The sequence below is a fragment of the Pseudonocardia oceanicola genome, assembly GCF_047200735.1.
Lineage (GTDB): Bacteria > Actinomycetota > Actinomycetes > Mycobacteriales > Pseudonocardiaceae > Pseudonocardia.
This window is the reverse complement of record NZ_JBJZON010000001.1, coordinates 1-57,421: the sequence shown is the minus strand read 5'-3', so window position 1 is coordinate 57,421 and position 57,421 is coordinate 1. Positions and strand designations below refer to the sequence as shown.

53 protein-coding genes, 1 tRNA gene and 1 pseudogene (1 of these 55 cut by a window edge) are annotated in these 57,421 nt (G+C 73.5%); 18 read left to right on the top strand and 37 right to left on the bottom strand.

Annotated features, from left to right (window positions below; all coding sequences use genetic code 11):
- From ACL02T_RS00275 to glyA, 17 genes are all read right to left on the bottom strand, one after another.
- A protein-coding gene (locus ACL02T_RS00275) for an ethylmalonyl-CoA mutase (RefSeq protein ID WP_412828561.1) crosses the window boundary here: on the bottom strand, positions 1-530 show its 5' portion. The gene continues 1,495 nt to the left of window position 1, outside the view; the window shows 530 of its 2,025 coding nt (coding positions 1-530); the start codon lies at positions 528-530; its stop codon lies beyond the left edge, outside the window.
- Between the two features lie 181 nt (positions 531-711).
- On the bottom strand, positions 712-1,665 hold the full coding sequence (locus ACL02T_RS00270; protein ID WP_412828560.1) for a DUF1206 domain-containing protein: 954 nt from the start codon (positions 1,663-1,665) through the stop codon (positions 712-714).
- A 113-nt stretch (positions 1,666-1,778) separates the two neighbouring features.
- On the bottom strand, positions 1,779-3,047 hold the full coding sequence (murA, locus tag ACL02T_RS00265; protein WP_412828559.1) for a UDP-N-acetylglucosamine 1-carboxyvinyltransferase: 1,269 nt from the start codon (positions 3,045-3,047) through the stop codon (positions 1,779-1,781).
- A 26-nt stretch (positions 3,048-3,073) separates the two neighbouring features.
- Positions 3,074-3,655, bottom strand: a complete 582-nt coding sequence (locus ACL02T_RS00260; RefSeq protein WP_412828558.1) for a cob(I)yrinic acid a,c-diamide adenosyltransferase — start codon at positions 3,653-3,655, stop codon at positions 3,074-3,076.
- A 129-nt stretch (positions 3,656-3,784) separates the two neighbouring features.
- The gene (locus ACL02T_RS00255) at positions 3,785-4,219 is read right to left on the bottom strand and encodes a DUF2550 domain-containing protein (RefSeq protein WP_412828557.1); all 435 of its coding nucleotides are present in this window, start codon (positions 4,217-4,219) and stop codon (positions 3,785-3,787) included.
- A gap of 33 nt (positions 4,220-4,252) precedes the next feature.
- Positions 4,253-4,636, bottom strand: coding sequence for a F0F1 ATP synthase subunit epsilon (locus ACL02T_RS00250; protein WP_412829301.1), 384 nt, complete (start codon positions 4,634-4,636; stop codon positions 4,253-4,255).
- Positions 4,637-4,682: 46 nt separating this feature from the next.
- A complete protein-coding gene (gene atpD / locus ACL02T_RS00245; protein WP_412828556.1) occupies positions 4,683-6,119 on the bottom strand; it encodes a F0F1 ATP synthase subunit beta in 1,437 nt (478 codons plus the stop codon).
- Positions 6,119-7,132: a F0F1 ATP synthase subunit gamma gene (locus ACL02T_RS00240; protein ID WP_412828555.1), complete on the bottom strand. Its 1,014-nt coding sequence runs from the start codon at positions 7,130-7,132 to the stop codon at positions 6,119-6,121. The genes atpD and ACL02T_RS00240 overlap by 1 nt, the downstream gene beginning before the upstream one ends.
- A gap of 14 nt (positions 7,133-7,146) precedes the next feature.
- Positions 7,147-8,793: a F0F1 ATP synthase subunit alpha gene (atpA, locus tag ACL02T_RS00235; RefSeq protein WP_412828554.1), complete on the bottom strand. Its 1,647-nt coding sequence runs from the start codon at positions 8,791-8,793 to the stop codon at positions 7,147-7,149.
- Positions 8,794-8,831: 38 nt separating this feature from the next.
- The gene (locus ACL02T_RS00230) at positions 8,832-9,662 is read right to left on the bottom strand and encodes a F0F1 ATP synthase subunit delta (RefSeq protein WP_412828553.1); all 831 of its coding nucleotides are present in this window, start codon (positions 9,660-9,662) and stop codon (positions 8,832-8,834) included.
- Positions 9,662-10,207, bottom strand: coding sequence for a F0F1 ATP synthase subunit B (locus ACL02T_RS00225; RefSeq protein WP_412828552.1), 546 nt, complete (start codon positions 10,205-10,207; stop codon positions 9,662-9,664). The genes ACL02T_RS00230 and ACL02T_RS00225 overlap by 1 nt, the downstream gene beginning before the upstream one ends.
- A gap of 41 nt (positions 10,208-10,248) precedes the next feature.
- Positions 10,249-10,461: an ATP synthase F0 subunit C gene (gene atpE, locus ACL02T_RS00220; protein ID WP_232870488.1), complete on the bottom strand. Its 213-nt coding sequence runs from the start codon at positions 10,459-10,461 to the stop codon at positions 10,249-10,251.
- Positions 10,462-10,537: 76 nt separating this feature from the next.
- Positions 10,538-11,320: a F0F1 ATP synthase subunit A gene (gene atpB, locus ACL02T_RS00215; RefSeq protein WP_412828551.1), complete on the bottom strand. Its 783-nt coding sequence runs from the start codon at positions 11,318-11,320 to the stop codon at positions 10,538-10,540.
- Between the two features lie 57 nt (positions 11,321-11,377).
- The gene (locus ACL02T_RS00210; RefSeq protein WP_412828550.1) at positions 11,378-11,617 is read right to left on the bottom strand and encodes an AtpZ/AtpI family protein; all 240 of its coding nucleotides are present in this window, start codon (positions 11,615-11,617) and stop codon (positions 11,378-11,380) included.
- A 306-nt stretch (positions 11,618-11,923) separates the two neighbouring features.
- Positions 11,924-12,373, bottom strand: a complete 450-nt coding sequence (locus ACL02T_RS00205) for a Cg1360 family ATP-synthase-associated protein (protein WP_412828549.1) — start codon at positions 12,371-12,373, stop codon at positions 11,924-11,926.
- A gap of 36 nt (positions 12,374-12,409) precedes the next feature.
- Positions 12,410-13,648: a glycosyltransferase family 4 protein gene (locus ACL02T_RS00200; RefSeq protein ID WP_412828548.1), complete on the bottom strand. Its 1,239-nt coding sequence runs from the start codon at positions 13,646-13,648 to the stop codon at positions 12,410-12,412.
- A gap of 22 nt (positions 13,649-13,670) precedes the next feature.
- Entirely contained in the window at positions 13,671-14,981 is a 1,311-nt protein-coding gene (gene glyA, locus ACL02T_RS00195; protein ID WP_503129078.1) for a serine hydroxymethyltransferase, read from the bottom strand.
- 158 nt (positions 14,982-15,139) lie between these two features.
- Between glyA and ACL02T_RS00190 the strand changes: the two genes are divergently transcribed.
- Positions 15,140-15,838, top strand: coding sequence for a TetR/AcrR family transcriptional regulator (locus tag ACL02T_RS00190; protein ID WP_412828547.1), 699 nt, complete (start codon positions 15,140-15,142; stop codon positions 15,836-15,838).
- A gap of 22 nt (positions 15,839-15,860) precedes the next feature.
- On the opposite strand, the gene ACL02T_RS00185 is transcribed toward ACL02T_RS00190, so the two are convergent.
- From ACL02T_RS00185 to argS, 11 genes are all read right to left on the bottom strand, one after another.
- Positions 15,861-16,622: an endonuclease domain-containing protein gene (locus ACL02T_RS00185; RefSeq protein WP_412828546.1), complete on the bottom strand. Its 762-nt coding sequence runs from the start codon at positions 16,620-16,622 to the stop codon at positions 15,861-15,863.
- Between the two features lie 113 nt (positions 16,623-16,735).
- A complete protein-coding gene (locus ACL02T_RS00180) occupies positions 16,736-17,395 on the bottom strand; it encodes an L-threonylcarbamoyladenylate synthase (protein WP_412828545.1) in 660 nt (219 codons plus the stop codon).
- A 277-nt stretch (positions 17,396-17,672) separates the two neighbouring features.
- On the bottom strand, positions 17,673-18,533 hold the full coding sequence (prmC, locus tag ACL02T_RS00175) for a peptide chain release factor N(5)-glutamine methyltransferase (RefSeq protein WP_412828544.1): 861 nt from the start codon (positions 18,531-18,533) through the stop codon (positions 17,673-17,675).
- A gap of 250 nt (positions 18,534-18,783) precedes the next feature.
- Positions 18,784-19,869, bottom strand: coding sequence for a peptide chain release factor 1 (gene prfA / locus ACL02T_RS00170; RefSeq protein WP_412828543.1), 1,086 nt, complete (start codon positions 19,867-19,869; stop codon positions 18,784-18,786).
- 93 nt (positions 19,870-19,962) lie between these two features.
- Positions 19,963-20,181 (bottom strand): 50S ribosomal protein L31, encoded by a 219-nt coding sequence (gene rpmE, locus ACL02T_RS00165; RefSeq protein ID WP_412828542.1) that lies wholly within the window; start codon positions 20,179-20,181, stop codon positions 19,963-19,965.
- Positions 20,182-20,357: 176 nt separating this feature from the next.
- Complete coding sequence (gene rho / locus ACL02T_RS00160; protein ID WP_503129077.1) at positions 20,358-22,577, bottom strand: transcription termination factor Rho; 2,220 nt, start codon at positions 22,575-22,577, stop codon at positions 20,358-20,360.
- Positions 22,578-22,903: 326 nt separating this feature from the next.
- The gene (thrB, locus tag ACL02T_RS00155) at positions 22,904-23,809 is read right to left on the bottom strand and encodes a homoserine kinase (RefSeq protein WP_412828541.1); all 906 of its coding nucleotides are present in this window, start codon (positions 23,807-23,809) and stop codon (positions 22,904-22,906) included.
- On the bottom strand, positions 23,809-24,888 hold the full coding sequence (thrC, locus tag ACL02T_RS00150) for a threonine synthase (protein WP_503129076.1): 1,080 nt from the start codon (positions 24,886-24,888) through the stop codon (positions 23,809-23,811). Before thrC ends, thrB begins: the two co-directional genes overlap by 1 nt.
- A gap of 37 nt (positions 24,889-24,925) precedes the next feature.
- Positions 24,926-26,290 (bottom strand): homoserine dehydrogenase, encoded by a 1,365-nt coding sequence (locus ACL02T_RS00145; protein ID WP_412828540.1) that lies wholly within the window; start codon positions 26,288-26,290, stop codon positions 24,926-24,928.
- Positions 26,291-26,402: 112 nt separating this feature from the next.
- Positions 26,403-27,851, bottom strand: a complete 1,449-nt coding sequence (gene lysA / locus ACL02T_RS00140) for a diaminopimelate decarboxylase (protein WP_412828539.1) — start codon at positions 27,849-27,851, stop codon at positions 26,403-26,405.
- Positions 27,852-27,861: 10 nt separating this feature from the next.
- Entirely contained in the window at positions 27,862-29,505 is a 1,644-nt protein-coding gene (gene argS / locus ACL02T_RS00135; protein ID WP_412828538.1) for an arginine--tRNA ligase, read from the bottom strand.
- 178 nt (positions 29,506-29,683) lie between these two features.
- Here argS and ACL02T_RS00130 point away from each other — a divergent pair, with 178 nt between their 5' ends.
- From ACL02T_RS00130 to ACL02T_RS00065, 14 genes and pseudogenes are all read left to right on the top strand, one after another.
- Positions 29,684-30,496 carry a thioredoxin-like domain-containing protein gene (locus ACL02T_RS00130; protein WP_412828537.1) on the top strand — a complete coding sequence of 271 codons (813 nt, stop codon included), beginning with the start codon at positions 29,684-29,686 and terminating at the stop codon, positions 30,494-30,496.
- Between the two features lie 5 nt (positions 30,497-30,501).
- A complete protein-coding gene (locus tag ACL02T_RS00125) occupies positions 30,502-31,248 on the top strand; it encodes a DUF305 domain-containing protein (RefSeq protein WP_412828536.1) in 747 nt (248 codons plus the stop codon).
- Between the two features lie 56 nt (positions 31,249-31,304).
- A tRNA-Arg gene (locus ACL02T_RS00120) sits at positions 31,305-31,379 on the top strand.
- 332 nt (positions 31,380-31,711) lie between these two features.
- On the top strand, positions 31,712-33,115 hold the full coding sequence (locus ACL02T_RS00115; protein WP_412828535.1) for a TrkH family potassium uptake protein: 1,404 nt from the start codon (positions 31,712-31,714) through the stop codon (positions 33,113-33,115).
- Positions 33,108-33,767 (top strand): potassium channel family protein, encoded by a 660-nt coding sequence (locus ACL02T_RS00110; RefSeq protein ID WP_412828534.1) that lies wholly within the window; start codon positions 33,108-33,110, stop codon positions 33,765-33,767. Before ACL02T_RS00115 ends, ACL02T_RS00110 begins: the two co-directional genes overlap by 8 nt.
- Positions 33,764-34,336, top strand: a pseudogene (locus ACL02T_RS00105) (GAF domain-containing protein); the annotation flags it as partial. The gene ACL02T_RS00110 and the pseudogene ACL02T_RS00105, both read left to right, overlap by 4 nt.
- Positions 34,337-34,667: 331 nt before the next feature.
- Positions 34,668-34,997 carry a hypothetical protein gene (locus tag ACL02T_RS00100; RefSeq protein WP_412829334.1) on the top strand — a complete coding sequence of 110 codons (330 nt, stop codon included), beginning with the start codon at positions 34,668-34,670 and terminating at the stop codon, positions 34,995-34,997.
- Between the two features lie 331 nt (positions 34,998-35,328).
- Positions 35,329-39,435, top strand: a complete 4,107-nt coding sequence (locus ACL02T_RS00095) for a bifunctional nitrate reductase/sulfite reductase flavoprotein subunit alpha (protein ID WP_412828533.1) — start codon at positions 35,329-35,331, stop codon at positions 39,433-39,435.
- A 126-nt stretch (positions 39,436-39,561) separates the two neighbouring features.
- Complete coding sequence (locus tag ACL02T_RS00090) at positions 39,562-40,800, top strand: hypothetical protein (protein ID WP_412828532.1); 1,239 nt, start codon at positions 39,562-39,564, stop codon at positions 40,798-40,800.
- Positions 40,797-42,338 (top strand): lipopolysaccharide biosynthesis protein, encoded by a 1,542-nt coding sequence (locus ACL02T_RS00085; protein ID WP_412828531.1) that lies wholly within the window; start codon positions 40,797-40,799, stop codon positions 42,336-42,338. Before ACL02T_RS00090 ends, ACL02T_RS00085 begins: the two co-directional genes overlap by 4 nt.
- Positions 42,339-42,765: 427 nt before the next feature.
- Positions 42,766-42,963, top strand: a complete 198-nt coding sequence (locus ACL02T_RS00080; protein WP_412828530.1) for a hypothetical protein — start codon at positions 42,766-42,768, stop codon at positions 42,961-42,963.
- A 612-nt stretch (positions 42,964-43,575) separates the two neighbouring features.
- A complete protein-coding gene (locus ACL02T_RS00075; protein ID WP_412828529.1) occupies positions 43,576-44,373 on the top strand; it encodes a VldE C-terminal domain-containing protein in 798 nt (265 codons plus the stop codon).
- 32 nt (positions 44,374-44,405) lie between these two features.
- Entirely contained in the window at positions 44,406-45,485 is a 1,080-nt protein-coding gene (locus tag ACL02T_RS00070) for a DUF3616 domain-containing protein (protein WP_412828528.1), read from the top strand.
- Between the two features lie 138 nt (positions 45,486-45,623).
- Positions 45,624-46,505, top strand: coding sequence for a VldE C-terminal domain-containing protein (locus ACL02T_RS00065; protein WP_412828527.1), 882 nt, complete (start codon positions 45,624-45,626; stop codon positions 46,503-46,505).
- A gap of 116 nt (positions 46,506-46,621) precedes the next feature.
- Here the strand turns inward: ACL02T_RS00065 and ACL02T_RS00060 are convergent, their stop codons facing one another.
- Positions 46,622-47,095 carry a hypothetical protein gene (locus ACL02T_RS00060; protein ID WP_412828526.1) on the bottom strand — a complete coding sequence of 158 codons (474 nt, stop codon included), beginning with the start codon at positions 47,093-47,095 and terminating at the stop codon, positions 46,622-46,624.
- 132 nt (positions 47,096-47,227) lie between these two features.
- Here ACL02T_RS00060 and ACL02T_RS00055 point away from each other — a divergent pair, with 132 nt between their 5' ends.
- Together ACL02T_RS00055 and ACL02T_RS00050 are read left to right on the top strand one after the other, a co-directional pair.
- A complete protein-coding gene (locus tag ACL02T_RS00055; RefSeq protein ID WP_412828525.1) occupies positions 47,228-48,262 on the top strand; it encodes a 6-phosphofructokinase in 1,035 nt (344 codons plus the stop codon).
- Between the two features lie 174 nt (positions 48,263-48,436).
- A complete protein-coding gene (locus tag ACL02T_RS00050) occupies positions 48,437-48,904 on the top strand; it encodes a hypothetical protein (protein WP_412828524.1) in 468 nt (155 codons plus the stop codon).
- A 242-nt stretch (positions 48,905-49,146) separates the two neighbouring features.
- Here ACL02T_RS00050 and ACL02T_RS00045 read toward each other — a convergent pair whose 3' ends face one another.
- From ACL02T_RS00045 to ACL02T_RS00010, 8 genes are all read right to left on the bottom strand, one after another.
- The gene (locus ACL02T_RS00045; protein WP_412828523.1) at positions 49,147-50,109 is read right to left on the bottom strand and encodes an AIR synthase related protein; all 963 of its coding nucleotides are present in this window, start codon (positions 50,107-50,109) and stop codon (positions 49,147-49,149) included.
- Positions 50,106-50,699 (bottom strand): helix-turn-helix domain-containing protein, encoded by a 594-nt coding sequence (locus ACL02T_RS00040; protein WP_412828522.1) that lies wholly within the window; start codon positions 50,697-50,699, stop codon positions 50,106-50,108. The genes ACL02T_RS00045 and ACL02T_RS00040 overlap by 4 nt, the downstream gene beginning before the upstream one ends.
- A 206-nt stretch (positions 50,700-50,905) precedes the next feature.
- On the bottom strand, positions 50,906-51,241 hold the full coding sequence (locus ACL02T_RS00035; RefSeq protein ID WP_412828521.1) for a glycerol dehydratase reactivase beta/small subunit family protein: 336 nt from the start codon (positions 51,239-51,241) through the stop codon (positions 50,906-50,908).
- On the bottom strand, positions 51,238-53,088 hold the full coding sequence (locus ACL02T_RS00030; RefSeq protein WP_412828520.1) for a diol dehydratase reactivase subunit alpha: 1,851 nt from the start codon (positions 53,086-53,088) through the stop codon (positions 51,238-51,240). The genes ACL02T_RS00035 and ACL02T_RS00030 overlap by 4 nt, the downstream gene beginning before the upstream one ends.
- A complete protein-coding gene (locus tag ACL02T_RS00025; protein ID WP_412828519.1) occupies positions 53,085-53,672 on the bottom strand; it encodes a propanediol/glycerol family dehydratase medium subunit in 588 nt (195 codons plus the stop codon). The genes ACL02T_RS00030 and ACL02T_RS00025 overlap by 4 nt, the downstream gene beginning before the upstream one ends.
- Positions 53,672-55,363: a propanediol/glycerol family dehydratase large subunit gene (locus tag ACL02T_RS00020; RefSeq protein WP_412828518.1), complete on the bottom strand. Its 1,692-nt coding sequence runs from the start codon at positions 55,361-55,363 to the stop codon at positions 53,672-53,674. Before ACL02T_RS00020 ends, ACL02T_RS00025 begins: the two co-directional genes overlap by 1 nt.
- Entirely contained in the window at positions 55,363-55,812 is a 450-nt protein-coding gene (locus ACL02T_RS00015) for a diol dehydratase small subunit (protein ID WP_412828517.1), read from the bottom strand. The genes ACL02T_RS00020 and ACL02T_RS00015 overlap by 1 nt, the downstream gene beginning before the upstream one ends.
- Before the next feature lie 157 nt (positions 55,813-55,969).
- On the bottom strand, positions 55,970-56,725 hold the full coding sequence (locus tag ACL02T_RS00010) for an MIP/aquaporin family protein (protein WP_412828516.1): 756 nt from the start codon (positions 56,723-56,725) through the stop codon (positions 55,970-55,972).
- Positions 56,726-56,971: 246 nt separating this feature from the next.
- On the opposite strand from ACL02T_RS00010, the gene ACL02T_RS00005 reads away from it, so the two are divergent.
- The gene (locus ACL02T_RS00005; protein ID WP_412828515.1) at positions 56,972-57,376 is read left to right on the top strand and encodes a GlcG/HbpS family heme-binding protein; all 405 of its coding nucleotides are present in this window, start codon (positions 56,972-56,974) and stop codon (positions 57,374-57,376) included.
- The last annotated feature ends 45 nt before the right edge of the window (positions 57,377-57,421 follow it).

Genomic DNA, 57,421 nt, shown 5'->3' with positions numbered 1-57,421 from the left:
ATGTTGATCGGGTTCCACTTCGGGATCTCGGTGACCGACCACGCCACCATGTCCGTGATCAACCGCAGGCTCGGCGCCGGCGGGAACACGTAGGTCCCACGGGACAGGTACTCCTTGACGATGTCGTTCTGCGTGGTGCCCGCGAGCTTGGCGCGCACCTGGGCGTGGTCCAGCCCGGACGCCTCCGCCTGCTCCTCCGCCACGGCGACGTACAGCGCCAGCAGCCACATCGCCGGTGCGTTGATCGTCATCGAGGTGTTGGCCTCGGCGACCGGGATGCCGTCGAAGAGCGTCCGCATGTCGCCGATGTGGCTGACCGGCACCCCGACCTTGCCCACCTCTCCCTTGGCGAGCTCGTCGTCCGGGTCGTACCCGGTCTGGGTCGGCAGGTCGAACGCGACGGACAGACCCGTCTGGCCCTTGGCGAGATTGCGCCGATAGAGCGCGTTGGACTTCTCCGCCGACGAGTGACCGGCGTAGGTCCGGATCACCCAGGGGCGGTCGCGCTCTCGGTCGGTCGGGTACGGCACCGGACACCTCCACGTCGAAGACGCCCCGGATCGTACTGGCCGGTAGCCTCCGCCACCCCAGTCGAACGGGCCTCGTCACATCGGTCTGGGTGGAAAACTACGCGATCCGCGCGAGAAAGTACGCACCCCGGTGACGAGCCCTCCGAACGGAGGGGTTCTCCGGACCCGGTGGTACTTCGCCTCAGACCCGGTGGTACTTCGCGTCGAAGAAGCAGAAGAGGCCGTAGGCCGCGATCCCCACCGCGACCAGTCCCAGCAGCACGACGCCGAAGGGCTGGCCGGCGAGCGTCTTGAGCGCGCTGTCGAGGCCGTTGGCCTTGGCCGGGTCGAAGGTGACGGCCGCGGACACGATCAGGCCGCCCAGCACGCCGATCGCGATCCCCTTGGCGATGTAGCCGACCTGGCCGGTCCGCTCGTCGACCGTGCGCGCGTGCGGGTCGACCCCGGCGAGGTCCTGGTCCTCGGTGAACTTCTTCTTCGCGCCGTGCCAGATCATCACGCCGCCGCCGATCACCACGCCGACGCCGACGATCGCGACGATGACCTGCCCGCCCGGCAGACCGAGCACGCCCGCGGTGGCCTTGCTGCCGCCGCCGCCCTGCGCGCTCCCCTGCACCGCGGCCCGCGCGGTGAGGACGGCCAGCGCCGCGTACACGACGGCCTGCCCGGCGCTGACCAGCCGCTTGACCAGCTTCTTCTTGCCCTCCTCGACGTAGCCGAAGCCGAACAGCGCGTTCGACGACCGCCACAGCACGACCGCCACGAAGCCGACGAACAGCACCCACAGCAGCACCCGGCCGAGAGGCTGCTGCGCGAGCGTGCTGACCGCCCCGCTCTGGTCGGCCTCGCCGCCGTCGCCCAGCGCGACCTGCAGGGCGAGCCAGGCGATGAGCAGGTGCAGGACGCCGTTGGCGGCGATCCCCACGCGCGCACCCTTGCGCACCGGCTCGCTGCGAGCGGCCTTCGCGGCCTGCCGGTGGGCGCCGCGGGCCGCCGTGCCGACGGAGCCGGCGACCTCGCCCAGCCCGTCGACGACCCCGCCGCCCGACGTGCCGTCCGACGCCCGGTCCGGGCTCCACCCCTCGCCGTGCCGGCGCGAGGTGCGGGGCGAACGCTCAGGGCTGGCGTCGGTCATCGATACCTCCGGAGGGTCACGCGTCCGGGTGAGAAGCCACCCGGAGTGACGCGGACTGTCGCACGTCGGGACGTACTCGGCATCCCGGACTGCTCCGACCGGTGGGCGACGGCCTAGCGCTCGGGGTCCGCCGACACCCGCCGGATGCCCGCCCCCAGGGAGGTCAGGTTCTCGACGAACCGGGGGTAGCCGCGGTCGATGTGGTCGACGTCCCAGACCTCGGTCACGCCGTCCGCGCACAGCCCCGCGAGTACGAGGCCCGCACCGGCCCGGATGTCGCTGGCCCACACCGGGGCGCTGGAGAGCCGCTCCACCCCCCGCACGACGGCGTGGTGGCCGTCGGTGCGGGCGTCGGCGCCCAGCCGGACCATCTCGTCGACGAACCGGAAGCGCGCCTCGAACACGTTCTCGGTGATCATCGAGGTGCCGTCGGCGACCGCGGAGAGGGCGATCGCCATGGGCTGCAGGTCGGTGGCGAATCCCGGGTACGGCAGCGTCACGAAGTCGACGGCCCGGGGCCGGCCGGACACCGACACCGAGAACTCGTCGACGCCGGTGCGGGTCTCGGCCCCGGCGCTGCGCAGTTTGTCCAGCACGAGGTCGAGGTGGTGCGGGTCGACCCCGCGGACCGTGACCTCGCCGCGCGTCATCACCGCGGCGAAGGCCCAGGTCGCACCGACGATCCGGTCGCCGATCACGCGGTGGGTGGTCGGCTGCAGGCGCGGGACGCCGTGCACGGTCAGCGTCGAGGAGCCGACGCCCTCGAGCGTCGCGCCCATCTGCTGCAGCATCACGCACAGGTCCACGATCTCGGGTTCCCGTGCGGCGTTGTCGATGACGGTGGTTCCCTCGGCCAGGACCGCCGCCATGAGGATGTTCTCGGTGGCGCCGACGCTCGGGAAGTCCAGCCAGATCTGTGCGCCGTGCAGGTCGTCGGCCTGGGCGACGACGCGGCCGTGCTCGATCTCGGTGGTCGCGCCCAGCTTGCGCAGCCCGTTGGCGTGCATGTCCAGCGGCCGCGAGCCGATGGCGTCGCCGCCGGGCAACGGGACCACGGCCTTGCGGCAGCGCGCCACCAGCGGCCCCAGGACGCAGACCGACGCCCGCAGGCGCGACACCGAGCGGTAGTCCGCCTGGGCGCCGGGCTCGGCCGGGACGTCGATGGTGACCCGGTCCCCCTCGACCTGCACCGTGCAGCCGAGGCTGCGCAACACGTCCGCCATCAGCGGGACGTCGAGGATCTCGGGGCAGTTCGTGATGGTGGTCGTGCCCTCCGCCAACAGCGCCGCCGCCATCAGCTTCAGCACGCTGTTCTTCGCCCCGACGACGTCGACCGTCCCGGACAGCCGGGCCCCGCCGCGGACCGCGAAATGCTCCGTCACGACGCCCGACGGTATCGGCTCCCGGCTCAGCGGCCCGCCTCGGGCCCACCCGGCTGCCACAGCACGTCGCCCGCCGGGTTCGCCGCGCGACAGAGGATGAACAGCAGGTCGGAGAGCCGGTTGAGGTACTTGGCGGTCAGCGGGTTGGTCCGCTCGGCGTCCGTCTCCAGCAGCGCCCAGACGCTCCGCTCCGCCCGCCGCGCGACCGTCCGGGCGACGTGCAGGTAGGCGGCGCCGGGCGTGCCGCCGGGCAGGATGAACGAGGCCAGCTTGGGAAGCTCGGCGTTGAACTCGTCGCACCAGCCCTCGAGCCGGGTCACGTACTCCTCGTCGATCCGCAGCGGCGGGTACTCCGGGTCGGGCACGATCGGCGCGCACAGGTCCGCGCCGACGTCGAACAGGTCGTTCTGCACCTGTCGAAGAGGGGCCAGGAGCCGTTCGTCCAGCTGTCCGACCGTGACCGCGACGCCCACGGCCGCGTTGCACTCGTCGGTGTCGGCGTAGGCCGCGAGCCGACGGTCGGTCTTCGGGACCCGGCTGAAGTCGCCGAGCGCGGTCGTCCCGTCGTCGCCGGTCTTGGTGTAGATCCTGGTCAGGTGCACGGCCATGGGCCGAGCCTAACCCGCTGGGCACCATGGAACCATGCTGCGGCTCAGCACCGGAATTCAGAGCATTATGGTTCCATACTGCTTCCACGGACGAGCCGAAAGCGCATTATGGTTCCATGACGCGACCAGTCAGCTGGCCTGCCGGTAGCCGGTGCGGCCCGGCGGGGTGGCCTCGAGCCAGGCCAGGAAGCCGGTGAGCACGTCCCGGTCCATGGCCATCTCGACGTCCTCCCCGCGGTCGCGGCAGCGCAGCACCGCGGTGGCGTAGGGGATGGCGAAGGACTCCTCCGGCAGCGGGTCCCGCCGGTCCACGATCTCGACCTCGGTGCGGTCGATGGCGACGGTCGGGCCCACCCGGAAGCTCGTCAGCCGGAACCAGGCGAACTCGTCCCCCCGGTAGCGCCCGACGCCGAAGTGCCAGTCCGTGACGGCGAAGCGGCGGCGCAGACACAGGTCCACACCGCCGCCCCGCATGAGTCGCACCCGCCGTACGGCGAGCCAGCCCAGCAACAGACACGCGAGCAGCAGCACGGCCCCGACCACGATCGCCACGGTCCCGGCCACTGCTGCCCGACGCCTCCCGCTCCTGGTTCGGGTCTACTGCCCGGCCGTGGCGGCCTCGGCCGCCCGCAGCCGTGCCTCGGCGCGCTTGCGCGCGGCCACACCGTCGTCGTCCGACACGTCCGCGCGGTCGAGCGCCGCGCGGGCCCGCCTGACGTCGATCTCGTCGGCGAGCTCGGCGAACTCGGCCAGGATCGACACGCGCTCGGGCGAGATCGACAGGAAGCCGCCGTGCACGGCCACGGTGAGCGGCGATCCGTCCACCGGGTCGATCCGGACGACGCCGGCCTCCTCGAGCTGCGCGAGCGTGGGCTCGTGGCCGGGCATGATGCCCAGCTCGCCCTCGGTGGTGCGGGCGAGCACGTAGCTCGCCTCACCCGACCACAGCCGCCGCTCGACCGCGACCAGCTCCACGATCATCTGAGCCAATGGACTCGCTCCTTCGTCGCGAGTGGGCACACCGCCATCAGCCCTCGAGCCTCTTGCGGTTCTTCTCGAGGTCCTCGAGACCGCCGCAGAGGAAGAAGGCCTGCTCGGGCACGTCGTCGAACTCGCCCTTGGCGATCTTGTCGAACGACTCGATGGTCTCCTTGAGCGGAACCGTCGAGCCCGGCTGACCGGTGAACTGCTCGGCGACCAGCAGGTTCTGCGACAGGAAGCGCTCGATCCGGCGGGCCCGGCCGACGAGCTGCTTGTCCTCCTCGGACAGCTCGTCGATACCGAGGATCGCGATGATGTCCTGCAGGTCGTTGTACTTCTGCAGGATCCGCTTGACCTCGTTGGCGACGCGGAAGTGCTCCTCGCCGATGTACTGCGGGTCGAGGATCCGCGAGGTCGAGGTCAGCGGGTCCACCGCCGGGTAGATGCCCTTCTGCGAGATCGGGCGGGAGAGCTCCGTCGTCGCGTCCAGGTGGGCGAAGGTGGTGGCCGGCGCGGGGTCGGTGTAGTCGTCCGCGGGCACGTAGATCGCCTGCATCGAGGTGATCGAGCGGCCGCGGGTCGAGGTGATCCGCTCCTGCAGCTCGCCCATCTCGTCCGCCAGGGTCGGCTGGTAGCCCACCGCGGAGGGCATGCGGCCCAGCAGCGTGGAGACCTCGGAACCGGCCTGGGTGAACCGGAAGATGTTGTCGATGAAGAGCAGCACGTCCTGGTCCTGCTCGTCGCGGAAGTACTCCGCCATCGTCAGGGCCGACAGCGCGACGCGCATACGCGTGCCCGGCGGCTCGTCCATCTGCCCGAACACCAGCGCGGTGTCGTTGATGACGCCGGACTCGGTCATCTCCGTGATGAGGTCGTTGCCCTCACGGGTGCGCTCGCCCACGCCGGCGAACACCGACGTACCACCGAAGTTCTTGGCGACACGCGTGATCATCTCCTGGATGAGCACCGTCTTGCCCACGCCGGCGCCGCCGAACAGGCCGATCTTCCCACCCTGCACGTACGGGGTGAGCAGGTCGATGACCTTGATGCCGGTCTCCAGCATCTCGGTCTTACCTTCGAGCTGGTCGAAGTTCGGCGCCTTGCGGTGGATGCTCCACAGGTCGCCGGTCGGCCGGAACGCCGGGTCGTCCAGGCAGTCGCCGAGCGCGTTGAACACGTGCCCCTTGACCTGGTCGCCGACCGGCACCGAGATCGGCCGGCCGAGGTCCTCGACCGACTGGCCGCGGACGAGACCGTCCGTCGGCTGCATGGAGATCGCCCGGACGAGGTTGTCGCCCAGGTGCAGGGCGACCTCCAGGGTCAGCGTCTTGGCCAGGTCGCCGAACTCCACCTTCACCTGGAGGGCGTTGTAGAGGTCCGGGACGGCGTTGCGCGGGAACTCGACGTCGACGACCGGGCCCGTGACCCGGACGACGCGGCCGGTGGTCGTCCCGGCGGCCGTGCTCTCAACGGTGGCGGTCATCAGCTCTCACTTCCTGCGCTGACGAGAGCGTCGGCGCCACCGACGATCTCGCTGATCTCCTGGGTGATCTGAGCCTGACGGGCCTGGTTGGCCTCCAGTGTCAGGGTACGGATGAGTTCGTTCGCGTTGTCGGTCGCGGCCTTCATGGCCCGCTGCCGGTTGGCCGACTCCGACGCCGCGGACTCGAGCAGGGCCGCGAACAGCCGTGCCCCGACGTACTTCGGCAGGAGCGCGTCGAACAGGACGTCCGCGCTCGGCTCGAACGCGTAGAGCCGCGCCGGGCCCTCGCCGGCCGCGGGACCCGACTCGCCGGGGCGGACCCCGGTCGCACCGCCGGTCGCCGTCTCCGACGTCGTGGCGTCGACCCCGTCGCCCTCGCCGACGTACTCGACCTCCATCGGCGCCATCCGCCGGGCCTGCGGCACCTGGGTCACCATGTTGCGGAACTGCGTGTAGACCAGGTGCAGCTCGTCGACGCCGCGGACGCCGTCCTCGCCGGCCGAGTCCTCGGTGTCGTCCGCGCCCGCCATGAACGCCGTCACCAGGGTGCGCGCCACCTCGGCGGCGTTCTCGTAGTTCGGCTGCTCCGAGAACCCCGTCCAGGACGCCTCGATCGTGCGCCGGCGGAACCGGTAGTAGTTCACGCCCTTCCGCCCGACCACGTAGAGCACCGGCTCCTTGCCCTGCTCACGCAGGAGCGACTGGAGCTGCTCGGCCTCCTTGAGCACGTTGGCGTTGTACCCGCCCGCCTGGCCGCGGTCGCTCGTCACGACGAGGACCGCCGCCCGCCGCGGGTTCTCCCGCTCGACGAGGAGGGGGTGGTCGAGCGCCGAGTTGCTGGCCAGCTCCGTGAGCGTGGCCGTCATCTGCTCGGCGTACGGCTTGGCCTCCTCGACCCGCGCCCGGGCCTTCGCGATCCGCGAGGTCGCGATCAGCTCCATGGCTCGGGTGATCTTCTTGATGGACTGCGTCGACCTGATCCGCCGCCGCAGCACACGGATCTGTGCCGCCATCGGTCCCTACCCCGTCAGCTCGAAGCCGGCGCCGGCTTGTTGACCTTCACCGTCTCCTGGTCGACCTGGTCCTCCTCGAGGGCCTCGGCCTGAGGCTCCTTGACCACGGAGGACCCGTCCGATGCGGTGAAGCTCTTCTTGAACTCCGCCACCAGGTTCTCGAGCCGCTCGACGTTCTCGTCCTTGAGCAACCCGGTGTCCCGGATCTCCGCCAGCGCACCCTCGTGGTTGCGGCGCAGGTGGTCCAGGAACTCGCCCTCGAAGCGCGAGACGTCCGCGACCGGCACCGAGTCGAGCTTGCCGGAGGTGCCGAGCCAGATCGACACGACCTCGTCCTCGACCGCGAACGGGGCGTACTGCGCCTGCTTGAGCAGCTCGACCAGGCGCTCGCCGCGGCCCAGCGCGGCGGCGGAGGCGGCGTCGAGGTCCGAACCGAACGCGGCGAACGCCTCCAGCTCGCGGTACTGCGACAGGTCCAGGCGCAGCGAGCCGGACACCGACCGCATCGCCTTGATCTGCGCCGAGCCGCCGACCCGGGAGACCGAGATGCCGACGTTGATCGCCGGCCGGACGCCCTGGTTGAACAGGTCCGACTCGAGGAAGACCTGGCCGTCGGTGATGGAGATGACGTTCGTCGGGATGTACGCCGAGACGTCGTTCGCCTTGGTCTCGATGATCGGCAGGCCGGTCATCGAGCCCGCCCCGAGGTCGTTCGACAGCTTCGCGCAGCGCTCCAGCAGGCGGGAGTGCAGGTAGAAGACGTCGCCCGGGTAGGCCTCGCGCCCCGGCGGGCGGCGCAGCAGCAGCGAGATCGCGCGGTACGCCTCGGCCTGCTTGGACAGGTCGTCGAAGACGATGAGGACGTGGTTGCCGGCGTACATCCAGTGCTGGCCGAGGGCCGAGCCGGTGTACGGGGCGAGCCACTTGAAGCCGGCCGGGTCGGACGCCGGGGCCGCGACGATCGTCGTGTACTCGAGCGCGCCCGCGTCCTCCAGCGACTGCCGGATACCGGCGATCGTGGAACCCTTCTGGCCGATCGCGACGTAGATGCAGCGGACCTGCTTCTTCGGGTCGCCCGACTCCCAGTTCTGACGCTGGTTGATGATCGTGTCGACGCAGACCGCGGTCTTGCCGGTCTTGCGGTCGCCGATGATCAGCTGGCGCTGGCCGCGGCCGATCGGGGTCATCGCGTCGATGGCCTTGATGCCGGTCTGCAGCGGCTCGCGGACCTCCTGGCGCTCCATCACGGAGGCCGCCTGGAGCTCCAGCACGCGGCGGGTCTCGGCCTCGATGTCGCCCAGGCCGTCGATCGGGGCACCCAGCGGGTCGATGACCCGGCCCAGGAACTTGTCGCCGACCGGCACCGAGAGGATCTCGCCGGTCCGCTTGACCTGCTGACCCTCCTCGATCCCGCCGTAGTCCCCCAGGATCACGGCGCCGATCTCCCGCGCGTCGAGGTTCAGCGCGACACCCCGCACGCCCCCCGCGAACTCGAGGAGCTCGTTGGTCATCGCCGAGGGCAGGCCCTCGACGTGGGCGATGCCGTCACCGGTGTCGGAGACGGTGCCCACCTCTTCGCGGGAGGTCCCGGTCTCCAGCGACGAGACGTAGCTGGAGATCGCACTCCGGATCTCCTCCGGGGAGATCGTCAGCTCTGTCATGGCTGTCGTCTGTTCCTTCTCTTCGAAACGTGGGGCGGTCAGCTCGGGATCGACCGGCGGGCCGCGGCGAGCTTGCCCGACACACTGCCGTCGATGACCTCGTCGCCGACCCTGATGACCATGCCGCCCAGCAGGCTCTCGTCGAGCTCCACCTGCAACGCGACGTCCCGCCCGTACAGGCGGGTGAGGGAGGCCTGGAGCTGCCGCTCCTGCGCCTCGCTCAGGGCGACCGCCGTGCGCACGTAGGCGACGGAGCGGCTGCGCCGGGCGGCGGCGAGCTCGGACAGCTCCTCCGCGGCGACGTCGAGGTGGCGGGCCCGCGGCGTCCGCACCAGGTCCCGCAGCAGCGCCGCGGTGACCGGATAGACCTTCGTGCCCAGCACCGAGTCCAGCAGCCCGACCCGCGTGTCCGCCGGCACGTCGGAGTCGGAGAGCAGGGCGGTGAGCCGCGGCTCGCGCTCCAGGATCCGGCCGAAGCGGAACAGCTGGTCCTCGACGTCGTCGAGGGCGCGCTGCTTCTCCGCCGCGGCCAGCAGCGCGGTGCGGGCCAGCGACTCGGTCGCCTCGACCAGGTCGGTGGGCGCGGACCAGCGGGTCGCGACCAGGTCCTCGACGGACTCGAGGGTGGCCGGCCCGACCTTGCCGCTCAGCACGCTCCGGACCAGCCGGACGCGCTGCTCGCCGGCCGTGGCCGGGTCGGAGAACGCCCGGCGCAGGACGCGCTCGCCGACCAGCAGCCGGGTGACGGCGTAGAGCTCCTCGCCCAGCTTCTGCCGGTCGCCCGCGGCGAGCGGGCCCAGGCGGGTGTCGAAGCGCCGCGAGACCTCGGCCAGCGACTCGCGGCTGGTGGCGGCCAGGACGAGCGCCATCAGCGCGCCCCGCTCGTCTCGCGGGGGGCCATCGCGTCGAGCTCCGTGAGGAAGCCGTCCACGGTGGCCGACCGGCGCGCGGGGTCGGCGAGCTCGGAGCCGAGGATGCGCTCGGCCAGCTCGGCCGACAGGCCGCCGATCTCACCGCGGAGCGAACGCTCCGCGGCCTCGCGCTGCGCCACGACCTGCTCGTCGGCACGCGCCCGGATCCGCGCGGCGTCCTCCTCGGCCTCGGCCCGCAGCTCGGCCTTGATCTGCTGGCCCTCGGCCCGGGCGTCGTCGCGGATGCGCGCCGCCTCGGCCCGCGCGCCGGCGAGCTGGTCCTGGTACTGCTTCTTCAGCGCGTCCGCCTCGGCCTGCGCGGCCTCGGCCCGCTTCAGACCGCCCTCGATCTGCTCCGTGCGCTCCGCGTACAGCTTCTCGAACTGCGGGAACACGGTCCTCGCGAGGATCCAGAACAGCAGCCCGAACGCGACGAGACCGACGATGATCTCGGCGAGGTGCGGGACGAGCGGGTTCAACTCCTCCGCGGCAAGTGTGTTCATGGGTGTCTGCTCCTCCGCCTACTACCCGGTACGGGAGTAGGTCAGGCGCCGAGGGCGAACGCGAGCACCAGGCCCAGGATGGCGAGGGCCTCGGAGAGGGCGAAGCCGATGAACGCGATGCCCTGGAGCTGGCCGCGGGCCTCCGGCTGACGCGCCACGCCGTTGATGAAGGCGGCGAAGACGATGCCGACGCCGATACCGGGGCCGATGGCGGACAGGCCGTAGCCGATCGTGTTCAGGTTGCCGCTGATCATTTCCGCTTTCCTTTCGATCCGGGTCCGCGGCCGTCCCGCGGTTCCGAAGGGTCTCTGGGGTGGGACTCGACGGGACCTAGTGGTCGTCCGCGAGGACGGTGCCGATGTACGACGCCGTGAGCATGACGAAGATGTACGCCTGGATGACCTGGACGAACGCCTCGAAGAACGTGAAGACGATCGCCATCAGGAAGGCGAAGGGGGACAGCACCTTCAGCTGCCAGTCCCCCGCGTGCAGCAGCATGTACTCGCCGCCGAGGACGAAGAGCAGCAGCAGCAGGTGGCCGGCGAACATGTTGCCGAAGAGCCGCAGCGACAGGGTGACCGGCCGCAGGATCAGGTTCGACAGGAACTCGATCGGCGTGAGGATGATGCGCACCCACCACGGCACGTCCGGCGGCCAGGTCGACAGCCGGATGTACCCGCCGAACCCGTGCTTCTGGATGCCCGCGTACGTGAACACGACGTACACGAGCGCGGCCAGCGCGTAGGGCACGCCCGGGTGCGAGAAGGTGGGGAACTGGATGAACGGGATGATCCCGAACAGGTTGTTCACCAGGATGAAGGCGAACAGCGCGGTCAGGAACGGCACGTACTTGAGGAAGTCGCGACCGCCGATCATGTCCCGGGCGACCGTGTTGCGCACGATGCCGTGGAACGCCTCGCCGAGGAACTGCACCTTCCCCGGGACGAGCGCGGGCTTGCGCACGGCCACCAGGAAGAACGCGGCGATGATGACCGCCGCGAACACGAGCTCCAGGACCGGCTTGGTCACGGTCCCGAAGACCGGGGGCAGCTGGAAGTCCTCGACCCCCGGGGACTCGAACCCCGGTGCCGGGGCGGTGGCCGTCGTGGTCACCCAATGCTCCTTTCGGTTCCGCCGTCCGGGGAGCCGGAGTCTGCGGAATCGAGACGATCAGGACTTAACGTACCTGACGTAGATCAAGTACATCGAGGCCGCCGTCCCGACCAGCAGGCCAGCCACGGTGAAGCCCCGTAGGTCGAGCAGTTCGTCCACCGCCCACCCGATTCCTCCGAAGAGGAGGATTCCGGTCAGGAGGTGCGACAGAGCGGTCCAGGCCTCGCCGGGAGGCGGCGTGCGCCCCGGCGTGCCGCCGGGTCCGCCGCTCGCCTTGCGCGGCCGTTCCTGCTCCATCACGGGGGACCCTATCAGCCGGGTTACGGCTCACTTACCCGGTACGACCTGCCGCGACGGCCCCGTCGGTCCCGGTCCTCACCCTCCGAGACCGTGGCGACCGTCCGACGTCGCTCTATCACCTGTAGAAGTTCCGGCCGGGTGTGACACAGGTCGCCATGAGAGCGCCGTCACGGACATCTCGGACAGCTCGGGCGCTTTCGGCAACTTCACCCGATCAGCCCAACGAGTGGTCGTGTGCGGACCTACGACCCGGCGCCTCCGGCAGCGGGTCCGGCGGCCGTGCCACGCACCGGGCGCCGGCCCTCAGACGTCGACGGACGGGGCCTTCGCCCGCACGAACCCGACGACCTCGCCGGCGATCCAGCCGAGGGTCACGCCCAGCAGGCTGAACGCGAAGGTCTGGTTGTCGAACAGCGTGGTGCCCCGGAAGACGAGCAGGAAGACCAGCAGGACGACGAACTTGCCCGCGAAGGAGGCCAGCGCGCCGACCATGACCCCGCCCGGCGTCGCGCGGGCGGTCCCCTTCATGACCGCGGTGCCGACGAACCCGAGGCCGAGCCCGATCACCACGCCGATCAGGGCGCCGATCAGGCCCGGGACGCCGCGCAGCATCACCGACAGGACGATCGCGAGCACGCTGATCGCGGCCCCGACCAGGAGCGCGGTCCGCTGCATCGCCGCCGCCAGCCGCAGCACGGTGCGGACGTGCGGCTGCTCGTCGGCCGCGGGGGCGGGGTCCGGGTTCTGGCTCATCGCTTCTCCTCGTCGGCCCGGCGCGGGCCGCTCGTGTCAGGTCCGTCCCGGCGCGCGCGGCGGAGGGCCGGGACGGGGCGGCCCCGCAGGTCCGGCCCGGCGCGCGGTACGCGCCCGCGGCACGGCAGTGGCGAGGACCGCCACCCCGAGCCCCAGCGCGACCGCCCACAGCACGAACGCCGCGTCGTCGATCAGGGCGAGCGCCACCGCGCCGAACGCGAGGATGCCCGCCCAGAGGTAGATCAGCAGCACCGCGCGCCGCTGGCTGTGCCCGATCTCCAGGAGCCGGTGGTGCAGGTGCATCTTGTCAGGCGAGAAGGGGCTCATCCCGGCCCGGGTGCGCCGCACGACCGCCATGAGCAGGTCGAGCAGCGGCACGAACGCCACCGCGAGCAGCACGATCAGCGGCGCGAAGAGTGCGAGCACGTCCGAGCCGTCCGTCGTCGTGGTGATCGGGATCTTGCCCGAGGCGCTCGTCGTGGCGGCGGCCAGCATCAACCCGATCAGCATCGAGCCGGAGTCGCCCATGAAGATCCGGGCCGGGTTGAAGTTGTGCGGCAGGAACCCCAGGCAGGCCCCGGCCAGCACGGAGGCGATCAGCGCCGGCGGGTAGGCCGCCGCGTCGTTGCCGTTCTCGCGGACCAGCCCGACCGCGAAGGCGCAGGTGGCGGTGGCGGCGACCAGGCCGAGGCCGGCGGCGAGCCCGTCGAGGCCGTCGACGAAGTTCATCGCGTTGACCAGGGCGACGGTCAGCACCACCGTGAGCACGACGCCCTGCTCGGGCCCGAGCGACAGGATCGACCCGGAGATCCCGCTGCCGCCCCCGCCCCACGGGATCCAGAACACCGAGAACTGCACCCCGAACAGCACCAGGACCCCGGCCGCGGTCACCTGGCCCGCGGCCTTGGTGATCGCGTCGAGCTCGAAGCGGTCGTCGAGCGCCCCGACCGCGACGAGCAGGACGGCCGCGAGCAGCACGCCCTGCACGTCCCGGGAGTAGTCGAACGCCAGCCGCAGCGCCGGCAGCTGCGCGGCCAGCCCGACGCCCGCGAGCACGCCGCCGAACATCGCCAGCCCGCCCCATCGCGGCGTCGGCGTGACGTGGACGTCCCGGCCGCGGGGCCAGGCGACGGCGCCGAGCCGCAGCGCCAGCACCCGCACCAGGCCGACCAGCAGGAACGTCACGACGGCGGCGGCCAGCCCGACCAGGAGGTACTCGCGGATCGGGAGGCCGAGCCCGAAGGAGGACTGGCCGTACGAGGACTGGGCGAGCACCACCGCGTGCGCGCGGGCCGGGTCAGCCGCGCGGGTAGGCGGGGGCGCGCGAGACGAGGGTGGAGACGGCCTCGGCGACGTCGGCCAGCTCGCGGTCGCCCGCCGTCGTGCCGTGCTCCGCCTTGACGGCGCGCGCCAGCAGCGACGCGATCTCCGCCATGTCCGACTCGACCATGCCCTGCGTGGTCGTGCTGGGCGAGCCCACACGGATGCCCGAGGGCTTCATCGGCGGGGCCGGGTCGTACGGGATGGCGTTCTTGTTCAGCGTGATGCGGGCGAGGTCGCAGCGAGCCTCGGCCTCGCCACCGGTCACACCGATCGGGCGCAGGTCGATCAGCGCGAGGTGCGTGTCGGTGCCGCCGGAGACCGCCCGCATGCCCTCGGCCTCGAGGCCCTTGGCCAGCGCCTGGGCGTTCGCGATGACCTGGTTGGCGTAGGCCTGGTAGGCAGGCTGCGCCGCCTCCTTCATCGCGACCGCCTTCGCGGCGACCGAATGCATCAGCGGGCCACCCTGGGAGAACGGGAAGACGGCCTTGTCGATCGCCTTCGCGTGCTCGGCGCGGGCGAGGATCATGCCGCCGCGCGGACCGCGCAGGACCTTGTGCGTGGTCGCGGTGACGACGTCGGCGAACGGGACCGGCGAGGGGATCGCCTTCCCGGCGACCAGGCCGATGAAGTGCGCGGCGTCGACCATCAGCGCGGCGCCGACCTCGTCCGCGATCTCCCGGAACCGGGCGAAGTCGATCAGCCGGGGATAGGCCGTGGCCCCGGCAATGATGATCTTCGGCTGGTGCTCCAGCGCCAGGTCGCGGACCTGGTCGTAGTCGATGAGCTCGGAGTCCTCGCGCACCGTGTACGACACGGCGTTGAACCACAGGCCCGAGAAGTTGACCTTGCTGCCGTGGGTGAGGTGGCCACCCTGCTTGAGGTCCATGGCCAGCACGGTGTCGCCGGGCTTGGCGAACGCCGCGTACGCGGCGAGGTTGGCACTGGCGCCGGAGTGCGGCTGGAGATTGACGTGCTCGGCCCCGAACAGCGCCTTGGTGCGCGCGTTGCCGATCTCCTCGGCCTGGTCCACCACCTGGCAGCCGCCGTAGTAGCGGCGGCCCGGGTAGCCCTCCGCGTACTTGTTCGAGAGCGTGGACCCCAGCGCCGCGAGGACGGCCGGACTGGTGAGGTTCTCGCTGGCGATCAGCTGCAGCCCGCCGCGGAGGCGCTCCAGCTCGTCGAGGACGACGCCGGCGATCTCCGGGTCCTCCTGCTGCAGGGCTCCGAAGTCCGGGCCCCAGAACGGCACGTCCTGACCGGGGGCGTTCTCGCTGTGCGCACTCACGGTGCACCAGGCTACCTGCGGTTCCTCCCCATCGGACCGGGGACCCGCTCACAGCTCGGAGGGCCTGCGGAGCGTCACCGGGTCGTGCACGAACCGTACTGACGGATCGGTGCTCGCGGTCGTGGACACCGCTCCGTCCCGCCTGCGAGACTGCCGGCATGACCTCCCCTCGCTCCGCGCCCCGCACGGCTCGCGAGCGCGTGCGCGCCCAGCTCACCGCCGAGATCGTCGACGTCGCCCGGACGCATCTCGCCACCTCGGGCGCCGCGGCGTTGTCGCTGCGGGCGGTCGCCCGGGAGCTCGGGATGGTGTCGTCGGCGGTCTACCGCTACTTCCCCAGCCGGGACGACCTGCTCACCAGGCTGATCGTCGAGGGCTACGACGCGCTGGGCGAGGCCGTCGAGCTCGCCGAGGGCGCCGTTGCGCGGGAGGACCTCGTGGGCCGCTGGCACGCCGCGTGCGCCGCGGCCCGCAGCTGGGCGCTGGCCCACCCGCACGAGTACGCGCTGCTCTACGGCTCCCCGGTGCCCGGCTACTCGGCGCCACAGGACACGATCGCCCCCGCGGGCCGGGTGGCGGTGGTGCTCGCGGGGGTGTTGCGGGACGGGATCGCGGCCGGCGCCGTCACTCCCCCACCCGGCGACGACGAGGCCAGCATCGCCCCGGGCCTGCTCGACACGCTGGGCCTCCCGACGGGCACGGGGCTCGGCGGCCGTCTGGTGCTGGCCTGGTCCGGCCTCTTCGGCGCCATCGGCTTCGAGCTCTTCGGCCACACCCACAACGTCGTCGAGGACCACGGGGCCCACTTCCGCGCGGTCTGCAGCCGCCTGGCCACCGAGGTGGGACTACCGGCGTGAGTGGGACCTCGGAGCTGTTCGATCATGTGCCGGCAGCTCTGGTGTCCCGCTCGAGGTGGCGGGCACGCTCGCTACGGAGGCCGGCGACCAGGCGGACCGTGGCCTGCGGCGTGCGCAGGATGTCGGCGCCCAGCAGGCGGAGTGTGTGCCAGCCGAGCTGCGCGGTGCGGACGTCGCGGCGCCGGTCGAGCGTGTCGTCATGCTCGTCGCCGTCGTACTCGATCGCCAGCCGCGCCTCCGGGTAGGCCAGGTCGAAGCGGACCCGGCGCCCGTCCCGGGTGCGGATCTCGTACTGGACCGCGGGCACCGGCAACCCGGCCAGCACCAGCAGGAGGCGCATCCGGGTCTCCATCGGCGACTCGGCGCGCGGGTCGACAAGGTCCAGCACGCGATCCACGCGGGTGCACCCGCGCGCTCCGGGGCGGGCCTTGCGCAGGCGCAGCAGGTCGCCGAGATCGAACGGCGCGGGCTCCCGGCGCCTCCGCCGGGCCAGCGCGTCGACCGCGAGCACGGCCTCGACCAGGTCCAGGCGTCGCGCGAGGTCCCAAGCCGTACGCAGCGGCGATGTCGCCGCCCACCTATCGTCCTGCCAGACCTCGCCCGGGCCGGCGGTGCCCCGGTGCACGACGAGGCCGGCGTGTGCCCGGACGTGCCCTGGGACCAGGACCTCCGCCGGTGCGTTCCGTGGCCCGCAGGACCGGCCGAGGAGCTCGGCCGCGGCCCATCCCGCTGCGACCCCTCCACACCGCTCGACCAGGAGGAACCCGGCCCGGGCGCGGAGCACCGCGCCGTCCTCGGCCTCGGCGGCAACGTAGACGTCCGGGCTTCAGCCGTTGGCGATCGTGAAGTGGGACCGGAGAGCCGTTCGACCATGATCGAACAGCGCTGGTGTCCCGATCAGCCGAGCGGGACCTCCTGCCCCACGACCTCGGCGACCTGGGCGCGGGTCACGGCGCCCTCGCGGAGGATGCGGGGCTGGCTGCCGGTCAGGTCGACGATGGTGGAGGCCACCGGGTCGCCGCTGGGGCCGCCGTCGAGGTAGAGGGCGACCGAGGAGGCGAGCTGGTCGAGGGCCTCGGCGGCGCTGCTCGCGGGCGGCCGCCCGGAGATGTTCGCGCTGCTCACGGCCATGGGGCCGACCTCGCGCAGCAGCTCGAGCGCGACCGGGTGCAGCGGCATGCGCAGCATCACCGTGCCCTTGGTGGAACCGAGGTCCCAGTTCAGCGACGGCGCGTGCGGCAGCACCAGCGACAGCCCGCCCGGCCAGAACGCCTCGATCAGCGCGCGGGCGGTCGCGGGGACGCCGAGGACGAGGCCGTCGATCGTCGACCAGGAGCCGACGAGCACCGGCACCGGCATGTCCGGGCCCCGGTGCTTCGCGGCGAGCAGGTTGCGGACCGCGGTCGAGGAGAAGGCGTCGCAGCCCAGGCCGTACACGGTGTCCGTCGGCAGCACGACGAGCTGCCCGGCCCGCACCGCGCGGGCGGCGGCGGCCAGCCCCTCGAGGCGGGCGTCGGGGTCGGAGCAGTCGTAGACGGGAACGGCCGGAGCAGTCACGTCGGGCACCCTACGACCGCGCCCCGGGCGGCCCGCCCGCACCCCCGTGACATGCACGGACTCGCACCCCCGCGCCGCAGGAACCCGCGACTCACGAAGCCCGCACCCCGACTCGCGGGAACCCACAGCGCGGCTCACGGAAGCCCAGAGCGCGACTCGCTGGAGCCGACAGCGCGACTCGCGGAAGCCCACACCCCGACTCGCGGGAACCCACAGCGCGACTCGCGGGAACCCACAGCGCGGCTCACGGAAGCCCAGAGCGCGACTCGCGGGTCGGTCAGGTGGGAGTGGTGCGGCGGGCGGTGGCGAAGCGGGGGCGGCCGTTGAGGTCGGCGTGCTCCTGGACGTCCGTGAGGACCCTGCGCCGGCGGAGAAGCGCGGGGACGGCCTCGCCGTGGGTGTCGTCGTGTTCGATCGCGAGCCCGCCGCCGTAGCGGAGCAGCGTCGCGGCCAGGGAGATCACGGCGGGGATCAGCGCGAGCCCGTCCGCGCCGCCGAACACGGCGACGGCGGGGTCCCACTCGGCGACCTCGGGCGGCACCGGCGTCCCCTCCGGCACGTACGGCGGGTTGCAGACGACGAGATCGACGCGGGCCTCGAGCTCGGGCAGGGGATCGCGCCAGCGGACGTCCACGGCGTGCAGCGTCACGCGATCGCCGCGGGCCGCGATGTTGCGGCGCGCCCAGCTCAGTGCGCCCGGGTCGATGTCGACGGCGTGCACCCGCGCGTCCGGCCGGCTCTCGGCGAAGGCGAGGGCAAGCGCCGCGGACCCGGTACACAAGTCGACGACCAGCGGATCCTCGACGCCGTGGATCTCCCTCAGGCCCCACTCCAGCAGCAGCTCGGTCTCCGGGCGCGGGGTGAACACGCCGGGCCCGACGGCGACCTCCACGGGGCCGAGGACCGCCGTACCCAGGACGTGCTGGAGCGGCTCGCGGGTGGCGCGCCGGGCGACGAGGCGGTGGTAGACCTCCGCCTGCGGAGGGTCGACGAGCGGGTGCATCATCAGCTGCCCGCGCGGCACCCCGACGACGTACGAGGCCAGGCACTCCGCCTCGGCCCGGGGTGACTCGACCCCCGCCTCCGCCAGCACCCGCTCGGCTTCGGCGATCGCCACCCGCAGCGGCAGTCGGCTCACGCCGGCGCCTCCACGCGCGCCGGTGCGCCACACCGCACGGCTGCGCTCCTCCGAGGCACCGTGGTCCCGGCACACGCACCAGGGACACCCGCCCCGTGCGTGATGGCTCGATCACGCACACCAGGGACGCCCGCCACGTGCGTGATGGCTCCCTCGTCAGCAGCACGTCCCAGGTGCGCCGCGGCTCCATCGCCCCCGTCAGCCGCACGCCTCCGCTGCGTCGGGGTTCCGAGCCGCGCGGGCCTGAGCCTCACCCGCCCTCCTCCGCGGCGGCGATCGCCTCGGCCCGCTCGGCCCGGGTGAGGGCGGCGACGACGTCGTCGAGGTCGCCGTCGAGCACCGTGGAGAGGTTGTGCGCCTTGTAGCCCACCCGGTGGTCGGAGATCCGGTTCTCCGGGAAGTTGTAGGTGCGGATGCGCTCGGACCGGTCGACCGTCCTGACCTGCGACTTCCGCTCCGCCGACGCCGCCGCCGCCTGCTCGGCCTCGTGCAGCGCCTGCAGCCGCGAGCGCAGCACCTCCATCGCGCGCGCCCGGTTCTGCAGCTGCGACCGCTCGTTCTGGCAGCTCACGACGATCCCGGTGGGCAGGTGCGTGATGCGCACCGCGGAGTCCGTGGTGTTGACGCTCTGCCCGCCGTGTCCCGAGGAGCGGAAGACGTCGACCCGGATGTCGTTGTCGTCGACCTCGATCTCGGCGTCCTCGCCGGTGTCCGGGTAGACGAGCACGCCGGCCGCCGAGGTGTGGATGCGTCCCTGGGACTCGGTGACCGGCACCCGCTGCACCCGGTGCACGCCGCCCTCGAACTTCAACGCCGACCACACCCCGTCGGGCGTCGGCGTGCGCGAGCGCAGGACCAGCGTGATGTCCTTGTACCCGCCGAGGTCCGAGCCGACGGAGTCGAGCACCTCGACCTTCCAGCCCCGGCGCTCGGCGTACCGGGTGTACATCCGCACGAGGTCGCCCGCGAACAGCGCCGACTCCTCGCCGCCCTCGCCGGACTTGACCTCCATGACGACGTCGTCGCCGTCGTGCGGGTCGCGCGGGACGAGCAGCTCGGCCAACCGGGCCTCCAGCGCCGGGATCCGCCCCGCGATCTCCGCCGCCTCGGCGGCGAACGCCGCGTCCTCGGCGGCCAGCTCGCAGGCGGCGACCTCGTCGGACCGCAGCCCGGCCAGCTCCCGGGCGACGGCGACGACCGGGCCGAGCTCGGCGTAGCGCCGGCCGAGCTTGCGGGCCGTGGCCGCGTCGGCGTGCACGGCCGGGTCGGCCAGCCGGGCCTCCAGCTCGGCGTACTCGTCGATCAGCGCGTCCACGCCCGCCGCGCTGCTGCTCACCGCCACCACGTGCCCCCGTTTCCCCTGATCGTCACCCCTGACATACGAACGGCGCCCGGCCCCTGGTGCGGGGACGGGCGCCGGACGGGAGAGCTACTTGGCGGCCTTGCGCCGGCCGTAGCGCGCCTCGAAGCGGGCGACGCGGCCACCGGAGTCCAGGATCCGCTGCTTGCCCGTGTAGAAGGGGTGGCAGGCGGAGCAGGTCTCGACGGTCATCGAGCCACTGGTCTTGGTGCTGCGGGTGGTGAAGGAGTTGCCGCAACCGCAGGTGACGTGGGTCTCGACGTACTGGGGGTGAATGCCCTCACGCATGGGATGTTCCTCTCGAAGATCGGCCGCCGGGTCTCACACCCCTCGCTGTTCGGGGGTTTCGGGGGCGGAGCCCCCGAATGTGGGTGAACCGGAGCCGGCTGCGTACCGCCCCATTCAACCACCCGGCCCCGGCGGGGATTCCCACCGGGGCCGGGCGGCGACGCGCCGTGCGCGGATCAGTCGTCGTTGCCGAAGTTCCCCGGCGTGGTCTTCTGGACCTGCATGAGGAACTCGATGTTGGTGCGGGTCTTGCGGAGCTGACCCAGCACCAGCTCGATCGCCTGCTGGTGGTCGAGCGCGGCGAGCACGCGGCGGAGCTTGACGCTGATGGCGAACTCGTCGCCGGACATCAGCAGCTCCTCCTTCCGGGTGCCGGAGGCGTCGACGTCGATCGCCGGGAAGATCCGCTTGTCCGCCAGCTTGCGGTCGAGCTTGAGCTCGGCGTTGCCCGTGCCCTTGAACTCCTCGAAGATCACCGTGTCCATCGTCGACCCGGTCTCCACCAGCGCCGTGGCGAAGATGGTCAGCGAACCGCCGTCCTCGATGTTGCGCGCCGCGCCCAGGAACCGCTTCGGCGGGTAGAGCGCGGTCGAGTCGACACCACCGGACAGGATCCGGCCCGACGCGGGGGCGGCCAGGTTGTAGGCGCGGCCCAGGCGGGTGATCGAGTCCAGCAGGACGACGACGTCGTGCCCCAGCTCCACCAGCCTCTTCGCCCGCTCGATGGCGAGCTCGGCGACCGCGGTGTGGTCCGACGGCGGGCGGTCGAAGGTCGAGGCGATGACCTCGCCCTTCACCGACCGCTGCATGTCGGTGACCTCCTCCGGCCGCTCGTCGACGAGGACGACCATGAGGTGGCACTCGGGGTTGTTGGTGGTGATCGCGTTGGCGATCGACTGCAGCACCATCGTCTTGCCGGCCTTCGGCGGCGAGACGATCAGCGCGCGCTGGCCCTTGCCGACCGGCATCACCAGGTCGATGACCCGGGTGGTGAGCTTCGACGGCTCGGTCTCCAGGCGCAGCCGCTCGTTCGGGTAGAGCGGGGTGAGCTTGGTGAACTCCGGTCGCTGCTTGCCGGACTCCGAGTCCCGCCCGTTGATGGTGTCGATGCGCACCAGCGGGTTGAACTTCTGCCGCTGCTGCTCGCCCTCGCGGGGCTGCCGGACGGCTCCGGTGATCGCGTCGCCGCGGCGCAGGCCGTGCTTGCGCACCATCGACAACGACACGTAGACGTCGTTCAGGCCGGACAGGTAGCCGGTGGTCCGGACGAACGCGTAGTTGTCCAGGATGTCGACGATGCCGGCCACCGGCAGCAGGACGTCGTCCTCGCGCACCTCGGTGTCGACGTTGCGGTCGCCGCCGCGCGAGTCGCGGTCCCGGCCCCGGCGGCGGTCCCGGAACCGCCGGCCGCGGCGGCCGCGGCCGTCGCCGTCCTCGTCCGAGTCGTCGTCGGCGCGGGAGTCCCGCTCGGTCCGCGTGTCGGTGCGGTTGTCCGGGCGGCTGTCGGCGCGGTTGTCGGCACGGTTGTCCGGGCGGTTGTCGCCCCGGTTGCGGCCGCCGCCCTCGCCGCGGTCGTTGCGGCGGTTGCGGTTGCGCCCGCCGCCCTCGCCGTCGCGCTCGCCCCGGTCGGTCCGCTCGCCCCGGTCGGTCCGCTCGCCCCGGTCAGTGCGGTCGCCCCGCTCCTTCTCGGACGCGCCGACGCTCGCGGCCACGGCCTCGAGGGTGTCCGACTGGGGCTCGGCGCCGGAGCGGCGCCGGGTCTGCCGGCGACGGCCGGTCCCCTCCACACCCTCGGCGGCGGTGCCCTCACCGGCCTGCTCGGCCGGGGCGGCGCCGGGGGCGGCCTGCTCGGGCGCGTGCCCGTTCACCTGCCCGTTCGCCTGCTCGGCCGGGGCGACCCCGTTGACGCCGGGGGTCGGCTGGGGCTCGGGGGCGCCCGCGGGCCGGGTGGCCGCGCGGCGGCGCCGGGTCGGGGCCGGAGCCGCACCGGCCTCGGCGGCCTGCTCGGCCGGGGCCTCGGCGGGCTTCTCGGCGGGCGCGGCGGGGGCCTCGGCGGGCTTCTCGGCGGGCGCGGCGGGGGCCTCGGCGGCCTCGGCGGTGGCCGCGGCCTTGGCCCGGGTGCGGCGCGGCTTGGCGGGGGCGGTGTCCTCTCCCGCCTCCAGCGGCAGCTGGTCGGCCGAGGCCGCCTTCCGGGAGGTCCGCCTCGCCGGAGCGCCCTGCTTCTCCTTGATGGCGGCGATGAGGTCGCCCTTCCGCATCCCGGCGATGTCCGGGATGTTCAGCTCTCCGGCGAGCTGGCGCAGGTCGGCGAGGACCATTCCGGACAGCCCGCCCCGCCTCTTGGGGGCAGCACCCTCTTCCGTTGCCGGGGTGCTGACGAGATCGGTCTCGCTCACGAAGTTCCTTCCTGACCGGCCCTCGGGCGGTGCCGGGACCAGCGGATTCCACACGTCACGTCCGACTCCTCCGCCGGACAACGACGCCGGGGCGGCATGAAGAGAGCCGCCGTCGGCGATGTGCAGGGGCGGCGACCAGTGCGACGGTCGCGGGGAAGAGGCCGCTCGGTCCGGTCCGGATTCCAACCGCATGGGCTGCAGTGAGTGGGTTCCGGCTCGAGAGGCCACGCTTGTGACGCGTGGATCGCCGTGCGAGGCCGAGGGTAGACGGTTCGCGGTGCTGCGGCAACAACGCCCCCGGTCGGGCCCGGCGTGTCGGCGAGGCCTCAGCCGATCTCGATCTGCGCGCCGAGCGTGTCGACGGGCAGCGGGAGCGTGGTGAAGCCGCTCGCGTCCAGCGCCTCGGGCAGGGTCCCGTTCGAGGTCAGCGCCAGCACGGTCGGCCCCGCGCCGGAGATGGCGGCCGGCACGCCGAGCGCGCGCAGCGCGTCGACGAGGTCCGCGGACTCCGGGTAGGCCGGGCGACGGTAGCCCTGGTGCAGCCGGTCCTCCGTGGCCGCCATCAGCAGCTCGGGCCGCTGGGTGAAGGCCAGGACGGACAGCGCGGTCCGGCTCCCGGTGAACGCCGCGTCGGGCAGCGGGACCAGCTCGGGCAGCAGGCCGCGGGTCGTCTTCGTGGAAGACTCGACCGCGGCGACGAGCGCCACCGGCGCGATGCCGGCGTGCACGTCGAGCCGGACGGCGTGGAACCGCTCGGCGGTGTTCCCCGCGGTCTCCCACGCCACGACGAACCCGCCGAGCAGGCTGGCGGCGGCGTTGTCCGCGTGCCCCTCCATCCCGGCGGTGACCTGCAGCAACGCGTCCTGCTCGAGCTTCGGGTCACGGCCGGAGAGCACGCAGGCCGCCACGGCGCCCGCCACCGCGGCGGCGGCCGAGCTGCCGAGCCCGCGCGAGTGCGGGATGGCGTTGCGGCACCGCATCCGCAGACCGGCCGGCTCGTCGCCGAACAGCGCCCACGCGGTCCGCATGGCGCGGACCACGAGGTGCGTCTCGTCACACGGCACCTGCGCGGCGCCCTCGCCCTCGACCTCGACGTGCACACCGGGCTCCGTGGTGGCGCACACCTCGACGTCGTCGTAGAGCCCGAGCGCGAGCCCGAGCGAGTCGAAGCCCGGCCCGAGGTTGGCCGACGAGGCCGGGACCCGGACCTTCACCTCGGACGGGCGCCCCATCAGGCCAGCTCCAGGGCCGCGGCGACGGCGCTCGGGTCGATCGGCACGATCTCGGGGGCCGGGGCGGTGGCCAGCACGCTGTCCGGGTCCTTGAGCCCGTTGCCCGTGACGGTGCACACCACGACCTGCCCGCGGTCCAGCCGGCCGTCGGCCGAGGCCTGCAGCAGGCCGGCGACGCTCGCCGCCGAGGCGGGCTCCACGAACACGGCCTCGCGCGTGGAGAGCAGCCGGTGCGCGGCCAGGATCTCGTCGTCGGTGACGGCGGCGAACCGGCCGTCGGACTCCTCGCGGGCGGTCTCGGCGCCGTTCCACGAGGCCGGCGCGCCGATCCGGATCGCGGTGGCGATCGTCTCGGGGTTCTTCACCGGCGCACCGTGGACCAGCGGCGCGGCACCGGCGGCCTGGAAACCGAACATGCGCGGCAGCGAACCGATCAGGCCGTCGGCGTGGTAGCTGCGGTAGCCCTTCCAGTACGCGGTGATGTTGCCCGCGTTGCCCACCGGCAGGCAGTGCACGTCGGGGGCACGGCCCAGCGCGTCGCAGATCTCGTAGGCGGCGCTGGCCTGACCCTCGATCCGGGTCGGGTTCACCGAGTTGACCAGCGCGATCGCCGGGTAGTCCGCGGTGGTCTTGCGGGCCAGCTCGAGGCAGTCGTCGAAGTTGCCGTCGATCTGCAGGATCCGGGCCCCGTGCGCGACGGCCTGGGCCAGCTTGCCGAGCGCGATCTTCCCCCGCGGTACCAGCACGGCGCTGGTCATCCGGGCACGGGCGGCGTACGCGGCCGCCGAGGCGGAGGTGTTGCCCGTCGACGCGCACAGCACGCTCTGCTTGCCCTCGGCCAGCGCCGCGGTCACGGCCATGGTCATCCCGCGGTCCTTGAAGGACCCGGTCGGGTTGAGCCCGTCGACCTTCAGGTACACCTCGCAGCCGGTGCGCTCGCTCAGCACCGGCGCCGGCAGCAGCGGGGTGCCGCCCTCCGCCAGGGTGACGATCTCCCAGTCCGGCCCGACGGGCATCCGGTCGCGGTAGGCCTCGATCACGCCCGGCCAGGGGGCCAGCCGGTTCACGGCGGTGCTCACAGTCTCTCCCGTCATCGCGCGGCGCTCGCCCGCGCGTTCATCCGGCCACGCCGAGGGTGCTGACCGGACGGCCCAGCCCCTCCACGCGCAGCACGCTCTCCACGCCGCGGACCACGTCCAACCCGGCGAGCGCCTCGACCGTCGCGTGCAGCGCGGAGTCCGGCGCCCCGTGCGTCACGACGACCAGGCGTGCCGCCTCGACCTCGGTCTCCGGTACGTCCCCGTCCTCGCGGCCCCCGGTCTGCCGCACCGCGGCGATACTCACCCCGCGCCGCGCGAACTCGCCCGCGACCGCCGACAGCACGCCCGCACGGTCGGCGACCTCGAGGCTCACGTGGTAGCGGGTGTGCACGTCGCCGATCGGCAGCACGGGCAGGCTCGCATACGCCGACTCGCGCGGACCGCGCCCGCCACCGACCCGGTTGCGCGCCACGGCGACCAGGTCGCCGAGCACGGCACTGGCGGTGGGTGCGCCGCCCGCGCCCTGGCCGTAGAACATCAGCTGCCCGGCGGCGTCGGCCTCGACGAACACGGCGTTGAACGCCCCGTCGACACCGGCCAGCGGGTGGCTGAGCGGGATCATCGCCGGGTAGACCCGCGCGGACACGGACTCGGGCGCACCCCCGGACCCCGGGACCCGCTCGCAGATCGCGACCAGCTTGATCGCGCAGCCGAGGCCCGTGGCGGCGGCGATGTCCGCGGCCGTGACCCGGCGCATGCCCTCGCAGTGCACGTCGGCCGCGGTGACCCGGGTGTGGAAGGCGATGGTGGCGAGGATCGCGGCCTTGGAGGCCGCGTCGTAGCCGTCCACGTCCGCGCTGGGATCGGCCTCGGCGTACCCGAGCCGGGTGGCCTCCTCGAGCGCCTCCGCGTAGCCGGCCCCCGAGGCGCTCATCGCGGAGAGGATGAAGTTGGTGGTGCCGTTGACGATCCCGGCCACCCGGGTGATCCGGTCCCCGGCGAGCGACTCGCGCAGCGGGCGGAGCAGCGGGATCGCGCCGGCGACGGAGGCCTCGTAGTAGAGGTCGACGCCCGCGCCGTCGGCGGCCTCGGCGAGCGTGGCGCCGTCCTCGGCGAGCAGCGCCTTGTTGGCGGTGACCACCGACTTGCCCGACTTGATCGCCTGCAGCAGCAGGGTGCGGGCGGGCTCGATGCCGCCGACGACCTCGACGACGACGTCCACGTCGTCCCGGGTGACCAGCGCGGAGGCGTCCGTGGTGACCAGGTCGGGGTTCAGCCCCGGGTGCCGGTGCGGGCGGCGCACGGCGATCCCGGCGAGCTCGACGGGCGCGCCGACGCGGGCCGTGAGGTCCCCCGCCTGGTCCTCGAGCAGCCGGACGACCTCGGACCCGACGGTCCCGCAGCCCAGCAGCGCGACCCGGACGGGCGCGTCTGACGTCACGTCGATCCTCCTGAGACGGTGGTGCGAGCGGCTCCGGCGGGTGCGACCGGCCGGGCCCGACCGGGGATCATCCCTGCTCGGCGCGCCGCGCGACAGTCCGGGGTGCCCACCCTCACGGACCGACCTCGAGCCGGAACAGGTCCTCCTCGGTCTCGCGGCGCAGGATCACCCGCGCCTCGCCCTCGCGGACGGCGACGACGGCCGGGCGCGGCAGCCGGTTGTACGCGCTGGCCATCGAGTAGCAGTAGGCGCCGGTGGCGGCCACCGCCAGCAGGTCGCCGGGGGCGAGGTCCGCGGGCAGCCAGCAGTCCCGCACCACGATGTCGCCGGACTCGCAGTGCTTGCCGACGACGCGGGACAGCGCCGGCCGGTCGCCGCCGGGCACCGAGTCGAGCGCCGAGGCCCGGGAGACGAGCCGGCAGTCGTAGAGCGCGTCGTAGAGGGCGGTGCGGATGTTGTCGCTCATCCCGCCGTCCACGCTCACGTAGCGCCGCGCGCCGACACCGAGCGGCACCTCCTTGAGCGTGCCCACCTCGTAGAGGGTGATCCCGCCGGGCCCGGCGATGGCGCGCCCGGGCTCGACGGCGATCTCCGGGACCTCGAGCCCGGCGGCCGCGCACTCGCGCTCGACGATCCCGCGCAGCTCCTTCGCGAGCGCCTCGATCGACAGCGGGTCCTCGTCCGGCCGGTAGGCGATGCCGATGCCGCCGCCCAGGTCGAGGGTGGCCAGGTCGGCCAGCGCCGCGGCCCCGTGCTCGCGGTGCAGGTCGGCCAGCAGCCGGACGACGCGGTGCGCCGCCACCTCGAAGCCCTCGGTGTCGAAGATCTGGCTGCCGATGTGGCTGTGCAGGCCGACCAGCCGCAGGTTGCCGGCCTTGAGCACCCGTCGGGCGGCCTCGGCGGCGTCGGACTCGGGCCCGCCGGCGATCGAGAACCCGAACTTCTGGTCCTCGTGCGCGGTCGCGATGAACTCGTGGGTGTGGGCCTCGACGCCCACGGTCACCCGGATCATCACCGGCTGGACGACCGCCCGCTCGGCGGCCGCCGCGTCGAGCCGGACGATCTCGTGGAACGAGTCGAGCACCACGCGGCCCACGCCGCTCTCCACGGCGGCCGTCAGCTCGGCGACGGACTTGTTGTTGCCGTGCATCGCGATCCGCTCGGGCGGGAAGCCGGCCCGCAGCGCGACGGCCAGCTCACCGCCGCTCGCGACGTCCATCGACAGGCCCTCGTCGGCCACCCAGCGCGCGATCTCCGTGCTGAGGAAGGCCTTGGCCGCGTAGTGCACGCACGACGCCCCGAAGGCGGCGGCGAACTCGGCGGCGCGGGACCGGAAGTCCGCCTCGTCGATCACGAACAGCGGGGTGCCGAACCGCTCGGCCAGCTCGCGCACGTCGACGCCGGCGACGCGCAGCGCCCCGTCGGCGCCGCGGGCGGCGTGGCGGGGCCAGACGGCCGGCGCGAGGTGGTCGAGCTCGGCGGCGCCGGTCGGGCGGGGGCCGGCGGTCTCCGGCGGCACCTGGATGCCGCCGTGCAGCGGGCCGGCGGGGTGCGCTCTCACGGGAAGGTCCTCACATCCGTTCCGGTGCGCTCACGCCGAGCAGCCCGAGTCCGTTGGCCAGCACCTGCCGGGCCGCGACGCACAGGCCGAGCCGGGCGCGGTGCAGCTCGGTGGCCTCCTCGTCACCCATCGGCAGGACGCGGCAGCTGTCGTAGAACTTGTGGTACGCGCTGGCCAGCGCCTCGAGGTAGCGCGCCACCCGGTGCGGCTCGCGCAGCTCGGCGGCGGCGCGCACGATCTCCGGGAACTCGCCCAGCGTCCGGATCAGGTCGCCCTCGCGCGGGTGCTCGAGCAGCCCGTACTCCCGGCCCGGCTCGACGCCGAGGTCCGCGGCGTTGCGGGCCAGCGAGGCCAGCCGGGCGTGCGCGTACTGCACGTAGAAGACCGGGTTGTCGTTGCTGCGCCGGACCAGCAGGTCGAGGTCGACGTCCAGCGCCGAGTCGACCGAGGACCGGATCAGCGAGTACCGCGCCGCGTCGACGCCCACGGCCTCCACCAGGTCCTCCATCGTGACGACGGTGCCCGCCCGCTTGCTCATCCGGACCGGCTGGCCGTCCTTCACCAGGTTCACCAGCTGGCCGATCAGCACCTCGACCACGGCCGGGTCGTCGCCGAACGCGGCGGCCGCCGCCTTGAGCCGCGCGATGTAGCCGTGGTGGTCGGCACCGAGCATGTAGATGCACAGGTCGAAGCCGCGCGCCCGCTTGTCCCGAAGGTAGGCGAGGTCGCCCGCGATGTAGGCGGGACGGCCATCGCTCTTGATGACGACGCGGTCCTTGTCGTCCCCGTAGTCCTTCGACCGCAGCCACCACGCGCCGTCGGCCTCGTAGAGCGCACCGGAGTCCTTGAGCTGACCGACGACGGCGTCGACCGCGCCGGACTCGTGCAGCGAGTTCTCGTGGAACCAGACGTCGAAGTCGGTGCCGAACTCGTGCAGGTCCTGCTTGATCTCGGCGAACATGAACCCGACGCCGACGCGGCGGAAGACCTCGTCCCGCTCCGCGGACTCCAGCGCCGCCGGCTCGGCCTCGACGACCCGAGCGGCGATGTCGGCGACGTAGGCGCCGCCGTAGCCGTTCTCCGGCGCCGGCTCGCCCTTCGCGGCCGCGACGAGGGAGGCGACGAACCGGTCGATCTGCGCGCCGGCGTCGTTGAAGTAGTACTCGCGGGTGACCTTGGCGCCCCGTGCGGTGAGCACCCGGCCCAGCGCGTCGCCGACCGCGGCCCAGCGGGTGCCGCCCAGGTGCAGCGGGCCGGTCGGGTTGGCGGAGACGAACTCCAGGTTCACGTTGCGCCCGGCGTACTCGTCCCCGGTGCCGTACGACTCCCCCGCCGCGAGCACCTCACCCACCAGCGCACCCTGCGCGTCGGCGGCCAGCCGGAGGTTGATGAAGCCGGGCCCCGCGACCTCGGCGGACGCGATCCCGGGCCGGCCCGCCAGGTCCTCGGCCAGCCACCCGGCGAGGTCGCGCGGGGCCACACCGGCCTTCTTCGCCGTGCGCAACGCCACGTTGGTCGCGTAGTCACCGTGCTCGGGGTTGCGGGGGCGCTCGACGCCGGCGTCGGCGGGCAGTGCGTCGGCGCCCAGACCGCGTGCGGCCAGCACGTCCAGCGCGGCGACACGGACCAGGTCGGCGAGCACGTCGGGAGTCACCCCACGAGGATAGGAGGTGGCACTCGGGGGGTTCTCAGGCGGCGCTCCTACACTCGGTCGGCGCGACCACCGAGCGGAGCTTGCGGAGCGAGAGTCCGTTCGGCGCGGAGCTCGCGGAGCGAGGATCCGGCTCAGCCTGAGTGACGGTCGCCCGGTTCCCCGAACATCTGGACGGTTCATGGCCAGCGGCAAGAGCAGCAAGGCGAGTCGGAACAAGGCCCGCAACCCGGTCGTCACCCGGCGGTCGACGCCGTGGGGCCTGATCGCGGGCGTCCTGGTCGTGGTGCTGTTCGCGGGCGCGATCTTCGGCTACGCGGTGTACCGCAACAACGAGAACAGCGCCGCCCAGGACGCCCTCGCCGCCTACACCCCGAGCGACACCAACCGGGACCCGTCGACGCAGATCCCCGGCGTGGTGACCGACAACTACACCGGTGACGGGCAGGGGCACGTCGCCGGTCCGACCCGGGTCGCCTACACGCACTCCCCCCCGATCGGCGGGACCCACGACCAGTACTGGGCCGCGTGCACCGGCATCGTCTACCCGACGGCGGTGCGCCAGGAGAACCTCGTGCACTCGCTCGAGCACGGCGCCGTCTGGATCGCCTACGACCCCGACCGCGTCGCCGGGGAGGCGCTCGAGACCCTCTCGGCGAAGGTCGACGGGCAGCCGTACACGGTGCTGGCGCCGTACCCGGGCCTGGACCAGCCGATCTCGCTGCAGGCCTGGAACCACCAGCTCAAGCTGAGCGATGCGAACGACCCGCGGATCGACCAGTTCATCACCGCACTGCGCCGCAACCAGTACAACTACCCGGAGATCGGCGCCACCTGCCAGGCGCTCGGCCCGGGCGCGTTCGACCAGGACGACCCGCCGGCCTTCGAGCCGACCCCGGCGCCGTCCGAGGTGGACGGCAGCACGATCGTGTCCGAGCGCGGCGCCGGCACCACCGGCGGCACGATGGCCGACCCGACGGCACCGGGCCAGTGAGCCCCGTGGCCACTGAGCAGATCCAGCCGGACGCGGCGGCCGCGCCCGGCCGCCGTGAGCCGCGGTGGGTCCGCCCGCTCGTCGTGATCGCCGCCGCGGTGGCGCTGCTGCTGATCGGCGGCGCCGCCGGGACGATGGTCGGCCTGCCCGGCTCGGCGGGGACCACCACGCCCTCGGCCGACTCGGTCGACGTCGGGTTCGCGCAGGACATGACCGTGCACCACGAGCAGGCCGTCGAGATGGCCTCGTGGGCCCGGGACCACACGTCCGACATCCAGATCAAGCAGCTCGCGTTCGACATCGAGACCACCCAGCTGCAGCAGATCGGCCGCATGCAGGGCTGGCTCGGGCTGTGGGGCGCCGCGCCGTTCCCGACGGGGCGCCCGTACATGACGTGGATGGCGATGGACCCCGCGGACGGCGGGCACGCGCACGGAGCCCCGCCCGCCTCGGACGCCTCGGACGCCTCGGCCGCCTCGGCCGGTGCCGCCCGGATGCCGGGCATGGCCACGGACGCGGACCTGCGGGACCTGCGCGCCGCGACCGGTCCGCAGCTCGACACGCTGTTCCTGCAGCTGATGCTGCGCCACCACCTCGGCGGTGTGGACATGCTGGCGTACGCGGCCGACCGCGCCGCCGTGCCGGAGGTCCGCAACCTCGCCGCACAGGCCCTGGCGGCGCAGAGCTCGGAGGCCGACCTGATGCGCCAGCTGCTCGCCGCGCGGGGAGCGGAACCCCTCCCGATGAACTGATCCGGGGGTGTTGTAGGGTTCCCCTGCACGCCGCGGGAACGCGGCGCGCGGGAGTCGCCCCCGTAGCTCAGGGGATAGAGCACCGCCCTCCGGAGGCGGGAGCGCAGGTTCGAATCCTGCCGGGGGCACCATCCGTGCCACTCACGATGAAGGCCCTCACCTGCTGGAACAGGGTGAGGGGCCGATCGTTTGGGACCTTGACCGGATCGGGGCCCTGACCGGACCGGAGGCCCGACCGCACACTGCTTGACGGTCGGGCCGTGGCAGGCCACACCCCTCGTCAGGCCTGCAGCGAGAACCCATCGGAGACCTCGCACCGGAAGCATCGTCCTGATCACGACAACAGTTACACGATGCGCTCGATCGATGCCGCAGAGTGGCCGTCCCAGGCGCGGCCGCTCTCGGTTCTCGCTCCGCTCGGGTCCCCTCTGCGCCCTGCACCGGTATGGCCGACCATTCCGTCATGTCGAGTGATCGGGGTGGGCCGCCCGCTCGAGGGGAGGGGCGGTTCCGGCCGGGACGCAGCCGCCCGGCGCAGGCCGCGCGGCTGCAGAACCCGGCCCGCGTGATCGCCTCGTCGTTCCTGGCCGCGATCCTCGTCGGCACGGTGGCCCTCGCCCTGCCGTTCGCCCGCGCCGACCCCGGCCGGGCACCGCTCGTCGACGCCCTGTTCACCGCCGTGTCCGCGGTGTGCGTGACGGGCCTGGTCACGGTGGACACGGGCAGCTACTGGTCGACCGGTGGGCAGGTGGTGATCCTGCTGTTGATCCAGGCCGGCGGGCTGGGACTGATGACCCTGGCGACCCTGTTCGTGATCGTGGTGTCCCGCAGGCTCGGGCTCCGCGCCCGCCTCGTGGCCCAGGCCCAGTCGCGGGCCGTCACCGCCGCGGACGTCAGGCAGGTCGTGACGGGTGTCGTCCTGTTCGCCGTGGTGGGCGAGATCCTCCTCGCGCTCGTCCTGGCGGTCCGGTTCGCCACCGCCTACGCGGAGCCCCCCGGGCAGGCGACGTACTCCGCGGTGTTCCACGCGATCTCGGCGTTCAACAACGCCGGCTTCTCGCTCTACGCCGACAGCCTGACCCGCTACGCCGAGGACGGATGGGTGCTGCTGCCGATCGCCGTCGCGGTCATCCTCGGCGGCCTCGGCTTCCCGGTCCTCTTCGAGCTGCTCCGGCGCGGCCACCGGCCCCGGGAGTGGTCGGTCACCACCCGGATCACGTTGATCGTCACCGTGGTGCTGCTCGTCGGCGGCACGGCCGTGCTGCTGGCCACCGAAGCCCGAAATCCCGCGACCCTGCGGCCGCTGCCCGCCGGCCCCACCCTGCTCGGCGGGTTCTTCGCCGCCGTCATGCCGCGCACCGCAGGTTTCAACGCCCTCGACGTCTCGGCGATGCGCCCGGAGAGCCTGCTGGTCACCGACGTGCTCATGTTCATCGGCGGCGGCAGTGCCGGTACCGCGGGCGGCATCAAGGTCACCACCTTCGGGCTGCTGGCGTTCGTCCTGTGGTCCGAGATCCGCGGGGACCGCGCCGTCGAGGTCGGGCCCCGGCAGGTGCCGATCACGAACCAGCGCGAGGCCCTCGCCGTCGTCCTGCTGGCCGTCGGGCTGACCGCCGTCGCCACCTTCAGCCTGCTGGCCCTCACCGCCGAACCGCTCGACCGGGTGCTGTTCGAGGTCGTCTCCGCCCTCGGCACCGTCGGGCTGTCCACCGGTATCACCGCCGACCTGAACACCCCGGCGAAGCTGCTCCTGGCCGTCCTGATGTTCCTCGGCCGGATCGGGCCGCTGACCCTGGCGTCCGCGCTCGCGCTGCGCGACCGTACACACCGGTACCGCCGGCCCGAGGAGAGGACCACCGTTGGCTGACGCCCGAGAACCCGTCGTCGTGATCGGCCTGGGCCGCTTCGGCACGGCACTGGCCCTCGAGCTCGCCGAGCGCGGTCACGAGGTCCTGGCCGTCGACCGCTCCGACGCCCGGGTGCAGGCCCTGTCCGGGCAACTGACCCAGGTCGTCGCCGCGGACAGCACGGATATCGACGCGCTGCGCCAGCTCGGCGTCCAGGACTTCTACCGGGCGGTGGTCGCCATCGGCAGCGAGCTCGAGCCGAGCATCCTCACCACCTCGCTGCTCGTGGAGCTCGAGATCGAGGACATCTGGGCCAAGGCCGTGAGCGACCACCACGGCCGGATCCTGCGCCGGATCGGCGCGCACCACGTGGTGTTCCCCGAGCACGAGATGGGCGAACGCGTCGCGCACCTGCTGTCGGGGCAGCTGCTCGACTACATGCCGATCGACACCGACTTCGCGTTGGCCAAGATCCGTCCCCCGCACAGCGCCGTCGGCGTTCCGCTCGCCGAGTCACGACTGCGGTCCAGGCACGGCGTCACCGCGGTCGCGGTCAAGCGCGAGGACGGCAGCTTCACCTACGCCGGGCAGGACACCGTGCTCAGCCACGACGACACCATCCTCATCGTCGGCCGGGAGGCGGACATCGAACGACTCGTCACCCGCTCGTGAGGCGGGGCCCTCGGGCACCCCCGGCCGGTGCGACGCGTCCGACCCGAGCGGTGACCGTCCACCTGCGGTGGCCCCGCCCGCTGGCTACGATCCGGCGCGTGCCCGATCCCTCCGCGGCCTCCGGGACCGCGGACCCCCGCTTCACGGCCGAGCTCGAGCGTGCCCTGCAGCCGCTGGACGATCCCGAGGAGATCATGCGGGTCGTCGCCCGGATGCTGGGCGAGCACCTCCGGGTGGACCGGTCCGCCTACGCCGAGGCGGAGGCGGACGAGGACCACGTCACGATGACCGGCAGCTACGCCCGGGGGCTGCCGCCGCTGAGCGGCCGGATGGCGATGTCGGAGTTCAGCGCCGACACGCGGCGGTGCACGCGCGAGGGCGTGCCCTACGTGCTCGACGACGCCGAGACCGATGCCCGGGTCCTGGCCGGGCAGCGCGAGATCTACCACCGCACCGGCATCGCCGCCGTGATCTGTACGCCGCTGCACAAGGGCGGCCGGTTCGTCGCGGCGATGGCCGTGCACCAGGCCACGCCCCGGCACCGGACCGCGGACGAGGTGGCACTGCTCGACGCCGTGGTCGTGCGGTACTGGGAGTCGCTGCAGCGCGTCCACGCGCACGCGGCCGTCCCTGCGCAGCACGGCCGTCGCCGGTTGGGAGGACGACCGGCTGACCGACGGCGGTGCGCTGACCGCGCGCCCGGACGGGCTGCTCGCGGGTCTGCGCGACACAGCACCGCTGTGGCTGCTCGAGGACGGGACGGCGGGCCACGGCTGGGCGGGGCGCCACGAGCGGACCCGCGAGGCCCTGGCGCGCCGCGGGTACGGCTCGCTCGGGTGTCTCCCGCTGGAGGCGGCCGACCGGCCCGGACTGCTCACCGTCGGCCTGCCGGTCGGCAGAGTGCCGAGCGCCACCGAGCGGGCGACCGCCGAGTCGCTGGCCGACCAGTGCGCCCAGGCGCTGCACCGGGCGCGGCTGCTGGCGGCCGAGCGCGAGGTCGCGACCGTGCTGCAGCGCAGCCTGCTGCCCCGCGAGCTGCCCGCCCTGGCCCGGCTCCCCGCCGCGGCCCGGTACACCCCGTCGGCGGAGGACTCCCGGGCCGGAGGCGACTGGTACGATCTGCTCCCCCTCGACCGGACCCGGGTCGCCCTGGTGATCGGGGACGTCGTCGGGCACGGTAGCTGCTGCCGGCGGCGCGGGGGCCCGGCGGGGCGCTCGTCGTCGACCTGACCGCAGTGCCGTAGCTCAGCAGCGCCGGGATCGCCCTGCTCAGCGAGGCCGTCGCGCGGCGACCGGAGCTCGCCGTGGTGGTCGCGGACGGCAGCGACCCGGCCCGCGCCCTGGAGGTCACCGGGCTCGCGGCCGTCCTCGCGGTGCGGGTGACCCAGCCCACCTCCTGACCTGCGCCGCACACCGGCCCGCGCGCGGCCGTGAGCGGGATGTGACACAGCGGACCGATCGTGCTGACCTGACGGCAATCCCCCGTTCCTAGCGTCGACCGGGCGGGTGACGAGAACCCGCGAAGATCGACAAGCGCGCGACGGCACGGAGGACTTCAGGCGTGGGCACACCGGACCCCGGCCCGCTCACCAGCGTTCGGACGGTCTGCTCCTACTGCGGCGTCGGCTGCGGCATGGTGCTGGACCTCGAACCCGGCCCGGACGGGGCCGCCCGGATCCGCAAGGTCCGCGGCGACGTCGAGCACCCCGCCAACGCCGGACGGCTGTGCACCAAGGGCGCGCACAGCGCCGAGATGCTCGTCGCCGACGGACGGCTGCGCACCGCCCTGCGCCGGCCAGACCGCGGCGCGGAGGCCGAGCCCACGCCCGTCGACGCCGCGATCACCGAGACCGCGCGCCGGTTGCGGGAGATCCTCGACGAGCACGGGCCGGACGCGCTGTCGCTCTACGTCTCCGGCCAGATGACCCTCGAGGCCCAGTACCTCGCCACGAAGCTCGCCAAGGGTTTCTGGCGGACGAAGTGGATCGAGTCGAACTCGCGGCTCTGCATGGCCAGCGCGGGCACCGGCTACAAGCAGTCCCTCGGCTCGGACGGCCCGCCCGGCTCCTACGCCGACCTCGACCACGCCGACGTCTTCCTGGTGATCGGCGCGAACATGGCCGACTGCCACCCGATCCTCTTCCTGCGGATGATGGACCGGGTCAAGCAGGGCGCGAAGCTCGTCGTCGTCGACCCCCGCCGGACGGCCACGGCCGCGAAGGCCGACCTGTTCCTGCAGCTGGAACCCGGTACCGACCTCGCGCTGCTCAACGGGCTGCTGCACCTGCTCGTCGAGCAGGGTGCGGTCGACGAGGAGTTCGTCGCGGAGTTCACCGAGGGCTGGGAGGCGATGTCGGAGTTCCTCGCCGACTACACCCCCGAGGCCGTTGCCGCGACCACCGGCGTGCCCGAGGCGGACCTGCGCGAGGCGGCCCGGCTGATCGGCGGCGCCGCGAACTGGACGAGCTGCTGGACGATGGGGCTCAACCAGAGCACGCACGGTACGTGGAACACGAACGCCCTGGTCAACCTGCACCTCGCCACCGGGGCGATCTGCCGCACCGGCTCCGGGCCCTTCTCGCTCACCGGCCAGCCCAACGCCATGGGCGGGCGGGAGATGGGCTACATGGGTCCGGGCCTGCCGGGCCAGCGCGCCGTCCTGTCCGCCGACGACCGCCGGTTCGTCGAGGAGCTGTGGGCGGTGCCCGAGGGGACGATCCGCGCCGACGTCGGCACCGGCACGATCGACATGTTCGCGCGGATGGCCGAGGGCGAGATCAAGGCCTGCTGGATCGTCTGCACGAACCCCGTGGCGAGCGTGGCCAACCGCGGCGTGGTGATCGACGCCCTCGAACGCTGCGACTTCGTGGTGACCCAGGACGTCTTCGAGGCCACCGAGACCAACCCCTACGCCGACGTCGTGCTCCCGGCGGCCATGTGGGCCGAGGTCGAGGGCGTGATGATCAACTCCGAGCGGAACATGACGCTGCTGCGGCCCGCGGTCGCGCCGCCGGGCGAGGCGCTGCCGGACTGGCAGATCATCGCGCGGGTCGCCTGCGAGATGGGCTATGCCGAGCACTTCACGTACTCCTCGGCCGAGGAGGTGTTCGCCGAGCTCACGCAGGCCTGGAACCCGGCCACCGGGTACGACCTCCGGGGCGTGACGTACGAGCGGCTGCGCGCGACGCCGGTCCAGTGGCCCGCCGCGCCGGACGGGCCGGAGCGCAACCCGGTCCGCTACCTCAACGACGGGGTCAGCCAGCGGCGGCGGCCGGAGAACGGGCGGCTGTCCTTCGCCACGCCGTCGGGCCGGGCGCAGTTCCTCCCCCGCCCGCACATGCCGCAGGCCGAGCTGCCCGACGACGACTACCCCCTGGTCCTCACCACGGGCCGGGTGCAGCACCAGTGGCACACGCTGACCAAGACCGGCAAGGTCGCGGCGCTGACCAAGCTCAACCCCGGCCCGGTCGTCGAGATCAACCCGGCCGACGCCGCGGCCGCGGGCATCGCGGACGGGGACCGGGTCGCCGTGGACTCGCGGCGCGGGCGCGCGGTGCTGCCGGCGGTGGTCACCGACCGGATGCGGCCGGGCACCTGCTGGGCGCCGTTCCACTGGGCCGACCTGTTCGGCGCGGACCTCGCGGTCAACGCGGTGACCAACGACGCGGTGGACCCGGCCTCCCGGCAGCCCGAGCTCAAGGCGTGCGCGGTGGCGCTGGAGAAGGTCGCACCCGCAGCCGTGAGTGCGGAGGACCGCTCCGGCGACGATTCCCACTCACGAGAGGTCGGCGGGGCGCTCGGGCTCGACCTCGCCCCGCCGGTGCTGACCGGCGCGGAGCGGCGCTACCTCGCGGGGTTCCTCGCCGGGGTGGACCGGGGCGGGGCGCCGGGCGTGCCGGTGCTGCCCGCGGGCGCGCCGGTGGCGACCGACACGGCCGCGTGGATCAACGGGATGCTGGCGGGCACGTTCTCGCGACTCGCCGCTGCGGCCTCCGGATCCACCGCGGGGACCGACCCTGGAGACGGTGCGGGACCTGCGGAGGACGGACGGCCGCTGCTCGTCCTCTGGGCCTCCCAGACCGGCAACGCGGAGGGCGTGGCCTCGGCCGTCGCAGCGCGACTCTCCGCGACCGGACGCCGAGCGAGGCTGCTCTCGATGGGTGACACCTGTCCGGACGCGCTCCCCCCGAACGCCGACCTCCTCGTGGTGACGAGCACCTTCGGCGACGGCGACTCCCCGGACGTGGGAGCGGACTTCTGGACCGATCTGGCGGCCGACCGCCCGCCCCTGCAGGACGTCCGGTTCGCGGTGCTCGCGCTCGGCGACCCGAGCTACTCCGAGTTCTGCGGGCACGGCCGCCGGGTCGACGCGCGGCTGGCCGAGCTCGGCGGGACCCGGCTGCTCGACCGCGTGGACTGCGACCCGGACTTCGAGGCCCCGGCGGCGGCGTGGACCGAGCAGGTCGTGACCCTGCTGGCCGAGACCCCCGCCGGCACGCGCGCCCCGGCCACCACCAGGCCCGTCGCTCCGCCGGAACCGGCCGCCGCCGCACCCGCACCCGCACCCGACGCCGTCGGGGCCACCCTGCGCGAGGCCCGGCTGCTGAGCCTGCCCGGCTCCGCCAAGGAGATCCGGAAGTTCACCCTCGCCGGCGACGGCACCTTCGACTACGAGGCGGGCGACTCGCTCGGTGTCCGGCCGCTCAACCACCCGGACCTGGTCGAGGAGTGGCTGGAGCTCACCGCCCTGCCCGCCGACGAGGCCGTGACGGTGCGCGGCGCGGACATGGCGTTCGCCGAGGCCCTGGGCCGGCACCTCGACATCACGCGCATCTCCCCGGCCCTGCTCGGCTTCGTCGCCGAGCGGACCGGGGACCGCCTGCTCAAGGAGCTGTTGCGGGCCGGGCACGGCACCGACCTGGCCCGCTGGACGTGGGACCGGCAGGCCCCGGACGTCCTCACGGAGTACCCGGTGCGGGCGTCGGCGCAGGAGTGGGTGGACACGCTGAGCGCGCTGCAGCCACGCCAGTACTCGATCTGCACCAGCCCACTGACCAGCCCCGACGCCGTCTCACTGACCGTCTCGGTGGTCCGCTTCACCAGCCGGCACGGCCGGTCCCGGCGCGGGGTGTGTTCCACCTTCCTCGCCGACGCGGCCGCCGAGGGGACCACACCGGTCCTGGTGAGGTCGTCGCCGCGGTTCCGGCCGCCGGCCGATCCGGCCACCCCGATGATCATGGTGGGTCCGGGGACCGGGGTGGCCCCCTTCGTCGGGTTCCTGGAGGACCGTCGGGCCCGCGGGCACACCGCGCCGAACTGGCTGTTCTTCGGCGAGCAGCGCAGCGCGACGGACTTCTACTACCGCGAGGAGCTGGAGGCGATGCGGGCCGACGGCACGTTGACCCGGCTCGACCTCGCCTTCTCCCGCGACCAGCGGCACAAGGTCTACGTGCAGGACCGGATGCGCGAGCACGGCGCCCAGCTCTGGCGCTGGCTGGCCGAGGGCGCGCACTTCTACGTCTGCGGCGACGCGACCCGGATGGCGAAGGACGTGGATCTCGCACTCCGGGACGTCGTCGCCGCGCACGCGGGGATGGACCCCGATCGCACCGCCGCGTACGTGAAGCAGCTGGTCGCCGACGGGCGTTACGTGCGCGACGTCTACTGATCCACCCCGCGGGCGGGGCCGGACACGTGATGGTCCACGCTGCGTCAGGGCTCTTTCACCGGGAGTTCACCTCACTCGTATGCTCACCCCGTCCGGCGGACGGTTCGGCTGAATGGGGGGACGCCGATGACGATCGACGACGCACGGGACGCGGCCACGCCGCCGCGGGGCCTCGACGTGCGCCGCGCGGCCGGGTCTCCCGCCTGGCGAGGGCTGGCGGTGTTCGTGGTCCGGGAGGCGGCCGCGCACCAGATCGACGAGGCGGTGGCCGGCATCGCGCGCGGCCTGGAGATCCTCGACGTCGTCGAACTCGACGCCACGCAGCGCGCCGCCGCGCGGACCGGGCTGGCCGGGGCGGACTGGGGCCACGGCGGCAGGCCGGTCCCCGGGGGCGGGCCGCACACCTTCGTGATCGCCTGCGACGTCGCGCCGCCCGCCGGCGTCGTGCAGGGCGTGCGGAGCATGGCCGACCGCATCGCCGAGGTCCGCGCGCGCACCACGCACCGCCTGCTGCACATGCTCCCGCCGCAGCAGCACTACGAACCGCTGCACGTCTCGGACGGGCCGCAGCAGGCGCTGGACTTCCTGGAGGTCCTCGGCGACCTCGACGTCCAGGCCCGGCTGCTCCCCCGGGTCACGGCGCTGACCGAGGCCTGCTCCGTGCCCTTCCCGCTGGTCCGGATGCTGGCGCCGGACTCCCCCGGCTACCGGGCGCGGGTCGCGCTGGTCGACCACCCGGTGCACGGCCGCGCGGTCTGCAAGATCTTCCGACCGGGGGCGCTCGACTCGTTCCGGCGCGAGCTGCGGGCCCGCCGCGAGCTCGCCGACCTGCCCGAGGTGCCCGAGCTGCTCGAGCACGGGCCGAACTGGCTGCTCACCCCCTACTACACCGACGTCGGGCGGCACCTCGTGCGCCCGCTGTCGGGCGTGCCCGAGATGCACCAGCTGCGGCCGGACGTGGTGCGCCGGCTCGCCCGGTTCGCCCGCGACCTGCACGACCGCGGCAAGTTCGTGCTCGATCTCTCCCCCCACAACCTCATGTGGGACGCTCACGCGGGGCTCAAGGTGATCGATCTCGAGTTCGTGCTCGACTACCCCGGCCCCGTGCCGCCGCTCGCGGAGTGCTGGAGCTTCCACGGGGTCCCGCGCGAGCTGCGCCGCGTCGGTGACGGCCTGCCGGACCTGATGCTGACGAAGGGGGTGGGGAACTCGGTGTTCCATCCGGCCGTCTCCGGTCTGCCGCCGGCCGACCTGTTCGCCGAGCCGCGGCGTGGGGAGACCCTGCGCCGCACGGCCACCCAGCTCGCGTGGTACGCCGGGCTCGCCGTCGCCGGCCGCGTGCACCCCGCGATGCGCGGCCGATGATGTCCCTGCCGCCGGAACCCCCCACCGAACCGATCCCGGACCCCGGGCGTGCGGGCCGGCCCAGCCTCACCGCCCGCACCGTGCGCGGGTTCGCCTGGTCGTTCACCGGGTCCGCCGGGCAGGCGGTGCTGCAGATCGCGGCGACCGTGGTGCTCGCCCGGCTGCTGACCCCGGAGGAGTTCGGTTCGGTCGCGGCCGCGCTGCTCGTCGTCGGGCTCACCCAGCTCGTCACGCAGCTGGGCGTGGCCGCGGCGCTGGTGCACCGGCGGGAGCTCACCGACCGGGACGTCGCGGCCGCCTTCTGGTTCTCGGTCCTGCTCTCCGCGGCCATGGCCGGGGCGCTGTACGCGTTCGCGCCGTCGGTGAACGGGCTGGTCGGCCTACCCGACGACTCCGTGCTGCTGCGGATGCTGTCGGTCACGCTCGTGCTGGCCGGAGCCACCGCGGTGCCCACCGGGCTGCTGCAACGCGAGCTGCGGTTCCGGCCGATGGCCGTCGTCGACCTGCTCGCGGCCGGACCGGGGATCATCGGCGTGTCGGTGGCGCTGGCCCTGCTCGGCTTCGGCGCCGCCGCGCTGGCCTGGGCGGAGATCGCGGCGGCGCTGATCAAGTGCGTCGGCTACCTGGCCCTCACCCGACCGTCCGTCGCCGTCGAGGCGCCGTCGACGGCCTGGGGGCGGCTGCGCCCGATGCTGAACTTCGGCTCCGGATACTCGCTCACCCAGCTCGGCAACTGGATCGCCCTCAACGCCGACAACCTGGTCGTCGCCACCGTGCTGGGCACCGGCCCGCTCGGCGTCTACACCCGGGCGTACAACCTGCTCTCCGAGCCCGCCAACGTGATCGGTGGCGCCGCGGACAAGGCGCTCTTCCCGGCCATGGCCCGGGTGCGCGACGACGGCGTCCGGCTGCGGCACGCCTACGTCCGCACGGCCTCGCTCGTCGCGCTGGTGACCGCACCCGCCGCCGTGCTGCTGTTCGTGCTCGCGCCCGAGGTCGTGCACGTCCTGCTCGGGAGCCAGTGGGACGCGGTGATCCTGCCGGTCCAGGTCTTCGCGCTGGTCCTGCTCCCCCGCACCTCGTACAAGATCAGCACCTCGCTCACCCGCGCGACCGGCGCGGTGTACCGGGCGGCGTGGCGGCAGTGGCTCTACGCGGGCGAGGTCGTGCTGCTGTGCTCGATCGGCGCCTCGCTGTGGGGTGTGAACGGCGTGGCGATCGGCGCGTCCGTCGCGATCCTCGCCCACTTCCTCGTGATGTTGCGGTTCTCCGCGCGGGTGTCCGAGGATCTGATGGGCGCGGTGCTGCGGATGTACGTCAAGCACGTGCCGGCGGTGGTCGCGGTCGCGCTGGCGAGCTGGGCGGTCGCGGCGGCGTTGCGCCCCGTCGGGTCGGACGTGCTCACGCTGGCCGCCGCCGGCGCCGCGGGTGGCCTGGCGGCCGGGGCGGTGCTGGTCCTGCGGCGACGCCGCTTCGCCGAGGAACTGGCGGTGGTCGCCAACCTGCGGCGCGGGAAGACGGTGCCCGTCCCGGCGTGAGCCGGTAGGAGGGGGCCGGGTGGCGGGCCGCGTCCCCGGACCCGGCTCCGGAGGGGGCGGAGCGGCCCGGAGGGCCGGCGACGCCGAATCGGTCGATACCCGCCGGAGCGGTCGCGCACCTTCGATCGGGGGGCGGGACGCGCACGACGAGTGGGAGCACGGCCCCGGGCGGGTGTGCGTCGACCCGAGCGGGTGGTCCCGCTCCGGAGCCCGGGAAGCGCGGTCGCGGCATCGGCAAGGGCCCCGAGCGACCGTTGCGCCCGCCCACGGATCCGCCGTCGGGCCGCTCGGCCGTACGCCGATAGCAGGCCTCCGTTAACCGGTTCGCAACGACCCTGGCTGTCACCTCGGGTAGTCGGAGCACTACTTTCCTGGCCACAGTTCCAGGAGGTGACAGTCAGTGGCGCTTGCGTCGATCTTGTCCGGAATGCCCGACCTGTTGCAGCGCACCCTCGCGCAGCACACCCCCGATCCGCACGGGTACTGCCGGGAGTGCCGCGAGGCGTCGGGCATCGCCGCGGTCTGGCCGTGCGCCACCCGCGAGGTCGCCGAGGAGGCCGAGTACATCCAGCGCGGCGGCCTGCCCGGAACGCTCGGCGGCCGGCACCGCACCGCCCGCGCCTGACACCCGCCCGTCCCCGTTCCCCCCCCGAACGGGCCCGGGCCCGAGCTCCCGGGCACGCCCGGGGGTTCCCCGCAGCGCGTGCGGAGCTCCTCGGGCCAGAGGCTCGCACGCGCCACCACCTCGCCCGTGTCGTTCCCGCTCCGAAGTGGCTCCACTCAGGGCGATCCGCCGAACGGCCGCAGGACCGGACCGGTCGGTGCCGGACGTTCGGCGCAAGACGGCCTGCCACCGTCGCGAACCGCGCGCCGAGCGGCGGTGCACCTGTGAACGCCACCACGCACCGACCGCCCGGCGGGACGGGCGCCACCCGGCCGGCCGTTCGTCGCTCCGCATGATCCGATCGCCTCACCAGGGGCAACCTCTCCCGGTGCGTGGGCGCGAAAGACCCTAGCGTCGGTCGCGACCGGATCACGGAACGATCACGAACGGCCCCGGGCGCCCCGAACGCCACTCCCCAGTGGGGCCGACTCCCCGTCGCGATCGTCCGCGGCCCGGTCGTCCGACAGCTGAACACGAGAGGTCGTTGTGGCCCGGCATCGCTCCCCACGAGGCCGCACCGCGATCCCCCACCGGCAGCCGGCGCCGAGCTCCCCACGGTGCCGTCCCGCAGAGGTGGGGGACGCGGTCCGGTCCCACCCCGGTCCCGTCCGTCGCGGGTCCGCGCTCGCACTCGCCGCGGGCGGCGTCGTCGCCGTCCTCGGGGCGGCCGCCCCGCTGGCGGGGTCCCTGGACTCCGCCCCGCCGGCGGGGTCCCTGGACTCCGCCCTCCGCTCCGGCGCGCTCCCCGAGGCACGGCTCGCCGCCGAGACCGTGACCGCTCCCGAGGCCTCCGCCGCCGTGCCGGCCGTCCCGGTGCAGCCCGCGGCGCCCGCCGTGGAGATGACGGCGCTGGCCGACGCCGCCCGGATCGCGGGCGAGCACGTCACCGCCGAGGTCGAGCGGCAGGAGGCGGAGGCCGCCGCCGCGGCCTCGGCGGCCGAGGAGCGCGCGCAGCAGGCGCTTGCGGGCCGGACGCCGCCGGCGAGCTCCGCCAGCACCTCCTGCGCCATGGACACCGCGCACCTCGGCGCCGTCAAGCCATGGGTGGCCGACGCCGTCGAGTTCCTGGGCTGCCGGTTCGGCGAGCCGCAGACGCTCGGCGTCGGCAGCCGCGGCAACGCCTCCGACCATCCGTCCGGCCTCGCCGCCGACTTCATGGTGGGCAGGTCCAGCGGCGACGCGATCGCGGAGTGCGCGGTGCAGAACATGCAGACCCTCGGCGTCAGCTACGTGATCTGGCAGCAGCGGATCAACTACGGCAGCGGGTGGGAGGCCATGGAGGACCGCGGCAGCCCCACCGCGAACCACCGGGACCACGTCCACGTGTCGTTCGAGGGGTCGGCGCCCTCCGGGCGCCCCGCGACCTGCTGACCCCGACCGCGCGGTCGCGGTAGAACTGGGGGATGGGCGACTGTCTCCTCCGGCTCGAACGACAGGTCGAGCTCCGTTTCGCGGGCGAGACCGTCCGCTCGGGCAACCACGTGAACCTCTCGGCCGTGCGCGTCGAGGGGTCCACCGTGTGGCTCGCCGGCGACGAGACCGCGACCGTCGAGCGGCTCGAGCTCGACGCGGGCCTCGCCGTCGCCGACAAGCCGGTCACGTTCCCGCTCGCCGAGCTGGTGCGGCTGCCCGGGCCGCCGGACCAGGAGGCGGACATCGAGGGGCTGGCCCGCTCCGGCGGCTTCCTCTGGGCGATCGGCTCGCACAGCCTCAAGCGACGCCGGGTCCGGCCCGGTGACGACGTCGGCAAGGCACTGAAGCGGCTGGCCAAGGTCCGCCGCGAGGAGAACCGGTACGTCCTGGCGCGGCTCGCCGTCGAGACCTACACCGAGGGCGCGCCCGAGCTGGTGCTCCGCACCGCCGCGGGCGTCTGCTCGGCGCTCGTCGGCGCGCCCGGCGCCGTCGGGCTGGCGGACCTGCTCGCCGACGATCCGCGGCTCGGCCCCTTCCTGCGGGTTCCGGGCAAGGACAACGGGTTCGACGTCGAGGGCCTGGCCGTGCACGGCGAGTCCGTCTACGTGGGGCTGCGGGGCCCGGTGCTGCGCGGCTGGGCGGTGGTCCTCGAGCTCCTGCCGCAGCCGGACCCCACCGACGACGGCCGGCTGGTCCTCGGCCCCTTCCCCGGCGGTGCGCGATACCGCACCCACCTGCTCGACCTGGGCGGGCTCGGGGTGCGGGACCTCTGCCCGCACGGCGACGACCTGCTCGTCCTCGCCGGACCGAGCATGGCCCTGTCCGGGCCGGTGCGGCTGTACCGGTGGCGCGACGCGGCGACCGCCGACGCGGACCTGCTCGTCCGCCGCGACCGGCTGACACCGCTCGGCGAGCTGCCGCACGGGCAGGGCGAGGACCACGCCGAGGGCGTCGCGCTGCTCCCCGGCACCGGGCCCGCCCGGCTGCTCGTGGTGCACGACAGCCCGGGACCGGAGCGCCGCCCCACCCCGTCGTCGGTGCTCGCGGACGTCGTCGCGCTCGACGGGTGAGCCGACCGCTCGCCGCGCGCGTCGGTACGCACATCTCACGGTGAGTCATCGCTCCAGGCCTCTTCGTGACCGCTCCGCTACATTTCGGACACGACGCGACGGCCCGGCTCCCCGACGGACCCGGAGACCCTCCGCCCGGTGTCCCCCACGCCGGCGGTCCGGCCGGGCCTCGCACCGAGAAGGCAGGACGTGTCGCGGCACCGCTCCCCCGCCGCGGGCGCGCCCGGCCGCGGGACGGTCGACGTACGCCGGCTGCTCGCGGGCGCCGGCGCCCCGCCACCCCCCACCCGTCGTCGGGCGCTGCGCCGCGGCGCCACCGCCGCCGCGGTCACGGGCGGTGCGCTGTCCGTGGTGGCGCCGGCGGCCTCGCTGCTGGACGTGGTCCCGTCCGCGGTGGAGTCGACCGAGGTGGGGCTGGCGTCCTCCGACGTCGCCTCGTCCGACGTCGCCTCGTCCGACGTCGTCGACGACGGGCTGCTCGCCACGGACGGCGCCGCGCTGGCGGCGAGCGTCCTGCCGGTCCGCCGCGAGGCCGACCCGCCCGGGCCGAGCGCCGCCGAGAACCTGCTGAAGTCCGCGGGGCTCAACGAGGCCGCCCGCCGGGCCGAGGAGGAACGGCTGGCCCGCGAGGCCCGGATGAACTGCGACGTCGATCTGTCCGGTCTCGGTGCGGTCGAGCCGTGGGTCCGCGACGCCGCCCGAGTGCTCTCCTGCCTCTACGACCGGCCCGACCTCATCGGTGTCGCCCAGCGCGGCCGCGTCTCCGACCACCCCGACGGCCGCGCCCTCGACCTCATGACGACCGGCGCCCACGGCGACCGGATCGCCGCCTGCGCCCTCGCCAACCGCGGGGCGCTCGGCATCTCGTACGTGATCTGGGAACAGCGGATCAACTACGGCGACGGCTGGGAGCGCATGGAGAACCGGGGCAACGCGACCGAGAACCACTTCGACCACGTGCACATCTCGTTCGAGCGCTCCGCGGGCTCGGGCGAGTTCGACCCCGACCTCTGCAGCTGAGCCTTCTCCGGCACCCGACCTGCACTCCGGCACCCGACCTGCACGAACGGCACTCTTGTGCGGACCTACCGCACGACAGTGCCGTTCGTGCGGAACGGCGAGACCCCGATGTGAGATCAGTCCACGCTGTCCGGGGTGGCGGTGTGGTGGGGGTGGCCGTGGGTCCGGCGGCTCTGCTTCATCTCGGCCTCGAAGACGTGCCGGCGGCCCTGCATCAGGTCGTCCCGCAGCGCGCGCTCGGTGTCCTTGAGCGGGCTGTAGTAGTTGTCGTCGAAGTCCTCGACGATCTGGAATGTCCAGCGGCCCTCGATCGCGTTGCGCCCGACCAGCTCGGTCCCGATGCGCTCGGCCCACTCGTGCTGCCCGCAGGCGCGCAGCTTGTCCACGACGTCGTCGAGCATCGCGTCGGCGCCGCCCATGAGCTGGTGGAACTCGTAGAGGGCGCCGCGGGCCCGCTCGATCCGCTCCAGCATCTCGGAGAACTTCCCGGCCGCCTCGACGAGCTCGTCGGAGGCGCCCTCCGGGCGGGAGTGGGCGGAGTCGACGGACAGGGCGGCCGGATCGGCGGAGACGGCGTTCGTCGTGCTCATGCCCATCGGTACCCCTGGTCCCCGCGCTCGAACCCGCAGGTCCGGCCCGGCGCCCCGGACCCACCCTTCAGGCTGCCTGTGACAACGGTAACATCGCGGCGGTTCTGCATCGATGGAGAACGGAGGCGCGCGATGCGTGTCGGGGTCCTGACCGGCGGCGGCGACTGCCCCGGGCTGAACGCGGTGCTGCGGGCGATCGTCCGCAAGGGCGCGGCGGCCTACGGTCACGAGTTCGTCGGGTTCCGCGACGGCTGGCGCGGCGTCCTGGAGGGCGGTGCCGACTGGGTCCGGCCGCTCGGCGTGCCGGACGTCCGCGGCCTGCTCCCCCGGGGCGGCACGATCCTCGGCTCCTCGCGCACCAACCCCTTCGCGGTCGACGACGGCGTCGCCCGGATCCGCCGCACCCTCGAGGGGCAGGGCGTCGACGCGCTCGTCGCGATCGGTGGTGAGGACACCCTCGGCGTCGCGGCCAAGCTGCACGACGAGGGGGTCCGGGTCGTCGGGGTGCCCAAGACCATCGACAACGACCTGGGCGGCACCGACTACACGTTCGGCTTCGACACCGCGGTCTCCATCGCCATGGAGGCGATCGACCGGCTGCACACCACCGCCGAGTCGCACCACCGCGTCCTGATCGTCGAGGTCATGGGGCGGCACGCGGGGTGGATCGCGCTGCACGCGGGCATGGCGGGCGGGGCCAACGGGATCCTCATCCCCGAGCAGCCGTTCGACGTCGACCGCGTCGAGGCGTGGGTGGAGAGCCGGTTCCGGGACCGCTACGCCTCGATCATCGTGGTGGCCGAGGGCGCGACGCCGGTCGGCGGCGCCGAGGTGCTGCAGAGCGGGCAGACGGACGCGTTCGGGCACGCGCGGCTCGGCGGCGTCGGCGACTGGCTGGCGCACGAGATCGAGCGCCGCACGGGCAAGGAGGCCCGCACCACGGTGCTCGGGCACGTCCAGCGCGGCGGCACGCCCACGGCTCGGGACCGCTGGCTCGCCACCCGCTTCGGCCTGCACGCGATCGACGCCGTCGAGGCCGGTGAGTGGGGCATGATGACGGCCCTGCGTGGCACCGAGATCAGGATGGTGCCGCTGCTGGAGGCGACCAAGCAGCTCAAGACGGTCGACCCGGCGCTCTACGCCGAGGCGGAGGTGTTCTTCGGCTGATCCCGGCCCGGCCGCGACCGGGATCCGCACCGACGCGCGTCGCCAGCGGCAGCGACTCCGGTGGTCGGGTCGCGGGCGCCTTCATCCGGATGAAACAGCTCGGACATCACCGGGTGCCGGGCGGGATCTAGAACTGGGGGCAGTCCCCAGCGCCCGCCGGATCGGAGGCCCGCCGTGCCCCAGCAGCCCGCACGTGAGCAGATCCCCGGCCCGGCGCGGCTCGCCTGCCCGGCCGAATGCCGTGCGGACCGGCCGCGGTGGGTCCACCACGACCGGCTGCTCGACGTCGAGACCGACCCGGACGCGATCGTCGAGCTGTTCGAGACCGCGGTGACCTGGGCGGAGCTGGAGTACCCGGAGGACACCACGATCCCGCCGGCGCGCTGGGTGGAGTTCGCCGAGAAGCACCGCTGGCGGGACCCGGAGCGCGCGCTGCGGATCTTCACCCTGGCTGCCGATGCGGCGCTGCGCGGTACCCGTGCGGGCGCGCCGGTCGCGGTGCTGGGCAACGCGGTGGGGATGTCGGCGGGGGTAGGGGCGGGCCTGGGTTCGGGCCTGGGTTCGGGCCCGGGTTCGGGTGACGGGATCTGCCCGACCCTGGTCCCCGCGACCCCGCCGCGCCACCTCCGCGTCGCCCCCTGAGCCGGGGAGCCCCACACCCCGACTTACCGAAACCCACACCCCGACTCACCGAGACCCAGAGCGCGACTCGCGGGAGCCCACACCCCGACTCGCGGGAGCCCACACCCCGACTCACCGAAGCGCACACCCCGACTCGCGGGACGAGGTGTGCACCTTCCGCGAGTCGCGCTCCGGGCTCCCGCGAGTCGCACTCGCAGCGTCCCCCAGTCGCGCTCTGCGCTTCCGCGCGGCGGGAGGAAGGGTCAGCGGGGGAGGCCGGTGATCGCGGTGGAACGGAGGTCGAGAACCTCCACCCGCTCGTCGTCCCGGGCGAGGGCGAGGGTGGCGGAGGCGTCGAGCGTGCCCACGACGGCCGCCGCCAGGTCCCGCTCGGCGAAGGCGGCCAGGCACTCCGCCTCGCGTCCGGCGGGCACGCAGAGCAGGAAGCCGAAGCTCGGGAAGCAGGTGAACCAGCGCACCAGCGGCACCCCGCCCGGCGCCGGCACGGCCGCGACGTCGACGGTCACCCCGAGCCGCCCCGGCTCCAGCAGCATCGCCAGCGAACCGACGAGCCCGGCCATGCTGATGTCCTTCGCCGCCACCACGACGCCCTGCTCGGCGAGCGTGCCGAGCAGCCGGACGTCGCCGGCGCTGCGCCGCCCGCGCGACTCGAAGGCCGGGAAGAACGGGAAGTCCTGGCGCATCCGGCCGTCGAGCGCGGCGGCCACGACCAGGGACTGCCCGGGCGCGGCGCGGGTCACCGAGAGCGGCGACGCCGTCGCGCCGACGGCGAAGGCGGAGATCGCCGGGTCCCCCTCGTGCAGCGTGAGGTGCCCGCCGACGATCGGGACGTCGTAGAGCTCCGCGGCCTCGCGCATCCCGGCCAGCGCCTTGCGCGCGACGTCCTCCGACGCCACCACCGTGTCGACGATCCCGAGCGGCGTCCCGCCCATCGCCGCGACGTCGTTGACGTTGGTCAGGACGGCCGCGAACCCGGCACCGTGCGGGTCGGCGGCCACGAACGGGGGGAACAACGCCTCGCCGCACGCGACCACGGCCCCGCCGTGCGCGGTCACCACGGCGCCGTCGTCGCCCGGCCCGCGCTGCCAGTCCGTGCCGCCCAACACCTCGCCGACCAGCGCGATCTCGGCCTTCGCGGCGAGGCCCGGGTTGGCCAGGCAGGCGGCGGCGATCTCCGCGAGCGTCTCGGGCACCGGCGCGGTCACCGCAGCGTCACCCAGACCGCGCGCACCGGGACATCGCCGGCGTTGCGCCAGGTGTGCCCCCGGTCCGTGGGGTAGTGCAGCACGTCCCCGGCCTCCACCTCGTACGTCTCCCCCGCGACCTGCACCGACAGCGTGCCCTCCCGGACCAGCACCAGCTCCTCGCCGGGCCGGCGCGGCCTGGTGTCGCCGCTCTCGCCGCCCGGCTCGACCACGACCTCCACCGCCGCCGCCCGCAGCGCATCCGTGGGAGCCGCGAGCCCCTCCACCGCGACGCCGAGCGCTCCGGGCGCCCAGTCGGCCGGAGCGGGCAGCCGCTCCGAGGACCGCACGTGCACGGCGGCCGGCGGCTCGAGCCCGCTGTCGTCGACGAATGCCGACACCGGTTGTCCGAGCGCGCCGGCCAGCTTGAGCAGCGTGGTGATGGTCGGGACCATGTCCCCGCGCTCGACCTTGTGCACCGCCGCGGCCGAGACGTCCGCGCGGGCCGCGAGCTGCTGCAGCGACAGCCCGAGCCGGGTACGGGCGGCGCGCACCTTGGGACCGATCGCGTCGACGACGGGTTCCCAACGCGCGGGGCTCGGCCGGCTCACGTTGACCATCCTAGACGGCGTCCACCTATGGTGAACACCCACACGGCGGCCCACCCCACCCCGACGTGAGTGAACGGCACTTTCGCTCACGAGACATGAACGAGAGCGCCCTTCGCTCAGTTGGCCCACGGCGCGCTGTCGAATGCACGGGCGGCACGGTCGCTCACCAGGTATGGACGAGAGCGCCGTTCGCTCACCGGGGGCGACTAGGAGAGGGGCAGGACCTTCACGATCCGGGCCGCGGTGCGGCCGGCGATGCGCAGGTCGGGGCGCGGGGAGCCCGCCTCGACCCGCTGCACCGGCTCCTCCGGCGGCAGGGACGCATGGTGCACCACCACGCCGCCGGACGCGTCGATGCCGACCCCGGTCTCCAGGGGCGACTCGAGCGCGGCCCCGTGCGCCAGGGTGAGCAGGTCGGTCGCGCGGCCCTCCTCCACCCGGGTCGGCACGCCCTCCTCCTCCGCCCCCGCGCACACCTCCCGCAGCACCGCCGGGTCCGGGGACCCGGCGTACCGCAGGACGATCACGGGCTTCTCGGTCACGAGCCCGCCACGTGCGCGTCGACCAGCCCCGAGGCGACCGCGTTGCGCGGCCCCTCGCTGCCATGGACGTTCCCGATCCCGCAGACCACGCCGTAGCCGGCGAGGGCGTCGGCGATCAGGTCGGGGATCTCGAAGTCCAGCGCCGAGCCGCCGAGCAGCACCACGAAGTCCAGCATCCGCAGGCTGCCGCCGGGCGCCACCTGCTTGAGCGCCCGGACCGCGTTGACCGCGAACACCTTCCGCTTGGCCTCCCGGCGCACCCGCCGGACGTGGTCGACGGAGTGCCGGGTCGCGACCGGCGCGGGGCCCTCGGGGGTCATCGTGACCACCCGGGCGAACACGTGGGACGGCAGCGGCTCGGGGAAGAACTGCACCGTCCCGTCCTCGTGCCGGACGTGGAAGAAGCTCTCCACCTTCGCCAGCGGGTACCGCTTGACGGCCTCGGCCTGTTCCCGGTCGTCGAGCGCCAGCTCGGAGTCGATCAGCTTGGTGACCAGCTCCCCCGCCCCGGCGACGTGCACGGCCGAGCTGACGCCGTCGCGGTCGAGCAGCGCGGCGTCGGTCGACCCGCCGCCCAGGTCGAGCACCGCGATCGGCACCGCCGTGCCCGGCGTGGTCAGTGCGCCGCGGACCGCCATCTCGCCCTCGACGCCGCCGATCTCGGCCCGGCAGCCCAGCGCGGCGGCGACCTCGTCGGCCACCACCTGCATCCGGCTGCGGCTGGTGCGCACCATGGCCGCCAGGGCGACGGCGTTCTCCGGCGCGACCTCGCCGGCCAGGCCGCCGCGCACCTCTTTGGGCACGAAGGTGTCGACGGCGAGCACGTCCCGGATCCGGATCTCCGCCGCCGGTTGCCCGGTCACGTCCGTCATCGTGTCGCGGACCTGCGCGAGCATCCCGCCGACGTGCGTACCGGCCTCGCCGGTCGCGTCGTCGAGCGGCTGGACCCGGCCGAGCACCTCCATGATCGCCTCGGCGCCCGCGTCGACGTCGACCTGCAGGGTCTTGCCCGCCCCGGACAGGGTGAGCGTGCCGACCGGGATCCGCCGGTCGGTCACGTCACCGCTGGGAGTCCGGACGACCACGGCGGACCGGTTCCCGGTCAGCGCCCGCGCCACCGGCGAGACCTGCCGGGTCTGGTCGGGGTCGAGCTCGAACACCGACGCCAGCCCGTAGGAGTCCGAGAGCGTCCGGATGGTCCGTCCCGGTGCCGCGACCTCCACGGCCGCGCGCATGCCGAGCGGCACCTTCTCCACCGCGCCGACCTCGTCGACGACCGGGATCGGGGCCCGGAGCCGGTTGACGACGAGCACGGCGTCGTCGTGCGCCAGCACCGCGGCCACGATCTGCAGCCCGCGGTCCGCTGCCTCGTTGAGCTCGGTCGCGACGTCGTCGAAGTCCCAGCCCGCCCCGACGACCGCGATCGTCGGGCCGGACGCGCCGGCCAGCGCGTCGATCGCCACCGTGGTGCCGACCCCGAGTCCCTCCCCGCCCGGTGTGGCGGGGTTGTGCCCGATCATCGTCGACTCGGTGATGATCGTCTCGGAGATCGTCTCCATGGCCAGGCCGGAGATGACCGGCGTGGCCTCGTTGAGCAGGACGGTCCCGACCTCGGACTCGGTGCGGCCGGCCCGGTCCAGCGCACGCCGGACCGCCGACACCGCCCCGTCCGTGTTCTCCGGCGTGCCCTTGACCCCGGTCGTGTGGGTGAGCGCCGTACCCAGGTACTCGACGGAGTCCCCGGACACGGCGGCCACACTCGCCTCGGTCGTGGAGTTGCCGATGTCGACGCCGACGACCAGCCGCCGCGTCGTGCCCGGTGTCGTCCGGCCGGCTCGCGAGCTCACCGGCGGGAGATCACCGGCTCGACCTCCACCGGCTTCCGGCCCGCCACGATGCACTCGTACTCCTTGAGGTGCAGCAACGCGGCCTTGGCCTGCCAGCGCGGCCGCGCCATCTGGTCGTTGCGGGTCGGCACCGGGGCCGGCGACTCGCCCTTGGCGTACTGGGCGGCGTTGGCCCCGATCCGGCGGAACACCTCGGCGTCGAGCAGCGGTGACTGCGGGAACAGCTCCAGGTTCGACAGCCGCGGCAGGTCCCGCTGGTGGATCATCGCGGTGCCCCGGGACAGCAGGCCGATCGAGATGCCGGAGCCGGACAGGCGGGCGCCGGTGTGCGCGACCGCCGCGAGGTCCGCGGTGTCCCACACCTTGACCAGCCGGGCGTGCACGCCCTGCTCCTCGATGCCGGCGAGGATCTGGCGGATCACCTCGGCGTGCGGCACGTCGACGATGGTCTTGGTGAACGGGTCCGCGAAGGCCGGCGACACGGCGACGACCACCTCGTCCGGCCGCGACGCCCGCGCGGCCGGGCCGACCTCGTTCAGCGTGAGCGTGCGCTGCGACGTCGGTGCAGCGGTGGGTGCGGTCATCACGACACCTCCGTCTCGGGGTTCTCGGCGCTCGTCACGTGGCGCAGCTTCTTGAGCTGCTCCCACCGCTCGCCCTGGAGGCGGTAGCCGGAGCCCGGGCCGCCGTAGTCGTTGGCGTCGTTGATCGCCGACAGCGGGACGAAGTCGTCGGTGAGGACCGCCGAGGTCTGCAGCAGGTCGCCCGAGACGCGCTGGCGCAGCACCGTCAGCAGGTTCTCGGCGACGTCGTGGAAGCCGCTGCGCTCCAGCGCCTTCACCAGGTCGAGGCCGGTGACGCCGCGGTCCATGACCGACTGCGCGCCCTTGAGGTCCTCCAGCACGTCGCGCTCGGGGTAGTCCTCGCTGCCGTGCGCGTAGACGGCCGCCTCGACCTCCTCGTCGGTGATCCGGGGCAGGTCGAGCTCGGCGAACACGGCCTGCAGCGCGCGCGCCGCCTTCTCCCGGACCTGCAGGATCTCGGGCTCCCGGACGTGCCGCAGCCCGCCGTCGACCTGGAGGTCGCGCTGGATCGTGTTCCAGTCGTCGTAGTCGTCGGTGTCGAGGTTGGAGCCCGCGAACATGTTGTCCGGGTTCGGCACCGCCGAGTAGCCGGAGCACACGAAGTCCGTGCCCGGCAGCATCTGCGGGAGCAGGCGCGCGGTGCGGCGCATGGCCGAGTGCGAGAAGGACTGGTCGTTGCCGGAGGCGCACTCCAGGTCCATCCAGCTCGCGATCAGGTTCTCGGCGGCCACCGCGCGGATCCCGCCGGGGACCGCGCCGGGGACGCCGATGCAGGAGATGGAGCCGTTCTGCAGGCCCTGCACCCCGGCCCCCTTGGCCATGAGGATGCAGCGGATCTCCAGGTACAGCATGGACCGCCCCTCGGCGTTGCCCATCTGCACCTCCGAGCCCGTGCCCGAGGTGAACCGCATCTTGATCCCGCGCGAGGCGTACGCACTGGCCAGGAAGGCCTTGGACCACGGGGTGTCGTCGCCGTCGACGAACACGGACTCGGTGCCGTAGACCGAGATCGTCTCGGCGTAGGCGGTGATGCCGCGCATGCCGAGCTCGAGCTCGGTCGCCTCCTCGAGCGCGCACTGGGTGAGCACGCCGCCCCGCCCGACCTGCCCGCCGACCTGCAGCGCGATCGCGACCAGCGGGGCGTAACGGACCACGCCGAGGGTGGTCTCCAGCTCGGCGAAGCCGCGCAGCGCGCCCTCGGCGGCATCGGCCGCGACCTGGATCGGGTTGTCCTTGGCGCTGGTGGAGTGCGCCTGGTTGGCAGGTGTGCGGCGAGCCCGCATCTTCTGCATCGCCATCATGATCTCGACGACGTTCATCAGCTTGACGACGTCGAGGATCTTGGCCGGGGTCAGCCCACGGCCGATCGTCGCCACCTCGTCGCGCGAGGTCCGCGGGTCGACGAGCATCCGCGCGATCTCGACCGACGGGATCGCGTTGACCTCCTCCGCCGTCCCCACGTCGATCGCGTGGTCGGCGATGAAGGTGTCCATGAAGTCGAAGTCGGCGCGGGCGCGGCCGTCGAGCTCGACGATCTTCCCGCCCTCGACCCGCACGCTCGGCGCCGGGTCGAAGTCCGACTCCATCGCGACGAGGCCCTTCTCGGGCCACTCCTCCACGAACCCGTCGAGGTTGACGGGGCGGTCCTCCAGGACCTCGGTGCGCCTGCTGCGCCGTTCGGTCGTCGACATCAGTCCTCCTCCCCGCGGGCCAGCAGGTCGCGGCGCTCGTAGACCTCGGCGGCCTCGCGGACCAGGGCACCGCACACGGTGGCCTGGTACTTGCTCTCCAGGTTCTCGGCGATCTCCAGCAACTGCGCCTTGCTCGAGGCGCGCGGGCGGAGCGCGTTGTACATCGCCAGGACCTCGGCGTCGGGCACCGCGGTGAGCTCGGCCGCGCGCCGGAAGTTGGCGGCGAGCTGCCGGCGGTGCACCGACTCGGCGAGGGTGGCCTGCAGCTGGAGCGTCTCGGGTGCGATCCGCAGGTCCTCGGCGGTGATCTCGCCGGTGACGACGGCGTTCATCGTCAGGGCGGTGATCGGCTTGCCCGTCGGGGTGCGCAGGAGGTCCTGACGGTTGACCGAGAGCGGGTAGTCGGCGGGCCCGAGGTCGGGACCGGACCCGGAAGCTGGAGCGGACACGCGCATCACCTCTCGTCGTTCGCGGGGACGCGGGCAGCGGGGCACAGCCGGTCGGCCGCGGCACCCGCGCCGCCGACCCACCGTTGCGCAGGTGCGCAGGGAGCGGAAAGCCTCTCCGTCCGGACCAACCCGAACGGCGGCTGCCCTGCCGGAGAGGTCACGACACCGCCAGGCCGAGCAGGCCGGCCAGGACCGCACCGAGCACCGGGCCGACGATCGGGACCCAGGAGTATCCCCACTCCGCGCTGCCCTTGCCCCTGATCGGCAGCAGGGCGTAGGCCAGTCGCGGGCCCAGGTCACGGGCCGGGTTGATCGCGTACCCCGTGGGCCCGCCGAGCGAGCAGCCCAGCCCGATGACCACGAACGCGACCGCCGCGTAGCCCAGCGCGCCGTTGCCGAACTGGGGCACGCCCGCTCCGTCGGGTGCCTGGGCGGCCGGGTTGGTGAGGATCCAGAAGACCAGGACGAAGGTCGCGACGAGCTCGGTGATCACGTTCCAGCCGGACCGGGCGACCACCGGCCCGGTGCAGAAGATCCCGCGGGTGCCGCGGTTGCCCTCGGCGTCCTCCTCGACGTTCTTGTCGAAGTTCGCCTTGTAGGCGAGCCAGCCGACACAGGCGCCCACGAACGCGCCCACGAACTGCCCGATCAGGTAGAAGGGCACCATCGACCACGGCGTCAGGCCCGCCACCGCGAGCCCGAGGGTCACCGCCGGGTTGATGTGCGCCCCGGAGGGCTGGGCGACGCTGGCGCCGGCGAACACCGCGAAGCCCCAGCCGAAGGTGATCATCAGCCAGCCGCCGCCCGTCCCGAGCGTCGGCCGCAGCACCACGTTCGCCACGACACCGACACCGAGGAGGATGAGCACCGCGGTGCCCAGGCCCTCCCACAACACGATCGATCCTGCCGTCATCGGACCTCCTGAGTCCCGGCCGCCCCGTGCGGCCCGGCGCTACGGTCCACAGCACCGCGGTGCGACGGAAGGGCTTGGGGGACAACGACCGGCGAAGTCTCACCCTCCGCGGGGGTGCGGCCTCACCCGCGGGCGAGGCGCAACCTGACCCAAGGCGGAGCTGTCGGCGCCCGGTCCCGTCGGGTTGGGTGGAGGGGTTCCCGGCGGGCCGGACGGGGCCGTGGGCGAGACGCGAGAGAGGACCCGATGATGAGTGGCCTGACCTATGCCGAGGCACGCAAGGCGATCGAGGCCGGCCTGGCGAAGGCCGACGAGATCGGCCAGCCGATGAACATCGCCGTCGTCGACGCCGGCGGGCACCTGCTGGCGTTCGCGCGCCAGGACGGCGCGATCCGGGCGAGCATCGACATCTCGCAGCGCAAGGCGCGCACGTCGATCCTGATGAACGCGCCCACCGGCGCGTTGACCGAGCTGGTCCAGCCCGGCGCCGAGCTCTACGGCCTCGAGCAGCTGGCGGGTGGGCTCGTCATCTTCGGCGGCGGCATCCCGGTGGAACGCGACGGCGAGGTCGTCGGCGCCGTCGGGGTGAGCGCGGGTTCGGTCGAGCAGGACACCCAGGTGGCGCAGGCGGCGGTCGACGCCCTCACCTGACCCATTATGGAACCATAACGCTCGATTTCCGCCTGTCCGTTCGCA

What these genes read in the sequence shown, in the direction of transcription:
- ACL02T_RS00270 (WP_412828560.1), bottom strand. Translation starts at nt 1,665, where the DNA reads ATGACCGACGCCAGCCCTGAGCGTTCGCCCCGCACCTCGCGCCGGCAC.
- ACL02T_RS00260 (WP_412828558.1), bottom strand. Translation starts at nt 3,655, where the DNA reads ATGGCCGTGCACCTGACCAGGATCTACACCAAGACCGGCGACGACGGG.
- ACL02T_RS00250 (WP_412829301.1), bottom strand. Translation starts at nt 4,636, where the DNA reads ATGATCGTGGAGCTGGTCGCGGTCGAGCGGCGGCTGTGGTCGGGTGAG.
- atpD (WP_412828556.1), bottom strand. Translation starts at nt 6,119, where the DNA reads ATGACCGCCACCGTTGAGAGCACGGCCGCCGGGACGACCACCGGCCGC.
- ACL02T_RS00240 (WP_412828555.1), bottom strand. Translation starts at nt 7,132, where the DNA reads ATGGCGGCACAGATCCGTGTGCTGCGGCGGCGGATCAGGTCGACGCAG.
- atpA (WP_412828554.1), bottom strand. Translation starts at nt 8,793, where the DNA reads ATGACAGAGCTGACGATCTCCCCGGAGGAGATCCGGAGTGCGATCTCC.
- ACL02T_RS00230 (WP_412828553.1), bottom strand. Translation starts at nt 9,662, where the DNA reads ATGGCGCTCGTCCTGGCCGCCACCAGCCGCGAGTCGCTGGCCGAGGTC.
- ACL02T_RS00225 (WP_412828552.1), bottom strand. Translation starts at nt 10,207, where the DNA reads ATGAACACACTTGCCGCGGAGGAGTTGAACCCGCTCGTCCCGCACCTC.
- atpE (WP_232870488.1), bottom strand. Translation starts at nt 10,461, where the DNA reads ATGATCAGCGGCAACCTGAACACGATCGGCTACGGCCTGTCCGCCATC.
- ACL02T_RS00210 (WP_412828550.1), bottom strand. Translation starts at nt 11,617, where the DNA reads ATGGAGCAGGAACGGCCGCGCAAGGCGAGCGGCGGACCCGGCGGCACG.
- ACL02T_RS00205 (WP_412828549.1), bottom strand. Translation starts at nt 12,373, where the DNA reads ATGAGCCAGAACCCGGACCCCGCCCCCGCGGCCGACGAGCAGCCGCAC.
- ACL02T_RS00190 (WP_412828547.1), top strand. Translation starts at nt 15,140, where the DNA reads ATGACCTCCCCTCGCTCCGCGCCCCGCACGGCTCGCGAGCGCGTGCGC.
- rpmE (WP_412828542.1), bottom strand. Translation starts at nt 20,181, where the DNA reads ATGCGTGAGGGCATTCACCCCCAGTACGTCGAGACCCACGTCACCTGC.
- thrB (WP_412828541.1), bottom strand. Translation starts at nt 23,809, where the DNA reads ATGGGGCGCCCGTCCGAGGTGAAGGTCCGGGTCCCGGCCTCGTCGGCC.
- ACL02T_RS00130 (WP_412828537.1), top strand. Translation starts at nt 29,684, where the DNA reads ATGGCCAGCGGCAAGAGCAGCAAGGCGAGTCGGAACAAGGCCCGCAAC.
- ACL02T_RS00115 (WP_412828535.1), top strand. Translation starts at nt 31,712, where the DNA reads ATGTCGAGTGATCGGGGTGGGCCGCCCGCTCGAGGGGAGGGGCGGTTC.
- ACL02T_RS00090 (WP_412828532.1), top strand. Translation starts at nt 39,562, where the DNA reads ATGACGATCGACGACGCACGGGACGCGGCCACGCCGCCGCGGGGCCTC.
- ACL02T_RS00085 (WP_412828531.1), top strand. Translation starts at nt 40,797, where the DNA reads ATGATGTCCCTGCCGCCGGAACCCCCCACCGAACCGATCCCGGACCCC.
- ACL02T_RS00080 (WP_412828530.1), top strand. Translation starts at nt 42,766, where the DNA reads ATGCCCGACCTGTTGCAGCGCACCCTCGCGCAGCACACCCCCGATCCG.
- ACL02T_RS00070 (WP_412828528.1), top strand. Translation starts at nt 44,406, where the DNA reads ATGGGCGACTGTCTCCTCCGGCTCGAACGACAGGTCGAGCTCCGTTTC.
- ACL02T_RS00060 (WP_412828526.1), bottom strand. Translation starts at nt 47,095, where the DNA reads ATGAGCACGACGAACGCCGTCTCCGCCGATCCGGCCGCCCTGTCCGTC.
- ACL02T_RS00055 (WP_412828525.1), top strand. Translation starts at nt 47,228, where the DNA reads ATGCGTGTCGGGGTCCTGACCGGCGGCGGCGACTGCCCCGGGCTGAAC.
- ACL02T_RS00025 (WP_412828519.1), bottom strand. Translation starts at nt 53,672, where the DNA reads ATGACCGCACCCACCGCTGCACCGACGTCGCAGCGCACGCTCACGCTG.
- ACL02T_RS00020 (WP_412828518.1), bottom strand. Translation starts at nt 55,363, where the DNA reads ATGTCGACGACCGAACGGCGCAGCAGGCGCACCGAGGTCCTGGAGGAC.
- ACL02T_RS00010 (WP_412828516.1), bottom strand. Translation starts at nt 56,725, where the DNA reads ATGACGGCAGGATCGATCGTGTTGTGGGAGGGCCTGGGCACCGCGGTG.
- ACL02T_RS00005 (WP_412828515.1), top strand. Translation starts at nt 56,972, where the DNA reads ATGATGAGTGGCCTGACCTATGCCGAGGCACGCAAGGCGATCGAGGCC.